The sequence below is a fragment of the Stutzerimonas stutzeri genome, from assembly GCF_013522825.1.
GTDB classification, from domain to species: Bacteria; Pseudomonadota; Gammaproteobacteria; order Pseudomonadales; family Pseudomonadaceae; genus Stutzerimonas; species Stutzerimonas stutzeri_AK.
Genome location: NZ_JAAMQZ010000006.1, coordinates 112,862 through 165,797, shown reverse-complemented (window position 1 = coordinate 165,797; position 52,936 = coordinate 112,862). Strand labels below are relative to the sequence as shown.

The 52,936-nt window shown below is 63.7% G+C and carries 44 protein-coding genes and 2 tRNA genes (1 of these 46 only partly in view); 20 read left to right on the top strand and 26 right to left on the bottom strand.

Features of this window, described 5'->3' with window-relative positions; all coding sequences use genetic code 11:
• Positions 1–505, top strand: a 505-nt coding sequence (locus G7020_RS06230) for a transposase (protein WP_181083058.1), incomplete at its 5' end; no start/stop codon positions are given.
• A gap of 155 nt (positions 506–660) precedes the next feature.
• Here G7020_RS06230 and G7020_RS06225 read toward each other — a convergent pair.
• The 10 genes from G7020_RS06225 to rnr form a co-directional block, all read right to left on the bottom strand.
• Positions 661–2,940 (bottom strand): YgiQ family radical SAM protein, encoded by a 2,280-nt coding sequence (locus G7020_RS06225; protein WP_181083057.1) that lies wholly within the window; start codon positions 2,938–2,940, stop codon positions 661–663.
• Between the two features lie 223 nt (positions 2,941–3,163).
• Positions 3,164–4,240 carry an alanine racemase gene (alr, locus tag G7020_RS06220; protein ID WP_181083056.1) on the bottom strand — a complete coding sequence of 359 codons (1,077 nt, stop codon included), beginning with the start codon at positions 4,238–4,240 and terminating at the stop codon, positions 3,164–3,166.
• Positions 4,241–4,559: 319 nt separating this feature from the next.
• On the bottom strand, positions 4,560–5,954 hold the full coding sequence (gene dnaB, locus G7020_RS06215) for a replicative DNA helicase (protein WP_181083055.1): 1,395 nt from the start codon (positions 5,952–5,954) through the stop codon (positions 4,560–4,562).
• Between the two features lie 109 nt (positions 5,955–6,063).
• Positions 6,064–6,510, bottom strand: coding sequence for a 50S ribosomal protein L9 (rplI, locus tag G7020_RS06210; protein ID WP_181083054.1), 447 nt, complete (start codon positions 6,508–6,510; stop codon positions 6,064–6,066).
• A gap of 21 nt (positions 6,511–6,531) precedes the next feature.
• Entirely contained in the window at positions 6,532–7,425 is an 894-nt protein-coding gene (locus G7020_RS06205) for a hypothetical protein (RefSeq protein ID WP_181083053.1), read from the bottom strand.
• A gap of 37 nt (positions 7,426–7,462) precedes the next feature.
• Positions 7,463–7,693, bottom strand: a complete 231-nt coding sequence (gene rpsR / locus G7020_RS06200) for a 30S ribosomal protein S18 (protein ID WP_181083052.1) — start codon at positions 7,691–7,693, stop codon at positions 7,463–7,465.
• A 28-nt stretch (positions 7,694–7,721) separates the two neighbouring features.
• The gene (rpsF, locus tag G7020_RS06195) at positions 7,722–8,147 is read right to left on the bottom strand and encodes a 30S ribosomal protein S6 (protein WP_181083051.1); all 426 of its coding nucleotides are present in this window, start codon (positions 8,145–8,147) and stop codon (positions 7,722–7,724) included.
• Between the two features lie 180 nt (positions 8,148–8,327).
• Positions 8,328–9,947 (bottom strand): ATP-binding protein, encoded by a 1,620-nt coding sequence (locus G7020_RS06190; protein WP_181083050.1) that lies wholly within the window; start codon positions 9,945–9,947, stop codon positions 8,328–8,330.
• Between the two features lie 266 nt (positions 9,948–10,213).
• Positions 10,214–10,957, bottom strand: a complete 744-nt coding sequence (gene rlmB / locus G7020_RS06185) for a 23S rRNA (guanosine(2251)-2'-O)-methyltransferase RlmB (RefSeq protein ID WP_181083049.1) — start codon at positions 10,955–10,957, stop codon at positions 10,214–10,216.
• Positions 10,954–13,488, bottom strand: a complete 2,535-nt coding sequence (gene rnr, locus G7020_RS06180) for a ribonuclease R (RefSeq protein ID WP_181083048.1) — start codon at positions 13,486–13,488, stop codon at positions 10,954–10,956. Before rnr ends, rlmB begins: the two co-directional genes overlap by 4 nt.
• A 205-nt stretch (positions 13,489–13,693) precedes the next feature.
• Between rnr and G7020_RS06175 the strand changes: the two genes are divergently transcribed.
• Together G7020_RS06175 and G7020_RS06170 are read left to right on the top strand one after the other, a co-directional pair.
• Positions 13,694–13,780: transfer RNA gene (locus tag G7020_RS06175), tRNA-Leu, on the top strand.
• 95 nt (positions 13,781–13,875) lie between these two features.
• A tRNA-Leu gene (locus G7020_RS06170) sits at positions 13,876–13,962 on the top strand.
• Between the two features lie 149 nt (positions 13,963–14,111).
• On the opposite strand, the gene G7020_RS06165 is transcribed toward G7020_RS06170, so the two are convergent.
• The 11 genes from G7020_RS06165 to G7020_RS06115 all read right to left on the bottom strand — a co-directional run bounded on the left by G7020_RS06165 (position 14,112) and on the right by G7020_RS06115 (position 27,359).
• Positions 14,112–15,407 carry an adenylosuccinate synthase gene (locus tag G7020_RS06165; RefSeq protein WP_181083047.1) on the bottom strand — a complete coding sequence of 432 codons (1,296 nt, stop codon included), beginning with the start codon at positions 15,405–15,407 and terminating at the stop codon, positions 14,112–14,114.
• An 88-nt stretch (positions 15,408–15,495) separates the two neighbouring features.
• Positions 15,496–16,683 (bottom strand): ATP phosphoribosyltransferase regulatory subunit, encoded by a 1,188-nt coding sequence (locus G7020_RS06160; protein ID WP_181083046.1) that lies wholly within the window; start codon positions 16,681–16,683, stop codon positions 15,496–15,498.
• Between the two features lie 281 nt (positions 16,684–16,964).
• Positions 16,965–17,840 carry a protease modulator HflC gene (gene hflC, locus G7020_RS06155; RefSeq protein ID WP_181083045.1) on the bottom strand — a complete coding sequence of 292 codons (876 nt, stop codon included), beginning with the start codon at positions 17,838–17,840 and terminating at the stop codon, positions 16,965–16,967.
• Positions 17,840–19,027, bottom strand: a complete 1,188-nt coding sequence (gene hflK, locus G7020_RS06150) for an FtsH protease activity modulator HflK (RefSeq protein WP_181083044.1) — start codon at positions 19,025–19,027, stop codon at positions 17,840–17,842. Before hflK ends, hflC begins: the two co-directional genes overlap by 1 nt.
• Before the next feature lie 97 nt (positions 19,028–19,124).
• The gene (gene hflX / locus G7020_RS06145) at positions 19,125–20,426 is read right to left on the bottom strand and encodes a ribosome rescue GTPase HflX (protein WP_181083043.1); all 1,302 of its coding nucleotides are present in this window, start codon (positions 20,424–20,426) and stop codon (positions 19,125–19,127) included.
• A gap of 12 nt (positions 20,427–20,438) precedes the next feature.
• Positions 20,439–20,693, bottom strand: coding sequence for an RNA chaperone Hfq (gene hfq, locus G7020_RS06140; protein ID WP_037023690.1), 255 nt, complete (start codon positions 20,691–20,693; stop codon positions 20,439–20,441).
• A gap of 93 nt (positions 20,694–20,786) precedes the next feature.
• A complete protein-coding gene (gene miaA, locus G7020_RS06135; protein WP_181083042.1) occupies positions 20,787–21,758 on the bottom strand; it encodes a tRNA (adenosine(37)-N6)-dimethylallyltransferase MiaA in 972 nt (323 codons plus the stop codon).
• 324 nt (positions 21,759–22,082) lie between these two features.
• The gene (gene mutL / locus G7020_RS06130) at positions 22,083–23,960 is read right to left on the bottom strand and encodes a DNA mismatch repair endonuclease MutL (protein WP_181083041.1); all 1,878 of its coding nucleotides are present in this window, start codon (positions 23,958–23,960) and stop codon (positions 22,083–22,085) included.
• Positions 23,957–25,372 (bottom strand): N-acetylmuramoyl-L-alanine amidase, encoded by a 1,416-nt coding sequence (locus G7020_RS06125; protein ID WP_181083040.1) that lies wholly within the window; start codon positions 25,370–25,372, stop codon positions 23,957–23,959. Before G7020_RS06125 ends, mutL begins: the two co-directional genes overlap by 4 nt.
• 17 nt (positions 25,373–25,389) lie before the next feature.
• A complete protein-coding gene (gene tsaE / locus G7020_RS06120) occupies positions 25,390–25,860 on the bottom strand; it encodes a tRNA (adenosine(37)-N6)-threonylcarbamoyltransferase complex ATPase subunit type 1 TsaE (protein WP_181083070.1) in 471 nt (156 codons plus the stop codon).
• A gap of 8 nt (positions 25,861–25,868) precedes the next feature.
• Positions 25,869–27,359 carry an NAD(P)H-hydrate dehydratase gene (locus tag G7020_RS06115; protein ID WP_181083039.1) on the bottom strand — a complete coding sequence of 497 codons (1,491 nt, stop codon included), beginning with the start codon at positions 27,357–27,359 and terminating at the stop codon, positions 25,869–25,871.
• A 70-nt stretch (positions 27,360–27,429) separates the two neighbouring features.
• Between G7020_RS06115 and queG the strand changes: the two genes are divergently transcribed.
• On the top strand, positions 27,430–28,506 hold the full coding sequence (gene queG / locus G7020_RS06110) for a tRNA epoxyqueuosine(34) reductase QueG (RefSeq protein WP_181083038.1): 1,077 nt from the start codon (positions 27,430–27,432) through the stop codon (positions 28,504–28,506).
• 10 nt (positions 28,507–28,516) lie between these two features.
• Here the strand turns inward: queG and G7020_RS06105 are convergent, their stop codons facing one another.
• The 3 genes from G7020_RS06105 to mpl form a co-directional block, all read right to left on the bottom strand.
• Positions 28,517–28,807, bottom strand: coding sequence for a YceK/YidQ family lipoprotein (locus G7020_RS06105; RefSeq protein ID WP_181083037.1), 291 nt, complete (start codon positions 28,805–28,807; stop codon positions 28,517–28,519).
• 1 nt (position 28,808) lies between these two features.
• A complete protein-coding gene (ubiX, locus tag G7020_RS06100; protein ID WP_181083036.1) occupies positions 28,809–29,438 on the bottom strand; it encodes a flavin prenyltransferase UbiX in 630 nt (209 codons plus the stop codon).
• Between the two features lie 116 nt (positions 29,439–29,554).
• Positions 29,555–30,904 (bottom strand): UDP-N-acetylmuramate:L-alanyl-gamma-D-glutamyl-meso-diaminopimelate ligase, encoded by a 1,350-nt coding sequence (gene mpl, locus G7020_RS06095; protein ID WP_181083035.1) that lies wholly within the window; start codon positions 30,902–30,904, stop codon positions 29,555–29,557.
• Positions 30,905–31,098: 194 nt separating this feature from the next.
• On the opposite strand from mpl, the gene G7020_RS06090 reads away from it, so the two are divergent.
• From G7020_RS06090 to G7020_RS06060, 7 genes are all read left to right on the top strand, one after another.
• Complete coding sequence (locus G7020_RS06090) at positions 31,099–31,911, top strand: zinc-dependent peptidase (protein ID WP_181083069.1); 813 nt, start codon at positions 31,099–31,101, stop codon at positions 31,909–31,911.
• A 139-nt stretch (positions 31,912–32,050) separates the two neighbouring features.
• Positions 32,051–32,578 carry an inorganic diphosphatase gene (ppa, locus tag G7020_RS06085; RefSeq protein ID WP_181083034.1) on the top strand — a complete coding sequence of 176 codons (528 nt, stop codon included), beginning with the start codon at positions 32,051–32,053 and terminating at the stop codon, positions 32,576–32,578.
• A 164-nt stretch (positions 32,579–32,742) separates the two neighbouring features.
• Entirely contained in the window at positions 32,743–33,660 is a 918-nt protein-coding gene (locus G7020_RS06080; RefSeq protein ID WP_181083033.1) for a TIGR01777 family oxidoreductase, read from the top strand.
• Between the two features lie 93 nt (positions 33,661–33,753).
• Positions 33,754–34,728 carry a YbgA family protein gene (locus G7020_RS06075; protein ID WP_181083032.1) on the top strand — a complete coding sequence of 325 codons (975 nt, stop codon included), beginning with the start codon at positions 33,754–33,756 and terminating at the stop codon, positions 34,726–34,728.
• Between the two features lie 45 nt (positions 34,729–34,773).
• On the top strand, positions 34,774–36,213 hold the full coding sequence (gene phrB, locus G7020_RS06070; RefSeq protein ID WP_181083031.1) for a deoxyribodipyrimidine photo-lyase: 1,440 nt from the start codon (positions 34,774–34,776) through the stop codon (positions 36,211–36,213).
• Between the two features lie 164 nt (positions 36,214–36,377).
• Entirely contained in the window at positions 36,378–38,018 is a 1,641-nt protein-coding gene (locus G7020_RS06065) for a VRR-NUC domain-containing protein (RefSeq protein WP_181083030.1), read from the top strand.
• Positions 38,015–40,288 carry an ATP-dependent DNA helicase gene (locus tag G7020_RS06060; RefSeq protein WP_181083029.1) on the top strand — a complete coding sequence of 758 codons (2,274 nt, stop codon included), beginning with the start codon at positions 38,015–38,017 and terminating at the stop codon, positions 40,286–40,288. Before G7020_RS06065 ends, G7020_RS06060 begins: the two co-directional genes overlap by 4 nt.
• 72 nt (positions 40,289–40,360) lie before the next feature.
• On the opposite strand, the gene G7020_RS06055 is transcribed toward G7020_RS06060, so the two are convergent.
• Together G7020_RS06055 and nirK are read right to left on the bottom strand one after the other, a co-directional pair.
• Positions 40,361–41,101 carry an SUMF1/EgtB/PvdO family nonheme iron enzyme gene (locus G7020_RS06055; RefSeq protein ID WP_181083028.1) on the bottom strand — a complete coding sequence of 247 codons (741 nt, stop codon included), beginning with the start codon at positions 41,099–41,101 and terminating at the stop codon, positions 40,361–40,363.
• A 4-nt stretch (positions 41,102–41,105) separates the two neighbouring features.
• The gene (gene nirK, locus G7020_RS06050; RefSeq protein WP_181083027.1) at positions 41,106–42,185 is read right to left on the bottom strand and encodes a copper-containing nitrite reductase; all 1,080 of its coding nucleotides are present in this window, start codon (positions 42,183–42,185) and stop codon (positions 41,106–41,108) included.
• 390 nt (positions 42,186–42,575) lie between these two features.
• On the opposite strand from nirK, the gene G7020_RS06045 reads away from it, so the two are divergent.
• From G7020_RS06045 to G7020_RS06005, 9 genes are all read left to right on the top strand, one after another.
• Positions 42,576–43,571: an SDR family oxidoreductase gene (locus tag G7020_RS06045; protein WP_181083026.1), complete on the top strand. Its 996-nt coding sequence runs from the start codon at positions 42,576–42,578 to the stop codon at positions 43,569–43,571.
• 159 nt (positions 43,572–43,730) lie between these two features.
• Positions 43,731–44,666: an ABC transporter substrate-binding protein gene (locus G7020_RS06040; RefSeq protein ID WP_181083025.1), complete on the top strand. Its 936-nt coding sequence runs from the start codon at positions 43,731–43,733 to the stop codon at positions 44,664–44,666.
• A complete protein-coding gene (locus tag G7020_RS06035) occupies positions 44,660–47,035 on the top strand; it encodes a putative bifunctional diguanylate cyclase/phosphodiesterase (protein ID WP_181083024.1) in 2,376 nt (791 codons plus the stop codon). Before G7020_RS06040 ends, G7020_RS06035 begins: the two co-directional genes overlap by 7 nt.
• Before the next feature lie 135 nt (positions 47,036–47,170).
• Positions 47,171–47,941, top strand: coding sequence for a sulfite exporter TauE/SafE family protein (locus G7020_RS06030; protein WP_181083023.1), 771 nt, complete (start codon positions 47,171–47,173; stop codon positions 47,939–47,941).
• 282 nt (positions 47,942–48,223) lie between these two features.
• Positions 48,224–48,466, top strand: coding sequence for an exodeoxyribonuclease VII small subunit (locus tag G7020_RS06025; protein WP_014854021.1), 243 nt, complete (start codon positions 48,224–48,226; stop codon positions 48,464–48,466).
• Positions 48,463–49,347, top strand: a complete 885-nt coding sequence (locus tag G7020_RS06020; RefSeq protein ID WP_181083022.1) for a polyprenyl synthetase family protein — start codon at positions 48,463–48,465, stop codon at positions 49,345–49,347. Before G7020_RS06025 ends, G7020_RS06020 begins: the two co-directional genes overlap by 4 nt.
• Positions 49,348–49,476: 129 nt before the next feature.
• Positions 49,477–51,366 (top strand): 1-deoxy-D-xylulose-5-phosphate synthase, encoded by a 1,890-nt coding sequence (gene dxs / locus G7020_RS06015; RefSeq protein ID WP_181083021.1) that lies wholly within the window; start codon positions 49,477–49,479, stop codon positions 51,364–51,366.
• 327 nt (positions 51,367–51,693) lie between these two features.
• The gene (gene cobT, locus G7020_RS06010) at positions 51,694–52,749 is read left to right on the top strand and encodes a nicotinate-nucleotide--dimethylbenzimidazole phosphoribosyltransferase (protein WP_181083020.1); all 1,056 of its coding nucleotides are present in this window, start codon (positions 51,694–51,696) and stop codon (positions 52,747–52,749) included.
• Positions 52,746–52,936 carry the start of an adenosylcobinamide-GDP ribazoletransferase gene (locus G7020_RS06005; protein ID WP_219852595.1) on the top strand. 586 nt of this gene lie beyond the right edge of the window, so 191 of the gene's 777 nt are visible here — the first part of the coding sequence; the start codon lies at positions 52,746–52,748; its stop codon lies off the right edge, out of view. Before cobT ends, G7020_RS06005 begins: the two co-directional genes overlap by 4 nt.

Genomic DNA, 52,936 nt, shown 5'->3' with positions numbered 1-52,936 from the left:
GACCAAGGTCAAGGCGTCGATCGAGTCGGTTCTTGAACATTTACGCCAGCAAATCGCCGAGACGCTGGAAGCGATCAAGCAGCATTTCGACGACAACGATGACTTGCGCGGCCAGCGTGACCTGCTCTCGAGCATCGACGGCATTGCTGAGCGGACAGCAGCGCTTCTGCTGGCTGAACTGGGGGACATTCAACGCTTCGGCAGCAGCCGAGCGGTCACCGCTTTTGCAGGGCTCAATCCCAAGCTACAGGACTCGGGAATACTCAAAGGGCATGTGCGGATTTCCCGCATGGGGTCGGCCAGCTTGCGCGCGGGGCTCTACATGCCAGCCATTACGTCCATGAGCCGTAACCCTGCCATTCGGGCAATGGTCGAGCGGATGAAAGCCAGAGGTAAAGCCGGCAAACAGATCGTCTGCGCGGCGATGCGTAAATTGCTCTGTATCGCCTATGGCGTGTTGAAATCCGGCGAACCGTTCAACCCCGAACTCGCTATTGCGAAGTGAGGGGCAAGACGGTATCTACATCTGATGACCGCCACCTGTAGAGCCGAATTTATTCGGCCAAAGATGCGCAGTTCGTAGCCTGGATTAGCCGAAGGCGTAATCCGGGTTTCCGAAGGCGTAATCCGACGATCCGATGGAGTAACCCGACGCCTCCGTTATCGAGGAACGGGCTTGCCGCGCCCCTTGCCTGCCGGCTTCGCCTTGCCCGCACCGGCCGCGGCCTTGCGCCGGGCCTCGGCGGCGGCCTTGGCCTGCTCGCGCTTGTCCCAGGCGTTGCCGTCGTGGCTGCGCGGCGGCAGGCCATTGTGCTGGGTCAGGATCTTGCCGCCCTGACCGGCTTTCTTGCTGCCGACCGGCGTGGAGTTCTTGCGACGGGCGCTGTGATAGCCATCCACCGCCGGCTGATGAGCCGGGATCAGCTGGTGCTTGCCGCTGCCGATCAGATCGCCACGGCCCAGGCGCAGCAACGCTTCGCGCAGCATCGGCCAGCCCTTGGGGTCGTGGTAGCGCAGGAAGGCCTTGTGCAACCGGCGCTGCTCCTCGCTCTTGACGATGGTCACCTCCTCGCTCTTGTAAGTGACCTTGCGCAGCGGGTTCTTGCCGGTGTGGTACATGGCCGTGGCGCTGGCCATCGGCGACGGATAGAAGGCCTGCACCTGGTCGGCGCGGAAACCGTTGGCCTTGAGCCACAGCGCGAGGTTCATCATGTCCTCGTCGGTGGTGCCCGGATGCGCGGCGATGAAGTAAGGGATCAGGTATTGCTCCTTGCCCGCCTCCTTCGAGTACTTCTCGAACATCCGCTTGAAACGGTCGTAGTTGCCGATGCCCGGCTTCATCATCTTGTCCAGCGGGCCTTTCTCGGTGTGCTCCGGGGCGATCTTGAGGTAGCCGCCAACGTGGTGCGTGACCAGTTCCTTGACGTACTCCGGCGACTCCACCGCCAGGTCGTAGCGCAGGCCGGAGGCGATCAGGATCTTCTTCACGCCGGGCAGCGCGCGAGCCTTGCGGTACAGCTCGATCAGCGAGCTGTGGTCGGTATCGAGGTTCTCGCAGATACCCGGGAACACGCACGACGGCTTGCGGCAGTGCTTCTCGATGTCATGGCTCTTGCATGCCAGGCGGTACATATTGGCGGTCGGCCCGCCGAGGTCGGACACTACGCCGGTAAACCCTGGCATACCGCGCATGGCCTCGATCTCGTTGAGGATCGATTCGTGCGAGCGGTTCTGGATGATCCGCCCCTCGTGCTCGGTGATCGAGCAGAAGGTGCAGCCGCCGAAGCAGCCGCGCATGATGTTCACCGAGAAGCGGATCATCTCGTAGGCCGGGATCTTCGCTCCGCCGTAGTCCGGATGCGGCACGCGGGCGAAGGGCGAGGCGAACACGTAGTCCATTTCCTCGGTGGTCAGCGGGATCGGCGGCGGGTTGAGCCAGATGTCCTGGTCACCATGACGCTGCACCAGCGCGCGGGCGTTGCCGGGGTTGGTTTCCAGGTGCAGCACGCGGTTGGCATGGGCGTACAGCGCCGCATCGTTGCGCACCTTCTCGAACGACGGCAGGCGAATCACCGTACGGTCGCGCTCGATCTTCGGATTGGGCAACAACTGGACGACTTTCGCCTCGTTCGGATCCTCGGCAGGGCCCTTGCCCTTTTCGATGGCGCAGGCCTGCAGGTCCTGGGTGCTGACGTAGGGGTTGATGATCTGGTCGACCTTGCCCGGACGATCGATGCGCGTCGAGTCGATCTCGAACCAGCCCTCGGGAGTGTCCTTGCGGATAAAGGCGGTGCCGCGCACGTCGGTGATCTCGCCGATGGCATCGCCGCGCGCCAGCCGCTGCGCCACCTCGACGATGGCGCGCTCGGCGTTGCCGTAGAGCAGAATGTCGGCGGTGGCGTCCATCAGGATCGAACGGCGCACCTTGTCCGACCAGTAATCGTAATGGCCGATGCGCCGCAGCGACGCCTCGATGCCGCCCAGCACTACCGGCACGTGCTTGTAGGCTTCCTTGCAGCGCTGGCTGTAGACCAGGCTGGCGCGGTCGGGCCGCTTGCCGGCCAGGCCACCCGCGGTGTAGGCATCGTCGGAACGTACCTTGCGGTCGGCGGTGTAGCGGTTGATCATCGAGTCCATGTTGCCGGCGGCGATACCGAAGAACAGGTTCGGCTCGCCGAGCTTCATGAAGTCGTCTTTGCTCTGCCAGTCCGGCTGGCTGATGATGCCGACGCGAAAACCCTGGGCTTCCAGCAGCCGCCCGATGATCGCCATGCCGAACGAGGGATGATCGACGTAGGCATCGCCGGTGACGATGATGACGTCGCACGAATCCCAGCCGAGCTGATCCATCTCCTTCCTGCTCATCGGCAGGAACGGCGCCGGACCGAAACATTCGGCCCAGTATTTGGGATAGTCAAACAAAGGCTTGGCGACGTGCATGGCGAAAAACCGGGGCAACGAAAACGGGCGCGGAATATAGCACAAAAAATGACCAGCATGTCCCAGCACAGAGGTCGGAAATCGTAGGGTGGATGTCGTTTTTTACATCCACGCTGACTGCACCTCGGTGGATGAGCTTCGCGTCATCCACCCTACACGGCTAATGCCAATCCCTCGTCAGGCTTTTTCGTCCAGCCTCCAGCCTCAAGCGCTTCTACGGGCGTTAAAAGACGTATCTGCGCGGCACTCGCTGCGTCACCTTGGTGAGCAATTCGTAACCGATGGTGCCGCTCGCCCGGGCCACTTCGTCGACAGGCAGCTGCGCGCCCCAGAGCTCCACCGCATCGCCGATGGCAGCTTCGGGAAGGTCGGTCAGGTCGATCGCCAGCATGTCCATCGACACCCTGCCCGCCAGCGGCACGCGCTGGCCGCGAACCACGACGGGCGTACCCGATGGCGCATGACGCGGATAGCCGTCGGCATAACCGCAGCTGACGGTGCCGATGCGCGACGGGCGCTGCGCCACCCAGGTCGCACCATAGCCGACGCTGTCGCCGGCGGGCACGTCGTGCATGGCGATCACCTCGGCGGTCAGCGTCATGGCCGGGCGCAACCCTAGTTCGGCGGCACTGCGTTCGGCGAAGGGCGAAGCCCCGTAGAGCATGATGCCGGGGCGCAGCCAGTCCATATGCGCCGGCGCCAGGGTCAGCACGGCGGCGGAGTTGGCGAAGCTGCGCTGATCGAAGGCGAACCCCTGCATGCCGTGGCAGCGCTCCAGCTGATGATCGGTGAGTGCGTGCAGATGCTCATCGGCACAGGCGAAGTGGCTCATCAGGTTGACCTCCGCCACCTGCGGCGCGCCGCGCAGGCGCTCTGCCCAGCGCTGCAGCTCGGCAGGCTCGAAACCCAGCCGGTGCATCCCCGAATCCAGCTTGAGCCAGACATTCAGCGCCCGTACCGGCGGGCAGTCCAGCAGCCGCTGCGCCTGCGTGGCACCCTGCACCGAGATATCCAGCCCCAGCGCCATGGCCGCCGCATAGTCCTCGGTATCGAAACAGCCTTCGAGCAGCAGCAGACGGGCTTCTGGCGCCTGTTCGCGCACCACGCGCGCCTCCTCGACGCTGCACACGGCGAAACCGTCAGCCTCCTCGCGCAATGCCGCAACCACCGCCGCAGCCCCATGACCGTAAGCATCGGCCTTGACCACCGCAAAAGCCTGCCGACCCGGCGCGCAGCGTTTCGCGAGGGCATAGTTGTGACGAATGGCGGCCAGATCGACCGTGGCAACGAGGGGACGCATGGGAGAGTTCCTGCACAGCGAAGGTGAAGCGGAATCTTACTCTTATTGAGCAAGAGGCTGGACAGGGGGCGGGCTTTTGCCAAATCCAGGCCAAGCTTTTCTGCTGGCCTTGCCTCCGCTCGTCGGGCCGGTGAGGCATGACCCGACCTACAACAGCGCTGCGTCAAGCTTTTCGCGGGCCGAATTAGCCGAAGGCATGATCCGACGAGCAAAGTGCCGATATTTGCAGCACCTGACCGCCCGCACGATAAAGAAGCCCCAACACCCCTGCCTTTCCGTCCCGCCTTTCAGCCTCCAGCGCTTTTATCGGCTTTCCGCCTTATTCATCATCGAACTGGTAGCTGCCCGGCGCGAGGTTCTCGAAGCGCGAGTACTTGCCGAGGAAGGCCAGGCGCGTGGTGCCGATGGGGCCGTTCCGCTGTTTGCCGATGATGATCTCGGCCACGCCCTTGTATTCGGTTTCCGGGTGATACACCTCGTCCCGGTAGACGAACATGATGATATCGGCGTCCTGCTCGATGGCCCCCGATTCACGCAAGTCGGAGTTGACCGGACGCTTGTTGGGGCGCTGTTCCAGCGAGCGGTTGAGCTGCGACAGCGCCACCACCGGGCAGTTGAATTCCTTGGCCAGGCCCTTGAGCGAGCGGGAAATCTCGGAAATCTCGTTGGTGCGGTTGTCGCCGCTGGAACCGGGAATCTGCATCAGCTGCAGGTAGTCGACCATGATCATGCCGATATCGCCGTGCTCGCGCGCCAGGCGCCGGGTGCGGGCGCGCATTTCCGAAGGGGAGATGCCGGCGGTGTCATCGATGAACAGCTTGCGGTCGTTGAGCAGATTAACCGCCGAGGTCAGACGCGGCCAGTCGTCGTCGCTGAGCTTGCCGGTCCGCACCTTGGTCTGGTCGATCCGCCCCAGGGAGGCCAGCATACGAATCACGATGGAGTCGGCAGGCATTTCCAGCGAGTAGACCAGAATCGCCTTGTCGGAGCGCAGTACGGCGTTTTCCACCAGGTTCATCGCAAAGGTGGTTTTGCCCATGGACGGGCGCCCCGCGACGATGACCAGGTCCGCCGGCTGCAGGCCGCTGGTGGCCTCGTCCAGATCGGTGAAGCCGGTCGACAGACCGGTAATCGCTTCGCCGGCATTGAACAGCGAGTCGATGCGGTCGATGGCCTTGACCAGGATATCGTTGATGCCGATGGGCCCGCCGGTCTTGGGCCGCGCCTCGGCAATCTGGAAGATCAGGCGCTCGGCTTCGTCGAGGATTTCTTCGCCGGTTCGTCCCTGCGGGGCATAGGCGCTGTCAGCGATTTCATTGCTGATGCCGATCAGCTGGCGCAACGTGGCCCGCTCGCGAATGATCTGCGCATAGGCCTTGATATTGGCCACCGAAGGCGTGTTCTTCGCCAGCTCACCCAGGTAGGCAAGACCGCCTACCTGCGGCAGATGACCTTCCTTGTCCAGCTGCTCGGACAGGGTCACCACGTCGAAGGGCGAATTGCGCTCGGCCAGGGTAAAGATGGCGCGGAAGATCAGGCGATGATCGTGGCGATAGAAATCGCCGTCGGATACCTGGTCGAGCACGCGCTCCCAGGCATTGTTGTCCAGCATCAACCCACCCAGCACAGCCTGTTCGGCCTCGATGGAATGCGGCGGCACCTTGAGTGCGGCGGTTTCCAGATCGTATTGCTGAGGGATGCTGATGTCGTTCATGGCACTCGAATTCTTTGCATTACAAAAAAACAAAAGGCACGTCCCACTCGCGTGGAAACGTGCCCGATGTTACTCGCCGGGCACCCGAGGTGCCAGACGACGGCCAGTATCAGCCAGCGATCACGATCAGCTTCACGGTCGCTTCAACGTCGCTGTGCAGGTGCACGGCTACGTCGTACTCACCAACCTGACGGATGGTGCCGTTCGGCAGGCGGATTTCGCTCTTGGCCACTTCCACGCCAGAGGCAGTCAGGGCGTCGGCGATATCGTGAGTACCGATGGAACCGAACAGTTTGCCCTCATCGCCCGCGGTAGCGGTGATGGTGACTTCCAGCTCGGCCAGCTGAGCAGCGCGCGTTTCGGCAGAAGCCTTGCGCTCGGCAGCAGCTTTTTCCAGGTCGGCACGACGCGCTTCGAACTCGGCGATGTTGGCTGCCGTTGCAGCAGTAGCCTTGCGCTGCGGCAACAGGTAGTTGCGACCGTAGCCAGACTTGACGTTTACCTTGTCGCCCAGGTTGCCCAGGTTCGCGACTTTTTCCAGCAGGATGACTTCCATTTGAGTCTTACCTCTTAACTTTTAACCTTCACCGTTCGCAGGCCCCGCATCGTCATCACGAGATGCCCGACCGCGAAAATCAAACAAACTGTCGACAATGGCCATCACGGCCAGTAACGGATAAATCACCTGCATGAACAGCACCAGCGTGACATACAGCCCCACCAGCCAGAACCGCTGCATCCGGCCCTGCGACAGCAGCCCGTGAAGCAGCGCGACACCGGCAAACACCAGCGGAACACTGCAGAGCGGCGCCAGCATCGCCATCTGTACGCCCAGGCTCGGCCCGAACAACATGCCCGCCAGGAGCAGCATTGCCAGCACTGGCGGAAAGCGCAGTGCGCGGAACTCGAGCCCGAAACCACCGGGGTTGTACAGCAGCGCCTGCCAGTAGCGCCCAAGTATCAGGCTGAGCAGAGTAACGATCTGCAGTAGCGCCGCCAACAGACCGGTCAGGACCGGTATCAGCAACGCCTCCAGCCGCGCCTGCTCTTCAACTGAGAGCTGCTGATAGGCTTGCGACAACATGTCGGGCAGCACTTTCTGCAACTCGCTCGCCAGCGCCGCAATCGGCTCACCGAATACCGCACCAAGCGCTACGGCATACAACAGCCCGAGGCCCACACTGCACAGCATCACACGGGGCCAGGCATTCTGACTGCGCAGCAATAGCGCCAACCCGAAGGTTCCCAGCAGCATCAGCAGCGTTCGCGGATCACCGAAATACCACCAGGCCAGTGCGGGCAATACAGCCCAGACCAGTACACCCAGCGCGTCGTTCAGCCCGCGGCGCAACAGCACCAGGCTACCTGCAGCCGCACACAGCCAGAACAACATCGGCAATGCCGCAGAGCCAGCCACCACAACGATGGCTTGCATACGGCCGCGCATGATGAATTCAGCCAGGGCGCGCATGCGATTTATCCTTACCTTTTACTGTCGAACAGCTCGATCAACGACCGTGGCTGTCAGTGTAGGGCAACAGGGCCAGGAAGCGGGCGCGCTTGATAGCGGTGGCCAGCTGGCGCTGATAGCGTGCTTTGGTTCCGGTGATACGGCTTGGAACAATCTTGCCGGTTTCGGAAATGTAGGCCTTCAGCGTGTTGAGATCCTTGTAATCGATCTCTTTCACGTCTTCAGCGGTGAAACGGCAGAACTTACGACGACGGAAAAAACGTGCCATGAAATAGGCTCCTCAATAGACCCGTGGATTACTCGTCAGCGTTGTTGTCGCGGCTGTCGCTGTCACTGTCATCGCTATCGTTGACATTGTCAGATTCAGGGCGATCACGACGCTCGCGGCGCTCGCTACGGTTTTCCTCAGCCTTGAGCATCTCGGACTGTTCGGTCACGGCTTCGTCGCGACGGATGACCAGGTTACGGATGACGGCATCGTTGTAACGGAAGTTGTCTTCCAGCTCAGCCAGTGCCTTGCCGCTGCACTCGACGTTCAGCATCACGTAGTGAGCCTTGTGGACGTTGTTGATGGCGTAAGCCAGCTGACGACGACCCCAGTCTTCCAGGCGATGAATCTTGCCGCCGTCTTCTTCGATCAGCTTGGTGTAACGCTCCACCATGCCGCCAACCTGCTCGCTCTGATCGGGATGGACCAGAAAGATGATTTCGTAATGACGCATTGTTGCTCCTTACGGGTTGCAGCCTGCCGCACTACGCGGATCAGGCAAGGAGTGAAAAGTGTGTTGCCTTGCCAGCCAGAGAGGCGCGCAAACGCCTGCCATCCGGACAAGGGGCGCAATTCTAGAGAAGCCCGGCCTGCCGCGCAAGGCGATCTGGTGATTATTTAACCAGCCAGGCTTTCAGTACCCGGCAGCTACCCGTTCGACACGGATATTTTCCAGCAGGGTTCTGACCTGATGGATGTCATAGGGCTTGAGCATGGTTCGCAAGCCTTCCAGGCCTTCCTTTCGCACATCGACCTCATAACCCGAGGCAATCACCACGCTCAGCGTGGCATCGCGTTCACGAGCCATGCGCACCAGCTCGATACCGCTCATGCCGGCCAGCCCGACATCCGTCAGCAGAACATCGAAATGCTGCTGTCCGAGCTGCTCCAACGCAGCCTCGGCCGACTCGCACAGGCATACCGCATGACCGAGCTCATCCATCACCTCGCCGGTAAGCATGCGCAAGGTGGGATCGTCTTCGACGAAAAGAATCTTCAGACCTTCGCTCGCCTCTGCCACTGCCTGGACGGCAGCAGGCGTGTGCCGCTGATCGTACTCTCCAGGCTCAGGCGGGCTTCCAGCCTGAGCGACATGCGCCGGCAGATAGACACGCACGCAGGTGCCCCTGCCCTTCTCGCTTTCCAGCACGACGAAGCCACCACTCTGCCTGACGAAACCATAGACAACGCTCAGCCCCAGCCCGGAAGCGCTGGCGCCGCGACGGGTAGTGAAGAAGGGCTCGAACGCATGCTCCAGCACCTCCTGACTCATTCCCTCGCCCTGATCGATCACGCAGAGTTCCACGTACTCTCCGGCCTTGACTCCCGGCTGGCCGGCAAGCCGATCGGCATCGAGCAAGCAATTGCGCGCGCGCAGGCTCAACACACCGCCATGAGCCATGGCCTCCCGCGCATTGGCGACGAGGCGCAGAATTGCGCCCTGCAGATTGCTCGCATCGACAAAAACCGGCCATAGCCCCGGCTGGACATCGAGCCTTACAGTTAGAGCGCTCCCTGGCGTAGCGCCCGACCACTCCTCCGCGCGCTCAATCATCTCGGCAAGATCCACCCGCTGCGGCTGCAGAGGCTGCCGACTGGCAAAAGCCAACAGCTGCGAAGCAAGACGCGCGCCCATGTCTACACCATTTGCAGCCGACCCCAGACGCCTTTGCGCCGCTTCGTCAGCACCCAGACTGCGCCGCAGCAGCTGCAGGTTGCCACCGATGATCTGCAGCATGTTGTTGAAATCATGGGCGATACCTCCCGTGAGCTTGCCGATCGCCTCAAGCCTTTGCGACTGCACCGACGCAGCCTGGGTTGTCGACTGCTCCAGCTCGCCATGCAGCGAGTCGCGCGCATGCCTCTGCAGCTCGGTCATATCCTCGATGCACTGCAGGATGCTGCCGGTATTGCCTTGCAGGTCCGGTATCGGGGTATGCGTCATACGCCAGCAAGAGTCCTTACGAACGGCGCCGACTGCAACGCCCTGACCGGTGACCGACAGGGTATCCGGCGCTCCCGAGGCAAAAACCCGCGCGACGGAGGCCAGACAGTCATCGACCATGGCCTGGGAAAGCTGCAGATCGATGGCAAGCACATCCTGAACGCGCCGCCCAAGGATGCCCTGGGCATCACGCGCGACCAGCTGCAGGTAGGCCGTGTTAGCATCGATAATGACCCGATCACGATCCAGCAACAGATAGGCGTTTGGGGAAATCCTGAACAGCGTCTCGAAAGACGGGTATTGCGGCATACAGCCTCCATGATGCGTGCCTGAGACGGCTCAGTGACAGATAGCGAGCGACGACCTTGGCCAGAGCCAAAGGGGAGCGATGACGCGACAACCGCGCCTTAATTCGGATAATGGACAGCGGCAGAAGGCTTCCGTTGCGAACGGGAGGAAAATCAATCCAGGCGACGCAGGAACGCTTGTCAAACGCTTTGAAAACCTGCCGAGCCTGGCACTCGCCATTGCAGACCGCTGAAAAAAAGCTTCTTTTTCAACGGCCTGCTAGCGCCCTAGCCCGAGCGGCGTTGACGTAGCGCCTCGAACAGGCAGACGCCGGTGGCGACCGAGACGTTGAGGCTGCTGACACTCCCGGCCATCGGCAGGCGCACCAGGAAATCGCAATGCTCACGCGTCAGACGTCGCATCCCCCTGCCCTCGGCGCCCATCACCAGCACGATCGGCCCCCGAAGGTCCTGGTCATAGATCTCCTGCTCGGCTTCACCCGCCGTGCCGACGATCCACAGCCCGCGCTGCTGCAGCTTCTCCAGGGTTCGCGCAAGGTTGGTGACCGCAACCAGCGGAATCACTTCCGCCGCGCCACAGGCCACCTTGCGCACCGTGGCGTTGAGGGTGGCCGACTTGTCCTTGGGGATGATCACCGCCAGCGCACCGGCGGCATCGGCCGTACGCAGGCAGGCGCCAAGGTTGTGCGGATCAGTCACACCGTCGAGCACCAGCAGCAAGGGCGTGCCCTCGGTGCGGTCCAGCAGCTCTTCGAGCATCGCATCGCCCCAGACCTGGCTGGGGCTGACATCGGCCACAACGCCCTGATGAACACCCTCCACCCAGGCATCCAGCTCGCGACGCTCACATTGCCCGACACGAATCCTCGACTGTTCGGCCAGCTGGATCAGCGTCTGGACCCGCGGATCGTCACGCCCCTCCGCCAGCCAGACCTGCTTGACCCGCTTGGGGTGATGACGCAGCAGCGCCTCTACGGCGTGCAAGCCGTAGATTTTCTCAAGATCGCTCATGGCTTGGCCTTGCGCTTGCCCGCCGCGCCTCCATCCGGCCTGGCTGACGACTTGCCGCCAGCCTTGGGTTTCTGGCTGCCACGCCTGGACTTGCCGCCGTCGGACTTACCGCCTTTCGCGTCCCCAAGCAGCGCCTTTTTCATTTCGCGGCTTTTACGAACATCAGCGCTGACGGACTCCTTCTCCCTGGCAGAAGCCCCCGCAGCACCTTTCCTGCCGCGTCCATCCTTGCGCTCGCTGCCGGCATCAGCCGCCCCACGCTGGCCGATGCCAGTCTTGCTACCGCCGCCGATCAGTTCGAAATCGATCTTGCGTTCGTCGAGATCGACGCGCATCACCCGCACTTCGACGCTGTCGCCCAAACGGAAACTGCGCCCGCTGCGCTCACCCGAAAGGCGGTGATGCAAAGGATCGAAGTGGTAGTAATCGCCCGGCATGGCCGTCACGTGCACCAGGCCCTCGACGTAGATATCCGTCAGTTCGACGAACAGCCCGAAGCCGGTTACAGCCGTGATCACGCCAGGAAAGTTCTCACCCACCCGGTCCTTCATGAACTCGCACTTGAGCCAGTTCACCACGTCACGAGTGGCCTCGTCGGCACGCCGCTCGGCCATTGAGCACTGCTCGCCGAGCTGCTCCAGCGCCGCCTCGTCATAGGGATAGATACGCGCCTTGGGCATGCTGGTCGCGCCTTCACGGCGCACATGCGAGGTCTCGCGACGCGAGCGGATCACACTGCGGATGGCACGATGGATCAGCAGGTCGGGATAGCGCCGAATGGGCGAGGTGAAGTGCGCGTAAGCCTCGTAATTGAGGCCGAAGTGGCCATTGTTGTCCGGGCTGTAGACCGCCTGGCTGAGCGAGCGCAGCATCACCGTCTGGATCACATGGAAATCGGGGCGACCCTGAATATGCTCCAGCAGCGCCTGGTAATCCTTGGGCGTCGGCCCTTCCTTGCCCTTGTGCAGGCTCAGACCCAGCTCGCCGAGGAAAGCGCGCAGTTTCTCCTGACGCTCCAGTGGCGGACCGTCATGCACGCGATACAGGCCGGGAATGTCATGATCCTGCAGGAAGCGCGCAGTCGCCACGTTGGCGCAGAGCATGCACTCTTCGATCAGCTTGTGCGCGTCGTTGCGCTCGGTGGGCTTGATCGCCGCGATCTTGCGCCCGGCGCCGAAGACGATTCGCGTTTCCTGCGTTTCGAAATCGATGGCGCCACGGGTATGGCGCGCCTTGAGCAGCACCTTGTACAACGCATGCAGGTGCTTGAGATGCGGCAGCACGTCGGCGTATTCCGCGCTCAGCTGCTTGCCCTCGGTGCTCTTGGGCTGTTCGAGCATGCAGCTGACCTTGTTGTAGGTCAGCCGCGCATGGGAATGGATCACCGCTTCGTAGAACTGATAGTCGGTCATCTTGCCCGACTTGCTCAGGGTGATTTCGCAGACCATCGCCAGCCGGTCCACTCCGGGATTGAGCGAGCAGAGGCCGTTGGACAGCGCCTCGGGCAGCATCGGCACCACGCGCTCGGGGAAATACACCGAGTTGCCGCGCACCTCGGCCTCCTTGTCGAGTGCCGAACCCACCTTCACGTAATGCGAAACGTCGGCAATGGCGACATACAGGCGGAAACCGCCGGTCAGCAGCTTCCAGCCACCGGGCTTCTCGCAGTAGACCGCATCGTCGAAATCGCGCGCATCTTCGCCGTCGATGGTAACGAAAGGCAGGTGGCGCAGATCGACGCGCTTGTGTTTGTCCTTCTCCTCCACTTCGGGCTTGAGCCGGGACGCTTCTTTCAGCACCGCCTCGGGCCAGACATGCGGAATGTCGAAGCTGCGCAGGGCCACATCGATTTCCATGCCCGGCGCCATGTAGTTGCCGATGACTTCGACGATATCGCCCTGGGGCTGGAAGCGCTGGGTCGGCCAGTGGGTGATTTTCACCTCGACGAACTGGCCCGGCTTGGCATTCATCGACCGCCCTGGCGTGACCAGCACTTCCTGCTGGATCTTGGGGTTGTCGGCCATGACGAAGCCGATGTCGCTTTCTTCCTGGTAGCGCCCGACGATGGTTTCGTGAGCACGACTGATCACCTCGACGATGGCGCCTTCACGGCGTCCACGGCGATCCAGGCCGGCCACCCGGGCCAGAGCGCGGTCGCCATCGAATACCAGGCGCATCTGCGCGGGACTGAGAAACAGGTCGTCGCTGCCATCATCGGGAATCAGGAAACCGAAACCGTCCCGATGACCGCTGATACGGCCACACACCAGGTCCAGCTTGTCTACCGGGGCATAGGTGCCACGCCGGGTGTAGATCACCTGACCGTCGCGCTCCATCGCACGCAGGCGGCGCCGCAGCGCCTCGATGTCTTCTTCGGAGCTCAGCCCGAACTCTTCTACCAGTTGCTCGCGCGCGGCTGGCGCGCCACGCTCGCTCAGATGCTGGAGAATCAGCTCGCGGCTGGGAATGGGGTTTTCGTACTTTTCCGCTTCACGCGCGGCCTCGGGATCGAGGGATTGCCAATCGGCCATTAAGAGATGTCACCTTTCATTCATTTATAGAGGCAGAACGCCCTGTATCTATTGAAGCGCGAAACGGGCCGCGGCGGCAGCTTTCGAACAATTTTTTTTTACCCGACGGGGCTTTACAAGGTACGACCTCGCCCGTATAGTTCGCGCCCACAATGTCCGGTAGACGTTGTAACACGGAAACGAAGAAGCAACATCGTTTTGCAGTGCCCAGGTGGCGGAATTGGTAGACGCACTAGGTTCAGGTCCTAGCGGTGGCAACACCGTGGAAGTTCGAGTCTTCTCCTGGGCACCACTCTTCGATAACACTGTTTCCGCGTGATTGAAAAACGAAGCCTGTCGACTTCGACCACAATCGACAAGAAAGTCGATGAGCAATCATCGCAATGTGCCCAGGTGGCGGAATTGGTAGACGCACTAGGTTCAGGTCCTAGCGGTGGCAACACCGTGGAAGTTCGAGTCTTCTCCTGGGCACCACTCTTCAGAAAAAACCGAGCCACTGGCTCGGTTTTTTCGTTTCAGCCCTTCCTCTTCCCCTTCGCCATCAACTGACCCGAAGACCTCCTCAAGCCACAGAACGCAAAAGACCGCCCGAAGGCGGCCTCTGCTCAAGCAACGCTATCAGCTCAGGCGTAAGGATGGCGCAGCACGATGGTCTCGTTGCGGTCCGGCCCGGTGGAGACGATATCCACCGGCGCCTCGATCAGCGTCTCGATGCGGCGGATATAGGCACGGGCATTGGCCGGCAGCTCGTCCAGGCTCTTGGCGCCAACGGTCGACTCGCTCCAGCCCGGCATTTCCTCGTACACCGGCTGCAGGCCGTCGTAACTGTCGGCATCGGTCGGCGCATCGACCAGCACCTCGCCATTGCGATCCTTGTAGGCCACGCAGATACGGATGGTTTCAAGGCCGTCAAGAACATCGAGCTTGGTCAGGCAGATACCCGAAATGCTGTTGATTTCGATGGCGCGACGCAGAATGACCGCATCAAACCAGCCGCAGCGACGCGCACGACCGGTGGTCGAACCGAACTCGTGACCGCGCTCGGCCAGGCGCGCACCGACATCATCGAACAGCTCGGTGGGGAAAGGCCCCGAGCCGACGCGCGTGGTATAGGCCTTGGTAATACCGAGAATGTAATCCAGGTACAGCGGACCGAAACCCGAGCCGGTGGCTGTGCCGCCAGCGGTGGTGCTGGAGCTGGTGACATAGGGATAGGTGCCGTGGTCGATATCCAGCAGCGAGCCCTGGGCGCCCTCGAACATGATGCGCGCACCCTGCTTGCGCAGCTCATGCAAACGTGCCGACACGTCGGTCATCAGCGGCTTGAGCACCTCGGCGTAAGCCAGCGCCTCATCCAGCGTCTTCTGGAACTCGACCGGCTCGACCTTGTAGAAATTCTGCAGAATGAAGTTGTGGTATTCGAGCAGCTCGCGCAGCTTGACGGTGAAGCGCTCCGGATTGAACAGATCGCCGATGCGCAGGCCGCGACGCGCCACCTTGTCCTCGTAGGCCGGGCCGATGCCGCGTCCGGTGGTGCCGATCTTGCCTTCCGAACGCGCCGCCTCGCGCGCCTGATCCAGCGCCACATGATACGGCAGGATCAGGGTACAGGCCGGACTGATGCGCAGACGCTCGCGCACCGGCACGCCCTTCTCTTCGAGCTTGGTGATCTCGCGCATCAGCGCATCGGGCGCAACCACCACGCCATTGCCGATCAGACATTCAACATTTTCGCGCAGGATTCCGGACGGAATCAGGTGCAACACGGTCTTTTCACCGTCGATGACCAGCGTATGCCCGGCGTTGTGGCCACCCTGAAAACGAACCACGGCAGCCGCCTGGTCAGTCAGCAGATCGACGATCTTGCCCTTGCCCTCATCACCCCACTGGGTGCCCAGGACCACGACATTCTTACCCATAAACCTATGCCCTCTTCGGCGAAGCAGACCGGCCACAACAACCGGTGAAATATCGGAACCAGCCCAGCGCGATCGCGCGCGGCCGCTATCAGGACGCCAGTGGCGCCACCGTCCAGGTGTCTTCCTTCAATACCAGTTGGCGATCACAGCCAACCGACGGCGCAGTCTCGCAGGCCTGCCCATCCAGCGCCTGAACCACTCGCTCGCCCTGCCCGCGCAGCCGGCAGATGGCCTGCCACAACGCCGGATCGGCACTGTGCGGCGCCCAGATGCCCGTCACGGGTGCGGCAAGTTCGGCATTACCAAGACTGACCAGCGTCTTCAGGTCCGTCGAGAAGCCGGTCGCCGGACGCGCACGACCAAAATCCGCGCCGATATCGTCATAACGACCGCCCTGGGCAATCGACTGCCCCATGCCCGGCACGAACACGGCGAACACCACGCCGGTGTGATAGTGATAACCGCGCAGCTCGCCCAGATCGAAATACAGCGGCAGGCCCGGATAGCGCTCTGCCAGGCAGTCAGCTATATGCGTCAGACCTTCCAGCGCTTCGAGCACCGCAGCTGGAGCGCCTGCCAGGGTTTCACGCGCCGCATCGAGCGTCTCGCGCCCACCACACAAGCGCGCCAATGCGCGCAACATACCTGCCAATACCGGCTCGACTTCGACCGTGAGCCGGATGATTTCATCCATAGCCTTGCGCTGCAGCGCATCGAACAGGCGCTGCTCGGCATCCCCGGACAGACCTGCCGCACGCGCCAGGCCACGATAGATGCCCACATGACCAAGGTCCATGTGCACGTCGGGCACATCGGCCAGGCGGAGGGTTTCCAGCATCAGGCTGATCACCTCGATATCGCTGGACGCGCTGCCGTCACCATAGAGTTCGGCGCCCAGCTGGATCGGGCTGCGCGACGTGGCGAGCGCTTGCGGTTTGGCATGCAGCACGCTGCCGGCATAACAAAGGCGGCTCGGCTCTTCGCGGCGCAACGTATGCGCATCCACCCGCGCCACCTGCGGCGTGATATCGGCGCGCAGGCCCATCTGCCGACCAGACAGAGGATCGATGACCTTGAATGTTTTCAGATCGAGGTCCTGCCCCGCACCGGTGAGCAGCGACTCGAGAAACTCCACATGCGGAGTGATGACCAACTCGTAGCCCCAACACTGGAACAGATCCAGCACGCGGCGGCGTGCGGTTTCGATACGTCCCGCCTCGGGCGGCAGCACCTCTTCGATGCCATCTGGCAGAAGCCAGCGGTCTACCGTTGCCATTTCGCCAATCACCCCTCGATACGGCAAGCCTAGTCAAGCAGACGAACACCGGGCTACAGCCTGAGCTGGCCAACGGTCGCGTGCGATTGTGTTTGAAGCATGGCGCCAGTGCCACGCCCCGAAAGGGTCGACATGCTGCCCGATGCGGATCAGCCTGTTTTCCACAGGGACGCAGACGCAAAAAAGCCGGGTTTCCCCGGCTGGCGAATCATAGCAACGTTTTGCCAACGGGTCACCCGGAGGACGGTATCGTCCTGCCGGATGGAGGCCATCGGAGCCCGTCACTGATTCGCGGTTGCCGACTCCAGGTAGCGGAAGAAATCGCTCTTGGGATCGAGCACCAGCACGTCTTCCTTGCTGGCGAAGCTGTCACGATAAGCCTGCAGGCTGCGATGGAAGGAGTAGAACTCGGAATCCTGCCCATAGGCTGCGGCATAGATCGCCGCCGCCTGCGCATCACCATCACCGCGCAGCTCCTCAGCCTCACGGAAGGCCTCGGCGAGCAATACACGGCGCTGACGATCGGCGTCGGCACGAATACCTTCGGCCAGCTCCTTGCCTTTCGCCCGATGCTCACGCGCCTCGCGCTCACGCTCCGAACTCATACGCTCGAACACGCTGCGGTTCACTTCGCGAGGAAGATCGATACCCTTGACGCGCACGTCGACGACTTCAATACCCAGCTCCTGCTGCGCCGCACGATTGAGACTGTTGGTGACCATCCCCATCAGCTCATCCCGCTGGCCCGACACCGACTCATGCAACGTGCGCTTACCGAACTGGTCACGCAGTGCCGCTTCCAGACGACGAGCCAGACGCTCATCGGCAATCTGCTTCATGCCGGATGTCGCGGTATAGAAGCGCTCGGCATCATCCACTCGCCATTTGGCGTAGGAGTCGACCATCAGCGCTTTCTTTTCCAGCGTCAGGAAGCGCGAAGTGGTGCTGTCCAGCGTCATCAAACGCGCGTCGAACTTGCGCACGCTGTTCACGTAGGGAATCTTCATGTGCAGGCCCGGCTTGACGTCAGGCTCGACGATCCGACCGAAGCGCAGCATCACCGCACGCTCGGTCTGCGAGACGATATAGAAGCTGTTCCACAGCACGATCGCCAGCACCACACCCACGATAAGGGCGGTCAGAGACTTGTTACTCATTAACGGGTCTCCCTTGTACGCATCTCACGCGGGTCGAGTTCCGGCGGCAGGCGCGTGGCCTGGGTCGAAGCCGACGACACGCTTGCCGTGGAGGAACGCTCGGCGCCACTGCGGCTGTTGATCATCTTGTCCAGCGGCAGATAGAGCAGGTTGTTCTGCCCGCTCTCGCCGGTAACGAGAACCTTGCTGGTATTGCTCATGACTTCCTGGATGGTTTCCAGGTACAGGCGCTCGCGCGTCACCTCCGGCGCCTTGCGATACTCGGCGACCAGCTTGGTGAAACGATCAGCCTCACCCTGGGCACGAGAAATCACCGCATCGCGATAACCGCTGGCCTCCTCGAGCATCCGCTGGGCCTGACCGCGCGCCTCGGGAATCACACCATTGGCATAGGACTCGGCCTGGTTCTTCTCGCGCTGCTCATCCTCGCGCGCCCGGATCACGTCATCGAAGGCCTCCTGCACTTCACGCGGCGCAGCCGCACTTTGCAGGTTGACCTGAGTAACGAGGATGCCGGTGGCATAGTTGTCGAGGAAGCGTTGCAGGCGCTCCTTGACTTCCGCCGCCATGGCCTCACGCCCCTCGGTCAGCACCTGGTCCATCGCCGTGGAGCCCACCACGTGGCGCACGGCGCTATCGGTTGCGTGCTGCAGGGAAGCCTCAGGATTGTCCACGTTGAGCACGAAGGACTGCAGATTGCTGATCTTGTACTGAACGGTCAGCGGCACCTCGATGATGTTCTCGTCTTCGGTCAGCATCTGCCCCTGCTTGCTGTACGAACGCTCACGGGTGACGTTGGCCTGGAACTTGCGATCGAAGGGCGGGAAATAGATATTCAGACCCGGCCCGACCGTTTCGTGATACTTGCCCAGGCGCAGCACGACAGCCTGCTCCTGCTCATCGACGATATAGATCGCACTGGACAGCCAGACCGCCAGCAGCAGCACCAGACCGACCCAGACCAGAACGAAACCACCACGGCGGCCACCGCCGCCCGACGACGAACCACCGCCACGTTTCCTGCCGCCGAACATGCCGTTGAGGCTGTCCTGCAGTTTACGGAAAGCCTCATCCAGATCCGGTGGACCTTTCTGATCGCCACCGCCACCACCGCCGCGACGACCACCGCCACCACTGCCCCAGGGATCCTGGTTATTCGAGTTGCCACCCGGCTCATTCCAAGCCATAGCGCTCTCCATTCCAAAAAAGCTAAAGACGCGCCAGAAGCGCGACCGCCAATGCTACCGAAAGCCCGATCCAAACGGCTCAAAAGCCGCCCGAGCTTTATTGCAAAGTGTGTTGCTCCAGGAACTGTTCCGTATCGAAACCTTCCCGACTGATCAGGCGCCGCAGCTCGACGCGCTGCACGCGAACATCCAACAGGCTACCACCCTCCTCGTCATGAGACTCGGATTGCACCGCACCCAGCCCGAACAACTGTGCCCGCAGCCGCCCGAGGCTCTGCGGAAGCCGCATCGTTCCGACGAACAGGTCATCGCCAAGCAACTCGGCGACAGCCTGCTTCAACAGATCCAGCCCCAGCCCCATCTGAGCCGAAATCCAGACCCGCTGCGGCACCCCATCGGCGTTGCGCTGGATCTGCGGCTCGATACCCTCAAGCAGATCCACCTTGTTGTACACCTCGAGAATCGGCAATTCGTTCGCGCCAATCTCCGTCAATACCGCCAGCACCTGCTCGATCTGCTCGTCACGTTCCGGCTCGTGCGCATCGATCACATGCAGCAGCAGGTCGGCATTGCTCGACTCTTCCAGCGTAGCCCGGAAGGATTCGACCAGCTTGTGCGGCAGATGCCGAATGAAACCTACCGTGTCGGCCAGCACCACCGGCCCCAGGTCCTCGAGTTCGAGACGGCGCAGGGTGGGGTCGAGGGTGGCGAACAGCTGGTCGGCGGCATACACCGTTGATTCGGTCAGGGCATTGAACAACGTGGATTTGCCGGCGTTGGTGTAGCCGACCAGTGATACCAGCTGAATATCGGCGCGCCGACGCCCGCGACGCGCCTGCTCGCGCTGCCCGCGTACCTTTTCCAGGCGCTGCTTGATCTGGCGAATGCGCACCCGCAGCAGGCGTCGGTCGGTTTCCAGCTGGGTTTCACCCGGGCCGCGCAGACCGATACCGCCCTTCTGCCGTTCAAGGTGAGTCCAGCCACGCACCAGCCGCGTACTCATGTGCTCAAGCTGAGCCAGTTCGACCTGCAGCTTGCCCTCGTGGGTGCGCGCCCGCTGGGCGAAGATATCCAGGATCAGGCCGGTTCGATCGAGCACACGGCACTCGAGCGCACGCTCGAGGTTGCGCTCCTGACTGGGTGTCAGCGTGTGATTGAAGATGACCAACTCGACCTCGCCCTCACGGACGAGATCATGCAACTCCTCGACCTTGCCGCTGCCGATCAGAAACTTGGCCGACGGCTGGTGCCGAGCCACATTGACGAAGCCAACGGTTTCGGCGCCTGCCGAGCGCACCAGCTCCTGAAACTCCTGAGGGTCTTCACGCGCCGCTGGATCCTGGCCATCCAGATGCACCAGGATAGCCCGCTCACCACCACCGGGACGTTCGAAGAACAAAGAAGGCTCCCTTTAGTCGTTACCCGACTCGGATTCATCGGCATCGCCGGCAGCCGGCAGACGCACGGGACGGCCCGGCACGACAGTGGAAATCGCATGCTTGTACACCATCTGGCTGACGGTGTTCTTAAGAAGAATGACGAACTGGTCGAACGATTCGATCTGGCCCTGCAGCTTGATACCGTTGACCAGATAGATGGAAACCGGAACACGCTCCTTACGCAAAGTGTTCAGGTAAGGGTCTTGTAGCGAATGCCCTTTTGACATGTGCCGCACTCCTTAGAGGATCTTTTTCATTTAGTTTTTAGAATCAAACACAGCCGACCCGTTGTTCTGAGGATAGCCGGTCAAATCGCAGTGTCAGCTCAATATGGTGAGCCTATTCAAGTATTTCAATGCTCGCGGCAGATTGTCGCAGGCCGAACTTTCCAGCCAGTGAATCCCCTCCCACCCTCGTAGCCAGGTCAACTGGCGCTTGGCCAACTGCCGGGTGGCGATGACGCCACGCTGCACCATCTCATCCCTTGAGCAGTCGCCGTCCAGATAATTCCAGACCTGCCGGTAGCCTACTGCACGCATGGAAGGCAGCTCGGCATGCAGATCGCCACGCCCGCGAAGGGCTTCGACCTCTTCGACGAAGCCGTGTTCAACCATTTGCACGAAACGCTGCTCGATACGCCGATGCAGGACCTGCCGCTGGGCAGGTGCAATGGACAGTTGCGCCACAGTATAAGGCAAGACACCGAGCTCTGGCGTGCCGGCTCCGGCTTTTTGCAACCTTTGCCGGGCACGATGCTCGCTCATGCTGATGCCGCTGACCCGGTAAACTTCCAGCGCCCTGACGAGACGCTGAGGGTCGTTGGGATGAATGCGCGCAGCCGATTCGGGATCGACCGCCGCCAGTGCCTGATGCAGCGTTGCCAGGCCTTGCGTCTGCGCCTGCCTCTCCAGCTCGGCACGCACCTCGGGATCGGCTGCCGGCATGTCGGCCAAGCCTTCGCTCAGCGCTTTGAAGTAGAGCATGGTGCCACCGACCAGCAACGGGATTCGCCCCGCCGCCGTGATTTCAGCCATGGCCGCCAGCGCATCGCTGACGAATTCGGCCGCCGAATAGCTCTGCGCCGGATCGCGGATGTCGATCAGCCGATGCGGGAATTCGCGCAGCACCTCGGCTGATGGTTTCGCCGTGCCGATATCCATGCCCCGGTAGACCAGGGCCGAATCGACACTGACCAGATCACAGGGCAACACACGGGCAAGCTCCAGCGCCAGGTCGGTCTTGCCGGCCGCGGTAGGGCCCATGAGGAAGATGGCGGGGGGAAGCTGGGGCATGGAGGGGATATTCACAACATCAAAGGACGCATAGTTTCGAGCTGCAAGCTGCAAGCTGCAAGCTGCAAGCTGCAAGCTGCAAGCTGCAAGCTGCAAGCTGCAAGCTGCAAGCTGCAAGCTGCAAGCCAGCGTAGGGTGGAATGTCGTTTTTTACATCCACCAGGGTTCCGTTCGTCGGGTCGATGAAGCGTGACCCGACCTACAACTGACGACTGCCACCTGTAGGGCCGAATTCATTCGGTCAAAGATGCGCAGCCGAACAAGTTCGGCCCTACAAGCTCCCGCACAGCAGCCCTTCATATGGCTTGAAGCTTGCCGCTGCCCCTACCGCCCGCGCAAAAACAGCTTGTCCAACTCCGCCATACCCAGCTGGGTCCAGGTTGGGCGGCCATGGTTGCACTGACCGCTGCGCTCGGTCTGCTCCATATCGCGCAGCAGGCCGTTCATTTCCGGCAGGGTCAAACGGCGGTTGGCACGGACCGCTCCGTGACAGGCCATGGTCGCCAGCAACTCGTTGAGGTGTGCCTGGATGCGGTCGCTGCTGCCGTATTCCAGCAGGTCCGCGAGCACATCGCACACCAGCCGGGTGGCCTCTGCCTGCTTGAGCAGCGCCGGCGTTTGGCGGATGGCCAGACTCTCCGGCCCCAGCCGCTGCAGCTCGAAGCCGAGCTTCGAGAACCACTGCGCATGCTCCTCGGCACAATCCGCTTCGCGCTGACTCACGGCGAGCGACTCGGGCACGAGCAACGGTTGGCCGCGCAGGCCTTCGCTGGCCATGGCGGTTTTCAGGCGTTCATAGGTAATGCGCTCATGGGCGGCGTGCATGTCCACCAGCACCAGCCCCTGGGCGTTCTCGGCCAGAATGTAGATGCCTTTGAGCTGCGCCAGGGCATAGCCCAGCGGCGGCGTGTCAGCGCCGCTTTCCGGCAGAGCCGCCACGCTGGCGTCGGCCAAGGGCGAAAAGAACTCGCGATAGGCGCCCTGCATTTCCGCCGTATTGCCCGAAGGCACAGGACGCGGCGCCTGGTAGCCGGCACCGGCCCCGCGCCAGGCCGGCACTTCGGTTTGCGAGCGCTCGCTCACGCTGGCGGCGAGGCTCATTTCATTCTGACCGGCGAACTCGCCTGCCGCCTGGCCGCTGACCTGGGCAATCGGCGCCACACTGGCGGGCGCCGCCAGCTGATCTTCGGGGCGCACCTCGCCCAGGGCACGATGCAAGGTGCCATACAGAAAATCATGGACCATGCGGCTGTCGCGAAAACGCACTTCATGCTTGGTCGGATGCACGTTGACGTCGACCACCGCCGGGTCGACATCGAGAAACAGCACGAAAGTCGGGTGACGGCCATTGAACAGCACGTCGCGGTAGGCCTGGCGCACCGCATGGGCCACCAGCTTGTCGCGCACCATGCGCCCGTTGACGTAGAAATACTGCAGATCCGCCTGGCTGCGACTGAACGTAGGCAGGCCGACCCAACCCCAGAGATGCAGGCCATTGCGCTCGATCTCGATGGGCAGCGCCTGCTCCAGAAACGCGGCGCCGCACACCGCCGCCACGCGCCGCGCGCGCGCGGCGGGATCGTCAGCCTGGTGCAACGCCAGCACGCCCTTGCCGTTATGCCGCAGATGAAAGGCGACATCGAAGCGCGCCAGTGCCAGGCGCTTGACGACTTCCTGCAGATGATCGAATTCGGTCTTCTCGGTGCGCAGGAACTTGCGTCGCGCCGGGGTATTGAAGAACAGGTCGCGCACTTCCACCGAAGTACCCACCGGATGCGCCGCCGGCTGCACCCGCGCCTGCATGTCACGGCCTTCGGTTTCCACCTGCCAGGCCTCGCTGGCGTCTGCGGTGCGCGAGGTCAGGGTCAGGCGCGAGACGGAGCTGATCGAAGCCAGCGCCTCGCCGCGAAAACCAAGGCTCATCACCCGTTCGAGGTCTTCCAGGTCACGAATCTTGCTGGTGGCGTGACGCGCCAGGGCCAGCGGCAGATCGTCGGCGGAAATCCCGCTGCCATCGTCGCGCACGCGCAGCAGCTTCACCCCGCCCTGCTCGACATCCACCTCGATGCGGGTGGCGCCGGAATCCAGGCTGTTCTCCAGCAACTCCTTGATCACCGAGGCCGGGCGCTCGACCACTTCGCCCGCGGCGATCTGGTTCGCCAGCCGCGGCGCCAGCAGCTGGATGCGTGCCGCTTCGCTCATGGCTGTGCAGCCAGGGTGGTGACGGGAATGGTCAGCGTCTGCCCGACCTTGATCACGTCGCCTTTCAGGCTGTTGGCGCTGCGCAGCGCGGGCAGGCTGACCTGATAACGGTTGGCCAGCAATGCCAGGCTTTCACCGGAGCGCACGACATGTTCGCGGGGAACGCTGGCGATCTTGCCGGAATCGCGCATCCAGGCGATGTAAGTGCCCGGCGGTGGATTCTCATGGAAAAACTGCCGTACGCCACCATGAATCGAGCGGGCCAGCGCTTGCTGATGGGCCTTGGTTTGCAGTTTGCGCGCTTCGGATGGGTTGGAGATGAAGCCGGTTTCAACCAGAATCGAAGGGATATCCGGCGACTTCAGCACCATGAAGCCGGCCTGCTCGACCCGACGCTTGTGCAGCGGCGTGATCCGCCCCATGTTGCTCAGCACCTTCTGGCCCACGTTCAGACTGGAGGCCAGCGAAGCCGTCATGGACAGGTCCAGCAGCACACCCGCCAGCATCTGGTCCTTGTCGCCGAGGCTGACATTGCCCGCGCCGCCGATCAGATCCGAGCGGTTCTCGCTGTCGGCCAGCCAGCGGGCGGTTTCCGACGTCGCGCCGCGATCCGACAGGGCGAAGACCGAAGCGCCATAGGCGGCAGAACGCGGTGCGGCGTCGGCATGAATGGAAACGAACAGGTCGGCGCCCTTCTTGCGGGCGATCTCGGTGCGTTTGCGCAACGGAATGAAATAGTCTCCGGTACGCACCAGCTCGGCACGGAAGCCCTTTTCGGCATTGATCTGGTGCTGCAACTCCTTGGATATCTGCAGCACCACATGCTTTTCGTAGATCTTGCCCGGCCCGATGGCGCCCGGATCCTCACCGCCATGGCCGGCATCGATGGCGATGACGATGTCACGCTGGCTGCTGGGCAGCGGCGGCAATTTCGCCGGCAGACTCGGCGAGACCGGTTTGGCCGGTACGCTGGGCGTGACAGTGGCCGGAACCCTGGCGCTGACCGCCGAGGCATCTGCCTCGCTGTCGAACAGATCGACCACCAGGCGATGCCCGTATTGCTGGTTGGGCGGCAGGCTGAAGCTCTTGGGCGCAACCTGGGTGGACAGGTCGATGACGATCCTGAGCGTGTCGGCATCGTATTTCGCTGCACGCAAGCCCGCCACCGGGGTATTTTCCAGGGACAGCGACCCGAACGGCCTGGCCAGGTTGGCCTTGTCCACATCGATGACGATGCGATCCGGCGCCGTCAGGGTGAACACCTTGTGCTGTACCGGGCCGGACAGATCGAAAACCAGGCGGGTATTGTCCGGTGCTCGCCACAACCGCACGCTCTGCACGTCCGAGGCAGCCAGCACCTGGACTGCCGCCAGCATTAATGCCAAACCCGTTGCCAGCGCGCGTATGCGCATACCCAACCCCATATTGTTCATTGATTACCGATGGTCAGGATGGAACACCAGTTCACTCCGCGCTCGCCCTGTGGCGCCAGGCACAGCATACGGCCAGTTCCGTGGGGCGTAATGGTAATATCCAGGTCGGCCTTTGGCAAAATGCCCGCGCCACGCTCCGGCCACTCCACCAGGCACAGCGCATCCCCATCGAAGTAGTCACGAACACCGAGAAACTCCAGCTCTTCCGGATCGACCAACCGGTACAGGTCGAAATGAAAAACCCGTGCTTGCGGTGTTTCGTAGGGCTCGACCAGGGTGAAGGTCGGGCTCTTGACCTTGCCCTGATACCCGAGCCCGCGGATCAGCCCGCGTGACAGGGTGGTCTTGCCGGCACCCAGATCGCCATGCAGATAGATCACGCCCCGACCAGCGGTTGCCTGGCCGATGCGCGCACCAAGCGCCAGCATCTCGTCTTCATCGACTGCGAACAGCGCCAGCGGCGACATGGCAAGAGTCAGCTGTGACATGGCGAATGTGTCTCCAATTGTTCCCGTATGGCCGGAATCAGGTCGGCGGCGGCAAGCCCCCGACCGCGTTCGCCCTGCCGCTCGCCAGCCACGGCATGCAGCCAGACCGCCAGGCAGGCCGCCTCGAACGATGCCAGCCCCTGCGCCAGCAACGCGCCCGCGACACCGGCCAGGACATCACCCAGACCGGCGCTGGCCATGGCCGGATGCCCCCGGCTACAGAGCGCCAGCCGGCCATCGGCAGCCGCGATCAGGCTGCCGGCACCCTTGAGCACCACCGTACAGCCGTAGCGGCTGGCCAACTCGCGCGCGGCTCTGGGTCGGTCAGCCTGCACTTCGGCTACGGTGCACTGCAACAGCCGTGCAGCCTCGCCGGGGTGCGGCGTCAGCAGACCGCCAGGCGGTGCTTCGACGCCCTTTTCGGCCAACAGGTTCAGCGCATCGGCGTCCCATACCTGGGGCACCCGGCATTGCGCCGCCAGCGACAGCAGACTGCGTCCCCAGGGCGCCTGGCCCAGGCCCGGGCCGACCACCAGCACATCGGCGCGCTGCGCCAGCGCGCTCAGGCCATAGGTGGACTCGATGCCGCTGCACATGATTTCCGGGCGCCGCACCAGCGACGCGGTCACATGCTCGGGACGGGTCGCCAGCGTCACCATGCCGGCACCGCTGCGTAGCGCCGCCTCGGCACAGAGCAAGGCCGCGCCGCCGGTGCCCAGATCGCCACCAATCACCAGCACCTGGCCACAACTGCCCTTGTGCGCGGTCGGCAAACGCGGCGCAAGCAGCGGCAGATTCGCTTTACACAGACGCAGGGCGCACGGCGCAACCGGGTCGACGACGGTCGCATCGGCCTGCAAATCATCGAACACCAGCGCACCGACCCGGTCCGGCCCCTCGCCGGTGAACAGCCCGAGCTTGAGGCCGATGAAGCTCACCGTGAGTTCGGCACATACCGCCTGTCCAAGCGCGCGACCGGTATCGGCGCACAGCCCCGATGGCACATCCACCGCCATGATCGACAGGCCGCTGGCATTCATCGCCGCAATGGCACCGGCATAAGGTTCGCGAACCGCGCCGCTGAGCCCCGTGCCCAGCAGCGCATCGACCAGCACGCCCTGCAACACCGCCGTCGGCGTCCAGGATCGAATCGCCACGCCGGCATCGCGCGCCTCGGCGAAAGCACGGGCGGCATCGCCTTGCAGCCGTTGCCGATCGCCTACCGCAAGCACCTTCACCGACCAGCCCGCGCGTTGCGCCAGCGCCGCGACCAGATAGCCATCGCCGGCATTGTTGCCACACCCGGCCAGCACAGTAAGCGCGCCAGCCTCCGGCCAGCGCCGACGCAGCCCGCGCCAGGCCGCATGGGCGGCACGCTGCATCAGCTCGAAACCGGGCGTGCCGGCGGCGATCAGGCGAGCATCGATCTCGCGCACCTGGGCGGCGGTAAATAAAGCGGCGGGCAAGGTATCGGTCATCGGCACACAGATCATCGGCTGGAATATCTGGCAGAATTATACGCACCCGCTCGCCAGACCGCCTTCCTCGATGTCCAGCCTCTCTCTCGATCCCGTCGCTCTCGCCCAGTCCATCAAGGAGTGGGGCCGCGAGCTGGGTTTTCAGCAGGTCGGCATCACCGGCGTCGATCTGGCCGAGCATGAAGCGCACCTGCAGAGCTGGCTGGACGAAGGCTATCAAGGGGAAATGGACTACATGGCCGCCCACGGCAGCAAGCGTTCGCGGCCAGACGAGCTGGTACCCGGCACGCTGCGGGTGATCTCCCTGCGCATGGACTATCTGCCCGGCGACACGAGCATGAGCCAGCGCCTGGCTGAGCCGGAGAAGGCCTACGTCTCGCGTTACGCACTGGGCCGCGATTACCACAAGCTGATCCGCAAGCGCATCCAGCAGCTGGCCGAGCGCATTCAGCAAATGGTCGGCCCCTTCGGCTTCCGCGCCTTCGTCGACAGCGCGCCGGTGCTGGAAAAAGCCGCCGGGCAGCAGGCCGGGCTCGGCTGGATCGGCAAGAACACCCTGCTGCTCAACCGCAAGGCCGGCAGCTGGTTCTTCCTCGGCGAACTGTTCGTCGATATCGCCCTGCCCGTCGACGAACCCGTCACCCGCGATCATTGCGGCAGCTGCCACGCCTGCCTGGACGTCTGCCCCACCGAAGCCTTCGTCGGCGAACGGATACTGGATGCGCGACGCTGCATTTCCTACCTGACCATCGAGCTCAAGGGGGCGATCCCCGTCGAGTTGCGCGCACCGATCGGCAACCGCGTATTCGGCTGCGACGACTGCCAGATCGTCTGCCCTTGGAACCGCTTCGCCAAACCGACCGAACAGGCCGATTTCCACCCTCGTCACAGCCTCGACAATGCCGAGCTGGCGGAGCTGTTCCGCTGGACCGAGGACGAATTTCTCAGCCGCACCGAAGGCTCGCCGCTGCGCCGTGCGGGCTATGAGCGCTGGCTACGCAATCTGGCGGTCGGGCTGGGCAATGCGCCATCGAGCATTCCGGTACTGGAGGCTTTGCAGGCGCGCCGTGACGATCCCTCGGAGCTGGTGCGTGAGCATGTGCAATGGGCTTTGGAACAGCATGGCAACCGTGACGCTGCCGACTGATGATTTCTCTTTATAACCCGCCGCTCACCCCCAACCCAACGCCGAGTTCCGCAGCCACGGCAAAGGGCAGCAACAGCGTATCGAGCAGCAGACTGGCCGGCAGGTCCAGGGCGGCATGTTTCGGCGCTGCCGTACCAAAGCGCTCCTGCGGGCAGCAGCCGCTGTTGAGGCTGTACCAGTCGAGACGAGTGCCGGAATAGATGATCGGCGCGCCGGGCTTGGCCACATCGAGGGTGCGGACCGTGGCACAGCCGGGCAGCAGGCTCAGGGCGAGCAGTAGAGGCAGGGTTCGACCGATCATCTCAATCGTCGCTGACGAGATGGTGTTCGCCCCAGCGCGGCAGCATGTCCTGAGGAATGTTCAGCAGGTTGAGGATACGCGCGACGATGAAATCCACCAGGTCGTCGAGGGTCTGCGGCTGGTGATAGAAACCCGGCGAGGCCGGCAGGATCACTGCGCCCAGGTTCGACAGCTTGAGCATGTTCTCCAGATGGATACTTGAATAAGGCGCCTCGCGCGGCACCAGGATCAGCTGGCGGCGCTCCTTCAGCGTCACGTCGGCGGCGCGCTCGATCAGGTTGTTGCAGGCACCGCCGGCAATCGCCGACAGGGTGCCGGTGGAACAGGGCACCACCACCATGGCCGTCGGTGCGCCGGAGCCGGAAGCCGGCGGCGCCATCCAGTCCTCCTTGGCGAACACGCGGATCTGTCCCGCCGCCGCGCCGGTGTATTCGCTGAGAAAGGCCTGCATCGCCTGCGGCTTGGCCGGCAGCACCACGTCGGTCTCGGTGGCCATCACCAGCTGCGCGGCCTTGGAAATCAGAAAGTGCACCTCGCGGTCTTCCTGCACCAGGCAGTCGAGCAGGCGCAGGCCGTACTGCGCGCCCGAGGCGCCGGTCATGGCCAGGGTGATGCGTTCGGGTCCGCTCATACAGCCTCCAGTTTCTTTCCAATCCCACGTGTGGAAATGCCTTCGGCGATTTCCACCCTACCCACCCACGGTCAGCGCAGGGTGGAAAACCGCGAAGCGTTTTCCACCATGGGCGGTCAGCGCAGCGCCTCTGCCAGCTTGCCGTGCAAACCGCCGAAGCCGCCGTTGCTCATGATCACCACCTGAGTGCCAGGCGCAGCCTGGGCCTTCACCCGTTCGATGATCGCTTCCAGCGTATCGCAGACCACCGCCGGCACCGGGCAGTTGGCCGCCGTCGCGGCCAGGTCCCAGCCCAGGTTCGGCGGCGCGTACCAGACCACCTGATCGGCCTGGCGCACCGACTCGGGCAGGCCGTCGCGATGCGCGCCGAGCTTCATCGAATTGGAGCGCGGCTCGATCACGGCGATGATCGGCGCATCGCCCACGCGCTTGCGCAGCCCGTCCAGTGTGGTGGCGATGGCGGTCGGATGGTGGGCGAAGTCATCGTAAATCGTCACGCCGTCGACCTCGGCAACCTTCTCCATGCGCCGCTTGACGCTGCGAAATTCGCTCAACGCCTCGGCGCCCTGCTTCGGCAATACGCCGACATGGCGCGCCGCCGCCAGGGTCGCCAGGGCATTGGCGACGTTGTGCTGGCCGGTCAGCTCCCAGTCGACGACACCCTGCACCTCGCCCTGGAAAATCACCTCGAAGCGCGAACCATCCTCGCTGAGCAGCCTGGCCTGCCAGTCACCGCCTTGGCCAGTGGTCTGCACCGACGACCAGCAGCCCATGCCCAGCACGCGCTCGATGGCCTGTTCGGTGGTCGGATGGATGACCAGCCCCTCGCCGGGAATGGTGCGCAGCAGATGGTGGAATTGCCGCTCGATCGCTTCCAGATCGGGAAAGATGTCCGCGTGATCGTATTCCAGATTGTTCAGGATCGCCGTGCGCGGGCGGTAATGGACGAACTTGCTGCGCTTGTCGAAGAAGGCGCTGTCGTACTCGTCCGCCTCGACCACGAAGAACGGCGTGCCGCCCAGCCGCGCGGAGATGCCGAAGTTCTGCGGCACACCGCCGATCAGGAAACCGGGGCTCATGCCAGCATGCTCCAGCACCCAGGCGAGCATGCTGCTGGTGGTGGTCTTGCCGTGGGTGCCGGCGGCGGCCAGCACCCAGCGGCCCTGCAGCACGTGGTCGGCCAGCCACTGCGGGCCGCTGACATAGGGCAGCCCCTTGTTCAGCACGTATTCCACCGCCGGGTTGCCACGCGACAGCGCGTTGCCGATCACCACCAGATCCGGCGCGGGATCGAGCTGGCCCGGCTCATAACCCTGGGTCAGTTCGATGCCCTGGGCTTGCAGCTGGGTACTCATGGGCGGATAGACGTTGGCGTCGGAGCCGGTGACGCGATGGCCCAGTTCCTTGGCGAGAACGGCCAGCGACCCCATGAAGGTGCCGCAGATGCCGAGAATATGGATATGCATGAATGACCCCTGAATTGGCCACGCCCGGCTCTGGAATGACGGCTTCGCGGGCGCAAAAACTGCGCGGCAGATTAGCACAGGCGCCCGGCTGCGGCCTGGCACGCGAAGGCTTTGTCCGCAACGGGCCGAACCCCTTCCTGTTTCCCGACCAGCGGCGCTTATACTGGGCGCCCCGAACTGGAACAGCCCTGAATATGTGGTCATTACGCGCGTGGCGGCGCAAACGCATTCTTGCCCGCTTTGCGGTGGAACCGGCGCTCTGGCAGGCCGTCACCGACAGCCTGCCGATGCTCGACGGACTGAACCCCGACGAACTCTCCCGGCTGCGCGAACGCAGCATCCTGTTCCTGCATGCCAAGCGCCTGACCGCGCTGCCGGGCGTCGAACTGGAACTGGCCGACCGGCTGCGGCTGGCGGCCCAGGCGCAGCTGCCATTGCTGCATCTGGCCGATCTGGACTGGTATCAGGGCTTCCATGAGGTCGTCATCTACCCGGACGATTTCCACAGCCCGCAGAAGCACCGCGACTCGGCGGGCGTCGTGCATGAATGGGATGGCGAACACAGCGGCGAAGCCTGGCTGCAGGGGCCGGTGATCCTCGCCTGGCCGGGCGTGCAGCAAAGCGGTGGCTGGGACGGCTACAACCTGGTCATTCACGAACTGGCGCACAAGCTCGACATGCTCAATGGCGATGCCAACGGCCTGCCGCCGCTGCACCGCAGCATGCGCCTCGACGCCTGGTCCAGCGCCATGCAGAGCGCCTACGACGCACTGAACGAAACGCTGGACGCCGATCCCGAAGCGCAGACACCGATCGACCCTTACGCAGCGGAAAACCCGGCGGAGTTCTTCGCCGTCACCAGCGAATACTTCTTCAGCGCGCCGGACCTGCTGCATGAGGCCTTCCCGGAGGTCTATGCGCAACTGGCCGCGTTCTATCGCCAGGACCCGCTGGCGCGACTGGCCGCGCTGCAGCAAAGCCATCCGCACTACAGGGAACCGCACTGAAAGTCGCTCGTCGAATGCGCGCCGCGCCAGATCGCACACGTTACGTCCGAGCGACGTGGCAAAACGCCCGACAGTGCGCCTATAATCGCGCCCACTTTTTTCGCCCCAGGCCGCGTTGGCCGACCACGGAGCAATGTCCATGAGCTACAGCAAAGTCCCGGCTGGCAAAGACCTGCCCAACGACATCTACGTCGCCATCGAAATCCCGGCCAACCACGCGCCGATCAAGTACGAAATCGATCACGACACCGACTGCCTGTTCGTCGACCGCTTCATGGCCACCCCGATGTTCTACCCGGCCAACTACGGCTTCATCCCGCACACCCTGGCTGACGACGGCGACCCGCTGGACGTGCTGGTGGTAACGCCCTACCCGGTCGCGCCGGGTTCGGTCATCCGCTGCCGCCCGGTCGGCGTGCTGAACATGACCGACGAGGCCGGCGGCGATGCCAAGCTGATCGCCGTCCCCCACGACAAGCTGACCCAGCTGTACGTGGACGTTAAGGAATACACCGACCTGCCGCCGCTGCTGATCGAGCAGATCAAGCACTTCTTCGAGAACTACAAGGATCTGGAGAAAGGCAAGTGGGTCAAGGTCGAAGGCTGGGGCAACGCCGACGAAGCCCGCGCCGCCATTACCAAAGCTGTTGCGGCTTACCAAAAATAAGCCAATACCGCCAAAGGAAAGCCGGCCACAAGCCGGCTTTTTTATGCCTGATGTCCAAGCATGTGTCGCCGGGCTCAGATCACATTATCGAGCGCTTACGTCGAAACAGGCTTCACTGATAACTGAGACGGCACTACCGGGCGGACGAGGATCGGGAGGGGGCCATGCGGATTCTTTTGAGCGGCGGGACCGGGCTTATTGGCCAGGCACTCTGTCAGTACTGGCTGCAGCAAGGCCATGAGTTGCTGGTCTGGAGCCGGCGGCCCGAGCAGGTGCCCCGGCTGTGTGGGGCCGCCGTGCGTGGTGTGGCCAGCCTGGAGGAGCTGGGCGACATCGAGCTGGACGCGCTGATCAACCTGGCTGGCGCGCCCATCGCTGAGCGTCACTGGACGCGTCGGCGCAAGGCTCTGCTATGGGACAGTCGCATCCACCTTACGGAGCGGCTGGTCGAGTGGCTGGCCGGACTTACTTGCCGTCCACCCCTGCTGATTTCCGGCTCCGCCGTAGGCTGGTACGGCGATGGCGGCGAACGTTTTCTGCGTGAAGGCGACACGCCGGTCAGCAGCGATTTCGCCAGCCAGCTGTGCATCGCCTGGGAAGAAAGCGCGCAACGGGCGCAGGAACTGGACATGCGGGTGGTGCTGGTGCGCACCGGGCTGGTGCTGGCGCGCGAGGGCGGCTTTCTTGGCCGGCTGCTGCCGCCGTTCCGCCTTGGTCTGGGCGGGCGCATCGGTTCGGGACGGCAGTGGATGCCCTGGATTCACCTGCATGACCAGGTCGCCTTGATCGACTTCCTGCTGCATCACCCCGCCGCCAGCGGCCCTTACAACGCCTGCGCGCCGCAACCCGTGCGCAACGCCGAATTCACTCGCAGCCTGGCCCAGGTACTGCACCGGCCAGCCCTGCTGCCGCTGCCGGCATCCCTGCTGCGCGCCGCTTTTGGCGAGTTGTCCGGGCTGCTGTTGGGCGGCCAGCATGCGCTGCCCGAACGGCTGCTGGCCGAAGGATTCGAGTTCCGCTTCAGCAAACTGTCGCAGGCACTGGCCGAGCTGCTGGAACGGCAGGCTGCGGATGCCCGCTGAGCCGAGCCCAAGGGCGGCCATTGCTGCCGCCGCAGATAAGGCACACACTTGCGCGAGTCGTTGACCGGTACAGCAGACACAGGTCGTACAGCCATGCCCGTCGAGGTTTCCATGGTCGCCACTGACACCATCAAGATCGGCATCAGCGCCTGCCTGCTGGGCCACCCCGTGCGCTACAACGGTGGCCACAAGGCCTCGCAGCTGTGCCAGGAAATACTATCGCGGCACTTCGAGTTCATCGCCCTGTGCCCCGAACAAGCCATTGGCCTGGGCACCCCGCGCCAGCCGATTCGGCTTGTCGGCGACCCTGACAGCCCGCGCGCGCTCGGTACGGTCAATCGCGAACTGGACGTCAGCGAAGCCCTGAGCGCCTATGGCCAGCGCGCCGCCGAACAACTGCACGATATCTGCGGCTACATCCTGATGCAGAAATCACCGTCCTGCGGCATGGAGCGGGTCAAGGTCTATCAGGACAACGGTCATCCCGCCGAAGGTGGCGGGCGCGGTCTGTTCGCTGCCGCCCTGATGCGCGTCCGACCGGACCTGCCGGTTGAGGAAGACGGGCGCCTGAATGATCCGGTACTGCGCGAGAACTTCATCACCCGTGTCTTCGCCTATGCCGAATGGCAGCGCCTGCAGCGTGCCGGACTGACACGCAAAGCGTTGATCACTTTTCACGAACGCTACAAGTACCAACTGATGGCGACCAGCCGTGTGCAGTATCAACAGCTCGGGCGTGCGGTGGCACAAAGTGCCGACACGCCTCTACAGCTTTTTGAGTCCCGCTATTTCAGCCAGTTGATGGCGGCTCTCAAGCATCCGGCCAGTCGTGGCGGCCACAGCAATGTGCTGCAGCATATGTCCGGTTATCTGAAGCGTGCACTGAGCTCAGCGGAAAAACAGGAACTGCAGCAACTGATCGAACAGTACCGCCTGGGCATAGTGCCGCTGGTGGTGCCGATGACTCTGATCAAGCACCACTTCCGTCGTCATCCGGATGCCTACATCGAGCGCCAGGCCTACCTGCAACCGCATCCGGAAAACCTCGGCCTGCGTAACGCCCTATGAACACACCCGCTGACGCACCGCCTGTATGGCACTGAGGAGCCTTGCATGCGCCAATTGATCTGGTTTCGCACCGACCTGCGGGTGCAGGACAACACCGCGCTGACCGCAGCCATGCAGGCCGGCCCTACCCTGGCGGTGTTCCTGCTCAGTCCCGGCCAGTGGCGCGCCCACGACGATGCGCCCTGCAAGGTGGACTTCTGGCTGCGCAACCTGCTGACGCTACAGACACAGCTGCGGCAGCTGAACGTGCCCCTGCTGATCCGCCAGGCCGAACACTGGCGCGATGCGCCTGCCGTGCTGACCCGGCTCTGCCATGAACAGCAGATCGGCAGCGTCCACGTGAATCAGGAATATGGGCTGAATGAAGCCCATCGCGACGAGGCCATGGCGCAGCAACTGCAGACGCTGGGGGTAGGCTTTCACAGCCACATGGACCGCCTGCTGTTCCGGCCCGGCAGCATCCTCACCCGCTCGGGTGGCTATTTCCAGGTCTTCAGCCAGTTCCGCAAAGTCTGCTATCAGCGCCTGCATACCGCGTTGCCAATGTGCCTGGGTGTGCCGCAGGCACAAGCTCCGCTCGCCATCCTCAGTGACCCGATCGCCGCCCAGCTGACCGACTTTCCTACCCCGGACGCCGCTTTGCAGGCCTTGTGGCCCGCAGGCGAGGTGGCTGCACTGGCGCGCCTGCAAGACTTCGCCGACCAGCACCTGGATGACTACGACCGCCAGCGCGACCTGCCCGCCCAGCCCGGCACCAGCCAGCTCTCGCCGTACCTCGCTGCCGGCGTGCTCTCCCCCCGGCAATGCCTGCACGCGGCGCTGTGCAGCAACCGGGGCGAGTTCGAAACCGGCAGTAGCGGCGCCGTCGCCTGGATCAATGAGCTGCTGTGGCGCGAGTTCTACACGCACATCCTGGTCGGCTACCCGCAGGTATCGCGGCACCGCGCCTTCCGCGCGCACACCGAAGCCCTGCCCTGGCGCCACGCCCCGCGGGAGCTGGCCGCCTGGCAGGAGGGCCGCACGGGTTTTCCGCTGATCGATGCGGCCATGCGCCAGCTGCTGGCCACCGGCTGGATGCACAACCGGTTGCGCATGGTGGTGGCGATGTTCCTCACCAAGAACCTGCTGATCGACTGGCGCGAGGGCGAACGCTTCTTCATGCGTCACCTGATCGATGGCGACCTGGCGGCGAACAACGGCGGCTGGCAATGGAGCGCCTCCACCGGCACCGACGCGGTGCCCTGGTTCCGCCTGTTCAACCCCATCAGCCAGTCACAGCGCTTCGACCCCCAGGGCCGCTTCATTCGCCACTGGTTGCCAGAACTGGCCGATCTGGACAACCGCCGCATCCACGACCCAGGCGCCGCGGGCGGGCTCTTCACCGTGGCCAATTATCCGCAACCGATGGTAGACCTCACCGCCAGCCGTCAACGGGCGTTGAACGCATTCAGGGACCTGTCTTCCCATGGCCCACAGCCGGCCTGAGCTCCTCGATGACTTGCCGCACACGACGCCAGCAACCTGCACGGCTCAATAACAGCAACGGGTTCGGCGCTACGCTGAAATCCTGGAATGCGTGACCCACAACGCGGTTGATCACCCGTGCGCCAACGCGGACAATGCTGTACAAGAATACAGTGATTACCGCCATGCCTACTCCCCTTCCCACCGACCTTTACTACCTCAGCAATTTCCGCACAGCGCTCGCCTGGGTGAATGAGCGCTATGCCGATTTGCTGACCGTTGAGGAGCAGGCATTTATTGAAACCTTTCACTCCCTTGTGTGGCCGACCCAGGGACTGCTGGTGCGCATGATCATGCGACGCGGTTGTCACTTTCGCCTGAGCAAGCTCGACTATCCCGAGCTCGGTGATTGCCTGGCTGCCGCTCGCCCCCTGCTTGAACTCGGCTGGATCAGTGAGCAGGCGCTGTTAGGCGCCGCCGAAGTAGCTGAACTGCTGCGCAAGGATGAAGTGCTCAAGCATCTGCCCCTGCAGGATCGCCGCGCCGCACAGAGGAAAGGCGAGCTGATTGAGCAACTGCAGGCGCAGGACCTGCCGGCGCGGACCTTTATCAGCTGGTGTCCCGGCCTTGATGATCGCCTGCTGAGCCTGCAGGTGAGCGAGCTCTGTGACCGCCTGCGCCTGATGTTCTTCGGGAATCTGGCTCAGGACTGGTCCGAATTCGTGCTGGCGGATCTGGGTGTCTATCGCTACGAATCGGTGGAGATCAGCCCGCAGTGTCGCGGCTTTCGCAGCCGGCAGGATCTGGAGGACTACCTGCAGCTGCGTGCGCTACGGGTCCGTTTCGAAGCGGGCGAGACCGTCGAAGCAGTGCTGCCGCCGCTGCTGGCCTTTTCGTCTGATAGTCCTTATCTACGCAGCCGTCACGCCAGGCAGCTGTTTCAGATTGCCCATCATTTGGAGAAGTGCGGCCTGCTGGAGCAAGCGCTGGTGGTCTATCAGCGCAGCGAAGACGCCCAGGCTCGCTGGCGGCAGATTCGTGTCCTGGAGCAACTGGGCCGTGATGCCGAAGCCCATGAGCAGGCACTGGCATTCAGTGCCGTGCCCAAAAGCGATGAAGAACGTCAGCGTCTCGAGCGCGCCCTGAGACGATTGCGCCGCAAGCTGGGATTGCCCGTCCCCAGGCGACCCAAGGCGGCTGAAGCATTGCGCATCGAGCTGACCTTGCCCACGCCCGGGCACGGCAGCGTGGAAATGGCCGTGCGCGATCACTTCAGTACAGAGCAGGCGCCCGTGCATTACGTGGAGAACGGCCTGCTGTGCAGCCTGTTCGGTCTGCTCTGCTGGGAGGCCATCTTCGCACCACTGCCGGGGGCTTTTTTCCATCCCTTCCACCGAGGCCCGGCAGATCTCTTCAGTCCGGACTTTCACGTACGCCGGCAGGATCTGTTCAAGCGGTGTCTGGCTCGCCTGCAGGACGCTGCCTACCCGCAACTGATCCTTGAGCGCTACCGGGAGAAAGTCGGTATTCAGTCGCCGTTCGTGTTCTGGTCTCTGCTCGATGAGCAGCTTCTGGAACGGGCACTGCACTGCATTCCCGCGCAGCACCTGCAGGCCTGCTTCGCCCGCCTGCTCCTGGATGTGAAAGCCAACCGTGCCGGCATGCCCGACCTGATCCAGTTCTACCCCCATGAGCAGCGCTACCGGATGATCGAGGTAAAAGGCCCGGGCGACCGCCTGCAGGACAACCAGAAGCGCTGGCTGGCCTTTGCCGCCGAGCAGGGCATTCCGGTCGAGGTCTGTTACGTCAGCTGGGACGCCGCATGACCTACTCGGTGGCGGTGCGCGCCCTTTGCGAGTTCACCGCCAAGGAGGGCGATCTCGACCTGCGTTTCACGCCCTCGCCCACGGCTCAGGAGGGCATCGCCGGTCACCAGACCGTGGTCAGTCGCCGTGGCGCTGACTATCTCGCCGAACTGCCACTCAGCGGCAGCTACCCTGGGCTGTTCGTCAGTGGCCGCGCCGACGGTTATGACCCCGAACGCAATCGCCTGGAGGAAATCAAGACCCACCGTGGCGACATCAGCCGGATTCCGGCCAACCACCGCACGCTGCACTGGGCGCAAGTGAAAGTCTATGGCTGGCTGCTCTGCCAGCAGTGGGGTCTGCAGGAGCTGGAGCTGGCCGTCGTCTACTTCAACGTACTCACCCATACCGAGAACGCCTTCGTCGAGGTGCTGAGCGCCGCCGATCTGCAACGCTTCTTCGAGTTGCAGTGCCAACGCTTTCTGCTCTGGGCGGAACAGGAAGAAGCTCACCGCGAACGGCGCGATACCTGCCTGGATACGCTCGTTTTTCCCTACCCGGACTTTCGCCGGGGACAACGCCAGCTTGCCGAGGCGGTGTATCGCAGCGCTCGCGATGGCCGCCCCCTCATGGCCCAGGCCACGACCGGCATCGGCAAGACGCTGGGCACCCTCTTTCCGCAACTCAAGGCCATGCCGGGCCAGCAACTGGATCGGCTGTTCTTTCTCACGGCCAAGACACCGGGCCGCCGCCTGGCGCTGGACGCGCTGCACAGCCTGCGTGAGGGAAACGCGGGCATGCCGCTGCGCGTGCTGGAGCATGTAGCCCGCGACAAGGCCTGCGAGCATCCAGAAAAGAGCTGCCATGGCGAGTCCTGCCCGCTGGCCAAGGGGTTCTACAATCGCTTGCCGCAAGCTCGCCAGGCTGCGCTGCAACAGGGCTGGCTGACGCGCGAGCAGGTACGCGCCGTTGCCCTCGCCCATCAGGTCTGTCCGTACTACCTGAGCCAGGAGCTGTGTCGCTGGGCCGATGTGGTGGTCTGCGATTACAACTATTACTTCGATATGGGCGCCCTGCTTTACGGCCTTGCCCAGAGCAACGAATGGCGTGTCGCCGTGCTGGTGGACGAGGCACACAACCTGGTGGATCGGGCCCGCGGCATGTACACCGCCGAACTCGACCAGGTGGCGTTTCATGAGCTGTGCCGTAGCGTGCCCTCGGGCCTGCGCAACGTGTTGCAGCGCGTCAGCCGGCACTGGGAGCAGCTCAATCAGGTGCAGCAAGCGGATTATCAGATCCACCCCGCCGTCCCTGACTTGCTCGTCGCAGCGCTGCAGCGGGCGGTCAGCGCCATCACCGATCACCTGACCGACCATCCCACCGGACAGGACCGGCTGCTGCTGCAGTTCTATCTGGATGCCATGCTGTTCTGTCGCCTGAGCGAGGCCTACGGCCCGCACTCACTGTTCGATGTCACCCGCCAAGACACCCAGGCCATCGGCGATCACACCACGCTGTGCCTGCGCAACATCGTGCCGGCGCCCTTTCTCGCCAGCCGCTTCAGCGACGCCCATACCACCACCCTGTTCTCGGCGACCCTGCGGCCAGCCAGCTATTACCAGGATCTGTTGGGGCTGCCTGAGGAAACCCAGTGGATCGATGTCGAATCCCCCTTCTCGGCTGAGCAGTTGTCCGTGCGCGTGGTGCGCAACCTGTCGACCCGCTACCAGCATCGCGAAACCAGCCTCGCGCCGATCTGCCGGTTGATGGCCGAACAGTACCGGCGTGCTCCGGGGAACTACCTGGCGTTCTTCAGCAGCTATGCCTACCTGCAGCAGGTGCGCGAACTGTTCATGGCGCTGTACCCCGAGGTCCCCAGCAGCGTGCAGACCCGCAGCATGAATGAAGGCGAGCGCCAGGCCTTTCTCGACAGTTTCACGATTCACTCCGAGGGCATCGGCTTTGCCGTACTCGGTGGCGCGTTTGGCGAGGGCATCGACCTGCCTGGCAAACGCCTGATCGGCGCCTTCATCGCCACCCTCGGCCTGCCGCAGATCAACCTGATCAACGAAGAAGTCAAAGCCCGCATGCAGCAGATGTTTGGCGAAGAGAATGGCCATGACTATGCCTATCTCTTTCCCGGCATGCAGAAAGTGGTGCAGGCGGCAGGTCGCGTCATACGCACCACCGCCGATCAGGGCGTGGTGTACCTGCTCGATGATCGCTTCGGCCAGAACAGGGTCAAAGACCTGCTACCCGCCTGGTGGAAGGTGGACCTTTACCGGTTATGAGGCTGCGGGTCAGCTCGATTCAACGAAGGGTCGCCGACAGGGTGCGGCCCGAGCCCCCGGCCAGTGACCGGGTCAGCCTTCGCGCACCAGCCGCAGGCCCAGATGGGTCGGCGGCAGACCTACCGAACAGGCACCGCTGGTGGGGTTGCGCTCGAATTCGGACAATACCGAAGGGTGGCGCCCGGCGGCGATGCGAATGCCGCAGAAGTCGCCAGCGTTGCGCGAAAAGCAGGTATCGGTCCATTCCCAGACGTTTCCACCGGCATCCAGCAGGCCGTGCTCGTTGCTGCCATAGCCGCCGAAAGGCTTGAGCGTTTCCGGCAGGCGCTCGCGGTTGGCACGCTGCGCATATTCGGCGAGCCAGCGGCGCGACGGGTTGCGCGGATCGTCCACTATCGGCGCCTCCTCGATGTAGGCCGAGGCCGCCGCCAGTATCCACTCGCCGTGCCGCGGCAGCCGATAGTGATATCCGCTGCGACGCGACAGCCAGGCCGCATAGGCATTGGCATCCTGCCAGCTCAGCCCCACCGCCGGCAGTTGCGCCGCCGTTTCGTCCGGCGCCACATCCAGCGCCGGGCATTCGCCATCAGCTACGCACGCGGCGTATTCGGCCTGGCTGACCTGCCGACGCATGATCGAGAAGCCCTCCAGACGCTCTTCGTGCACCTCGCTGCCGCCCGGCAGGTGATAACGCGCCAGGCCGGTCGGCACCGCCACCAGCTCCGGCTCCACCTGCGACACCACCTGCGGTTCGCCGCAGGCCGTCAGCAGGCCCAGCAGCAGCGGGACTGCGCGGTACACGAAGCGCTGCATGGCTCTACTCCTGCGAAGTGATCGGGCCGGGGGCCTTGACCTGCTTCATCAGCTCCTCGTTCCACTCGCCGCCTTCCACCACGATATGGCCGGCTGCGCCCATTTCCGCCTCGATCAGGTTGTGGTTGAGGTAGGCATAGACGCCGGGCTGGCGGAATGTATAGAGCGCTACGGCAGCCGAGCCACCGCGCACGAACCAGGTTTCCAGGTTCTTCAGCGGCGGGTTGTCGAACTTGCCGGTTTCCCATACCCAGTCACCGTGGCCGCCGATCAGGTGCGGACGGGAATCGCGGTTGGCCTGGGAGTGGATCAGCAGGACCGATTCGCCGACGTTGGCTTTGAGGGCGTTCTTGCCGGTCAGTGCGCCGACCCGACCGTTGAACACCACGTGGCTCGGGATCAGGCCGCGCATGGTTTCGCGAGTGTCGGCATAACTGTCGAGCAGGGTGCTGTAATCCTTGTACTTGCCGTCCTTGTCCTTGGGGATATACAGGTCGAATTCGCCGATGGTGTAGGCGCGGTCATAACGAACGGCATTGCCAGCCGGGTCTTTCAGGCCCTCACGCGGCAGCACCATCAGCGTGCCGCTCATGCCGGCCAGCACGTGCCAGGCGACCATGCCTTCGGGTGCGCAATGATAGACGAAGGTACCGGTACGGTCGGCCTTGAAGCGCAGCACGGCTTCCTGTCCGGGAGATACCAGCGTCAGGGCGGCGCCGCCCAGCGCACCGGTGGCCGCGTGCAGGTCGATGTTGTGCGGCATGCTGTTGCTGGCCGGATTGACCAGGGTCAGCTCTACGAAGTCACCCTCGTGCACCACCATGGTCGGGCCGGGCATCGAGCCATTGAACGTCATCGCCTGGAGCGTGGTGCCCTGGTCGTCGATGACCATTTTCTTTTCCTCGATCACCAGGCGGAACTGCACCACGCGCGGCTCTTTCGGCGCCACCTGCTCATGGGCATGCACCTGGGGCGGTGCCACCAGACCAACCTTGACACGTGACAGACCGTCAGCAGCGTCCGCTAGAACCTGGCCGCTGAAAGCCAATGCAATGGATAAGGCCAGATGCTTGATTGTATTCACAGCGCGTACTCCTGCTGGTTCAAAATTTCGCGCATTACGCGACAAACCCGGCAGGCAAACCTTGCGTGTCGACAAGAATTAAGACTCATTAGGTAGAAGGCGTCGATTTGCCACACCCCTAAGGAATACCTCTCTGGCAATTCGCCGAATGGGCAATTAACCGTTTCCACACATCGAGTGGCGGCAGTTGCAACAACGATGCCTGCGCCACTCCGGCAAGGCTCGCCGAGCCGGCACAAAGCAGGCGATGCGCAACGGCTCATCCAGTCTCGGGAAATGTTTGTCTGCCGCGCCTATTCCCACCTCGCAACTCAGTCCATCCCTCGCCGGTCAACTGCAACAGGCGAGGGTCAGCGGCATCCGGCCTCTGAATCGACGAAGGGGACAGACATGACAGATTGCGGACGGGTCGCTGTGGTATGTGGCGCCAGCGCGGGTGTCGGACGGGCGACGGCGTGGGCGTTGGCGCGCGCCGGCTACCGTGTGGCGCTGATCGCGCGTGGGGCGCAAGGGCTGGAGGATACGCGGGCCGAGCTGGAAAGCGGTGGCGCCCGGACACTGGCGATTGCGCTGGATGTGGCCGATGCCGAAGCGGTGGACCGCGCCGCCGAACGGATCGAGGCGGAGCTGGGGCCAGTCGATCTCTGGGTGAATTCGGCAATGGCGACGGTCTTCGGCCCCGTCCATATGACCAGCGCGGCGGAGTTCAAACGAGTCACGGACGTAACCTACCTGGGCGTCGTTCACGGCACGCTGGCGGCGTTGCGCCACATGCAGCCACGCAACCGGGGCACCATCGTGCAGGTCGGCTCCGCCCTGGCCTACCGGGCGATCCCCCTGCAATCGGCCTATTGCGCGGCGAAATTTGCGATCCGCGGCTTCACCGATTCGCTGCGCTGCGAATTGATCCACGACAAGAGCCAGGTGCGGCTGACGATGGTCCAGTTGCCGGCCCACAATACGCCGCAGTTCGACTGGTCACGCAACAAGATGACCAGGCGCCCGCAGCCCGTACCGCCCATCCACACGCCCGAGGTGGCGGCGCAGGCCATCCTCCGGGCAGCACGCGAAGCGCCTCGCGAACTCTGGGTTGGGCGCGCCTCGCTGCAGGCCATTATCGGCACCCTGCTCATGCCCGGCCTGCTCGACCGGATGATGGCCAGGCAAGCCTGGGACGGCCAGATGTCCGAGGAGCCGGCCCATGCCGAGCAACCGGACAATCTGTTCCAGCCCGTCACCGGGCTGCATCGTCTCGAAGGCCGCTTCGGTAATGACACCCTCGACAAAGCCCCCAGCCTGGCCTCGGAAACAGTCGGCAAGCTGGCGGTGGGTCTGGGGCTGCTGGGCCTGATCATCGTGACAGCGTTAGCCCTTGCCGCCAGCTAGCGTGGCCGAGCGCCTGAAAAGGCTGCGACCTAAGCGCGCACAGCACGCCAATGTCCCGATCTAGACTGGTTTCCGCTCATTAACCCCGACCAATGAAGGGATATGCGGCAACTTCCGCTCAGGCTATGGTGGCACCAGACCATCAGTGGAATGGCTGGGATGCCGCGAATCTTGTTGCTATTGCTCTTTCTGAGCCTGCTGGCCTGCCAACCGGAGGCCGAAACCATCCGCATCGGCAGTGATCGCTGGCCCGGTCATGCCCCTCTTTTCATCGCTGGTGAACTCAAGCTGTCGCAACCCGGTACGCTGCGCCTGGTTGAATACCCCAGCCCGATTGGCGTCGTGCGCGGCTTGCGCAACGGCACGCTGGATGCGGCCATGCTCAGCCTCAGCGAAACACTGCTGCTGCAGAGCAGTGACGAGCGGCTCGACCTGGAAATCCTGCTGATCGCCGGTATCTCCAATGGCGCCGACGTGCTCTATGTGGTGCCACCGATGAAACGCCTGGCCGATCTGCAAGGCCAGCGCCTGGGCATCGAGGATTCGGCGCAGGCCGCTTTCCTGCTGTCGCGTATCCTCGATCAGACCGGGTTCGGACGTGAACAGCTGGAGCTGGTCATCCTGCCCCTGCGGGAACACGCATACGGCTTGCGCAGCAAGCGTGTCGACGCACTCATCAGCAGCGCCGCGATGGGTCCCGAACTGGAAGCCCTGGGCGCACGACGCATCTTCGACAGCGGTGCGCTGCCGAACGAAATCACCCACGTCATGGTGGTCAACCGCCGTCATCTGAACCCCGCCCAGCGCGGGCGGCTGAAGCGCCTCTGGTACGACGCGCTACGTATCTGGCAGGACGACCGCACCACGTTCTCGACGCACCTGCAACAGCGGCTCGGCCTGAGCACAGCGAGCCTGCAGCGCACGCTCGACGGTATCGTGCCGGGCGACGAACGAATCAACAGCATCCAGCTTCACAACGGACAGTTGCTGCGCCAGATGCGCCAACTCAACGACTACATGCTCGAGCATGGCTTGCTGGCGCATCCCGCACGGCCACTGGCGCTGCTGAGTGACTGCCGGGGTGTCGAATGCTGACGCGAATGCCCCTGCGCCTGTCCCTGCCGCTGCTGCTCGGCCTGTTCGCGGCACTGTTCACGTTGTTGCTGACCACCTTCCAGGTTCCCGGCAGTATCGAAGAGGCCGTGCAGGACTGGCAGAACCGCACCAAGCAGCATTTCGCCCTGCTGCAAAGCAGCCTGAGCGACCATGTACGCCAAGGGCGCACCACCGAACTCGAAATCGAGCTGGCCGATCTCGCCAGCCTCGATGGCATCGTCTGGGCGATGGTGATCGACAGGGAGCTGCGCATTGTTGCCGCAACTCGCCTCGACCTGCAGGCCGACCAGTTGGATGCCATCAGTCCAGCCGCCCTGAAGGCACACGTGCGCAGGGGCCATCCCATCTGGCTACCGCTCGCCGGTCAGCGCCAGTTGGCGATCTACCCGCTGGACCGTACCGGGCAGATACCGGCCCGTCAGCATGACGCCTTGCTCGTCGAACTGGATTTCACCACCCAGCTGCAGCAGATCAAGCGAGATGCCTGGGGCTATCTGGCGCAGATCCTTGCTCTGCTGTTCTTCCTGGGTCTGGCGTTGAATTTCTTCTATGGCCGGTTGATTACCCGCCGCCTGGCCCGCGTCGAGCAGGCGGCGCGCCACTTCGCCGCTCATCATCTGCCGCAGGCGCCGGCGGTCGGGGGCCGGGACGAAATCGCCACCCTGGCGCGCACCCTGAGCCAGATGATGCACCAGCTCTACGACCGCCAGGCGGCGCTCTCGGAAAGCGGGCGCATGATGCGCGACCTGATCAATACCGCCCCGGTCGGCATGCTCGTCGTGGACCACGAACTGCGCATCGAACAGGCCAACCTGGCCGCCGCCCGGCTGTTCGCCCGCACTCCACTGGAACTGATCGCAACAGCCGTCGAGGACCTGCTACTCGACCAGGACGCGGCGCAGCGCATGCTAGACAAGAGCACGGCGCTCGAACTGACCGGGTTGCGCAACGGCCAGCAGGTGCCACTGGAAGTCAGCTGCACCCCATTCCGCCACCGCAAGACGCAGCACTACCTGCTGTTGCTGCGCGATATCAGCGAGCGGCTGGAGACTGAGCAGAACTTGCGCTTCCTGGCCCATTACGACCCATTGACGCATCTGGCGAACCGGCATTATCTGGTGCAACGTCTGGAGCATCTGCTGAGCCAAGGCACCCACCTGAGCCTGCTGTTCATCGATATCGACCACTTCAAGCGCATCAACGATGCCCTCGGCCATGAGGTCGGCGATTTTCTGCTGGTCAAGATAGCGACCCGGCTGACGCGCCTGACGCCTGCCCCCAGTGTGCTGGCGCGATCCGGTGGCGACGAGTTCATGCTGCTGCTCGAAGCGGTCGAACCCTCGGACGCCCTGGCCCTCGGTCAGCGCATCATCGACGATCTTGCACCGGCGATACGGATCGGTCAGTACGAATGCCGCATCAGCCCCAGCATCGGCATCGCCAGCAGCTCCGGGAGCGGCACCGCCAATGATCTGCTCAAGCAGGTGGATCTGGCCCTGTATGCGGCCAAGGATGCCGGGCGCAACTGCATCGTGGCTTATTCCGACACGCTGGGTGCAGTGGCGGAGCGACGCCATCAACTGGAGCTGGAGCTTCGCCAGGCACTGGAGTGCGAACAGTTCGTCCTGCACTTCCAGCCGCAAGTGGACAGCCAGGGACGGCCAAGGGCGATGGAAGCGCTGCTGCGCTGGCAGTCGCCAAGTCGCGGCCTGGTCCCGCCCAGCGACTTCATTCCAGTGCTGGAAGAAAGCGGGATGATCATCGACGTCACGCGCTGGGTTTTTCGCCAGGCCTGCCGCCAGGCTCGCCTGTGGCAACAGGGAAAACACAGGATACGCATCGCGGTCAATCTGTCACCACTGGACTTCCGCCAGGCCGATCTGGCCGGTTGCCTGCGCGACATTCTTCATGAGGAAGACGTCAGCCCCGAGCTGCTCGAACTGGAAATCACCGAAAGCGCCCTGCTGGCTGCCGACGAGCATGTCCAGACGACCCTGACACGCTTGCGCGCGCTGGGCATGCCGTTGCTGCTGGATGACTTCGGCACCGGCTACGCGTCCCTGACCTATCTGCAGAAATTCGCCTTCGACGGCATCAAGATCGACCGCGAATTCGTCGCCGACCTGCCGGACAGCGCACACTCGGTAGCCCTGGTGCGCGGCATTCTGATCATGGCCAGCCACCTGGGCCTGCACGTGGTGGCCGAAGGCGTGGAAAACGAGCGTCAGGCAGCCTTCCTGCTACTCAATGACTGCCCCAGCCTGCAAGGCTACTTCTATTCACGCCCGCAGCCGGCGGAACAGTGCTGTCTCAACCGCTATGACGTCCTGCCGTCGGCCAGGGCATAGAGCCCTACGGTTCATGCCTCCATCCGGAAAAACGGGTCTGTTGAAAGCGCAGCGAAACCCGCACGCAACGGCAACGCCCTTGGCGTAGCGCAACGGCAAGGCTAACCTGCGTCTTTTTGTCACCGAGCGCATCCGATGTCCCTGTTCGATATGCTGCTGCTCATCGCTGCCGGTTTCGCCGCAGGCGGAATGAACGCCCTGGCCGGTGGCGGCACCTTCTTTTCCTTTCCCGCACTGCTCGCCATCGGCCTGCCACCGGTGACGGCCAACGCCACCAACGCCGTCGCGCTCTGGCCGGCGAGCCTCGCCGGTGCCTGGGCGGCGCGTACCAGCCTGCGCCCACTGGGGCGCTATCTGCTGCCCTTGTTGCTGGCCGGCTTGGGCGGCGGCCTGCTCGGCGGCATCCTGCTGCTGGTCAGCGGCGATGATGTGTTCAGCCTGCTGATCCCCTGGCTTCTGTTGCTGGCCACCGCACTGTTCGCCGCCAGCCCCCTGCTGAGCCGCTGGCTGGCGTCCCGGCGCAAGGAGGCCGGCGAAGTACCACCGCACGCGCCGCTATCTCTGGCCGCGCACGGACTGGTATCCATCTACGGCGGCTACTTCGGCGCGGGCATGGGCATCCTGCAACTGGCGGCCTTCTCCATCGAAGGCCACCCGCTGGTGCGCGCCAACGCGCTGAAGAACCTGATTTCCGCAGTGATCTACAGCGTCGCCACCGCCACCTTCATCATCGCCGGGCGGGTGAGCTGGTCTGAACTGGCGATCCTGCTGATCGGCACCACACTGGGCGGTTATGCCGGTGGCGCGCTGAGCCAGAAACTGCCGGCCCGCTGGTTACGGGCATTCGTGATCCTGGTAGGCGCAAGCATGACCGTCTATTACTTCTGGACGACGTATTGGCGATAACCCGCCTTCCGAATACCGGATTACGCCTGCGGAAACCCGGATTACGCCTTTGGCTAATCCAGGCTACGAATATCGGATGCCGTGCAATCGTAGGATGGAATCGCCGAAGGCGCTTCCATCGTTTATCTGAGCCGAGAGATCGGGCCACGCTTCACCAGTCGAGCGTAGGTGAAGCCTGAAGCAAAAAGCGACTGGCGTTCCTGTCCACCCGCAGTGCTTTTTCCGCCCGGCTCTGCTAGTGTCGCGACCGTTTCAAAGCCGCCGTACAGAACAGGTTCCGCCATGGCCCGCAAGAAAGTCGCCCTCGATTTCGAACAATCCCTCGCCGAGCTGCAACAGCTGGTCGAACGACTGGAAAGCGGCGAGCTGTCGCTGGAAGACTCGCTGACCTGCTTCGAGCAGGGCATCGGCCTGACCCGCGACTGCCAGGCCGCACTCAGCCAGGCCGAACAGAAGGTGCAGATCCTGCTCGAACGCGACGGCAAGCTGCAGGAAACCCCGTTCGAAGTGGATCCCGAAGCATGATCGCCTACCAGCAGCGCTGTCAGGCGCGCGTCGACAACCGCCTGAGCGCCCTCTTCGTCGCCCCCCGCCCACAACTCGAACGCCTCTACCAGGCCATGCGCTACAGCGTGATGAACGGCGGCAAGCGCGTGCGTCCGCTGCTGGTCTACGCCGCCTGCGAGGCGCTCGAAGGCGATGCGGCCCAGGCCGATGGCGCCGCCTGCGCAGTCGAGCTGATCCACGCCTATTCACTGGTGCATGACGACCTGCCGGCCATGGACGACGACGACCTGCGTCGTGGCCAGCCCACCACCCACAAGGCCTTCGACGAAGCCTGCGCGATCCTCGCCGGCGACGGCCTGCAGAGCCTCGCCTTCGAAGCGCTGGCCGCACCGACGCACAACCCGGCCGATCCCGCGCTGCGCCTGGAAATGTTCAGCAGTCTGGCCCGCGCCGCCGGCCCCGGCGGAATGGTCGGTGGCCAGGCCATCGATCTCGGCTCGGTGGCTTGCAAACTCGACCGCGAGGCGCTGGAGCTGATGCACCGGCACAAGACCGGCGCCCTGATCGAAGCCTCCGTGCGCCTGGGCGCACTCGCCAGTGGCCGTGCCGATGCCGTCAGCCTGGCCGCGCTGCAGCAATACGCCGAAGCGGTCGGCCTGGCCTTTCAGGTACAGGACGACATCCTCGATGTGGAAAGCGACACCGCCACCCTGGGCAAGCACCAGGGCGCCGATATCGCCCGCGACAAGCCCACCTACCCGTCCCTGCTGGGCATGGACGCGGCAAAGGCCTACGCGCTGGAGCTGCGCGATCTGGCCCTGCACGCGCTGCAACCTTTCGGTGCGAGCGCCGGGCCGCTGCGCGAGCTGGCGCGCTTTATCGTCGAACGCCGCAGCTGATAGCGCTTTCCGCGGCGGCATTCCGACCCGGACCACCCCACCGTGGCCCTGTTAGCGCCACGGTCATTCTTATCGTCGAGCCCATCGGGTAAACTGCGGCTCTTTTTTCAGCCAAAAACGATTCGCCCGATGCTCAAGACGTTCCATGAGATTCCTCGGCTTCGCCCCCAAACGCCCATTCTTGACCGCGCCGCCACGCCCGCGCAGCTGCGTCGCCTGGGCGAGGCGGAACTCGTAGAACTCGCTAACGAGCTGCGCCAGGATCTGCTGTTCAGCGTCGGCCAGACCGGCGGGCACTTCGGCGCCGGTCTTGGCGTGATCGAGCTGACCATCGCGCTGCATTACGTTTTCGACACCCCGGACGACCGCCTGGTCTGGGATGTGGGCCACCAAGCCTACCCGCACAAGATCCTCACCGGACGCCGCGAGCAGATGGCCAGCCTGCGCCAGAAGGACGGCCTGGCCGCCTTCCCTCGTCGCAGCGAAAGCGAGTACGACACCTTCGGCGTCGGCCATTCCAGCACCTCCATCAGCGCCGCGCTGGGCATGGCCATCGCCGCACGTCTGCAGGGCCAGAAGCGCAAGTCCATCGCCGTGATCGGTGACGGCGCGCTGACCGCCGGCATGGCCTTCGAGGCGCTCAACCATGCGCCGGAAGTCGGCGCCGACATGCTGGTGGTGCTCAACGACAACGACATGTCGATCTCGCGCAACGTCGGCGGCATGTCCAACTACCTGGCGAAGATCCTTTCCAGTCGTACCTACAGCAGCATGCGCGAAGGCAGCAAGAAGGTCCTCTCGCGCCTGCCCGGCGCCTGGGAAATCGCCCGCCGCACCGAGGAATACGCCAAGGGCATGCTGGTGCCCGGCACCCTGTTCGAGGAGCTGGGCTGGAACTACATCGGCCCCATCGACGGCCACGACCTGCCGACGCTGATCGCCACGCTGCGCAATATGCGTGACCTGTCCGGCCCGCAGTTCCTGCATGTGGTGACCAAGAAGGGCAAGGGCTTCGCCCCGGCGGAAGTCGACCCCATCACCTGGCATGCGATCAACAAGCTGGAACCGCTGGACGCCCCCAGGAAACCCAAGCCGCCGTCCGGCCCGCGCTACTCCAACGTGTTCGGCCAGTGGCTGTGCGACATGGCCGCGGCTGATACCCGCCTGGCCGGCATCACGCCCGCGATGAAGGAAGGCTCGGACCTGGTAGCCTTCAGCGAGCGCTTTCCCGAGCGCTACTTCGACGTCGCCATCGCCGAGCAGCACGCGGTGACACTGGCCGCCGGCATGGCCTGCGAAGGCGCCAAGCCGGTGGTGGCGATCTATTCCACGTTCCTGCAGCGCGCCTACGACCAGTTGATCCACGATGTGGCGGTGCAGAATCTCGACGTGCTGTTCGCCATCGACCGCGCCGGGCTGGTGGGCGAGGATGGCCCGACCCATGCCGGCAGTTTCGATCTGTCGTACCTGCGCTGCATTCCCGGCATGCTGGTGATGACCCCCAGCGACGAGAACGAGATGCGCCGCATGCTCACCACCGGCTACCTGTTCGAAGGCCCGGCAGCGGTGCGCTACCCACGCGGCACCGGCCCCAATGCGGTTATCGAACCCGGCCTGGAGCCACTGGAAATCGGCAAGGGCGTCATTCGTCGCCAAGGCTCGAAAGTGGCGCTGCTGGTCTTCGGCGTGCAGTTGGCCGAAGCGCTGGAAGTTGGCGAAACCCTGGATGCCACGGTCGTCGACATGCGCTTCGTCAAACCGCTGGACGAAGCCCTGGTACGGCAGCTGGCCGACGCCCATGAGTTGCTGGTGACCATCGAGGAAAACAGCATCATGGGCGGCGCCGGCAGCGCGGTGAGCGAGTTCCTCGCCGCCAAGGCCATCGTCAGGCCGCTGTTGCAGCTGGGCCTGCCGGATATTTACGTCGAGCATGCCAAACCCTCGCAGATGCTCGCAGAATGCGGCCTGGATGCAGTGGGGATTGAAGCGGCGGTACGGGCGCGGCTGGCGAAAATATAACGAACCGGTCAGCCCTATCTCAGGCAAGCGGCGGAAGCGCCTTCGGCGATTCCACCCTACGAAAAGCGACCCGCATGCCGCGGTTACCGTAGCCTGTATTAGCCGAAGGCGTAATACGGGTTTCCGCAGGCGTAATCCGACGATCCGAAGGCGTAAACCAACGAACAAGACACCACCCCTGGAAGCGTCTGAGCGTTCGCTCGTCGGGTCGGTGAAGCGCGACCCGACCTACGGGTGGAAAACGCCAAAGGGCTTTTCCGCACAACCCGCCAAACTGTAGCTCTCTTGCGACCCGGCCTGCTGGCCGCACAACCGGTACGAGCCCTCATGTCATCCCCACCCATCTTCACCATCCACTCCCCCGACCCCGCGCTAATCCCTGCGCTGCGCCACAAGATCGACCGCAAGACCAAACCGCTGGGCGCACTGGGACAGCTGGAAACTCTGGCCCTGCAGATCGGTCTGGTCCAGCAGACACTCAGCCCAAAGCTGCAGCGCCCAAGCCTGACCATCTTCGCTGCCGACCATGGGCTGGCCCAAGCGGGCGTCAGCGCCTACCCACCGGAAGTCACACCGCAGATGGTCTACAACTTCCTCGCTGGCGGCGCGGCCACCAATAGCTTCGCCCGCCAGCATGGCTTCGCCCTGCAAGTGGTGGATGCCGGGGTCAATGCCGATTTCCCCAGCGACCTGCCGCTGCGCCACGAGAAGCTCGGCTTCGGCACCGCCAATGCGCTGGCAGCCCCGGCCATGACTCGCGCCCAGGCCCTGCAGGGTCTGGAAACCGGACGGCGCATCGCCCATGAAGAGGTGGAAAAAGGCAGCAACGTGCTGGCCTTCGGCGAGATGGGCATCGGCAATACTTCCAGCGCCACGCTGCTGGCGCATTTTCTCGCCGGTCTGCCAATCGCTGTCGGTACCGGGCGCGGCACCGGCCTGGACGACACCGGGCTGGCGCGCAAGGTGGCCATCCTGGAGGCGGTCGCGGCGCGCGTCGGGCCGGGGCCGCACGACGTGCTCGACGTACTTGCGGAGGTGGGCGGCTTCGAAGTGGTGATGATGACCGGCGCCATGCTCGGTGCTGCGGAAAAAGGCGCGCTGATCGTCATTGATGGATTCATTGCCAGCGCCGCGCTGCTGGCAGCGATGCAGATCGCGCCCGCGGTGCGTGGCTACGCCGTGTTCGGCCATCGCTCAAACGAGGGCGGCCACCCGCTGCTGCTGGAGCATTTGCGCGCCACGCCGTTGCTGCAACTGGACCTGCGCCTCGGCGAAGGCAGCGGCGCGGTGCTGGCCTGGCCGCTGCTGCAGGCGGCCTGCGGCTTTCTCAACGAGATGGCCTCCTTCGAGGAAGCCGGCGTGAGCGACGAGGCCGCGCCGTGAACGAACGCCCCTTGCTGCGTCGCGAATGCGATCGCCTCCTGCTCTCGCTGCAGTTCTTCACCCGTATCCCGATTCCCGCCCGGGTGCCCTACTCCGAGGACGAGCTCAACCAGGCGGCGATCTATTTCCCGCTGATCGGCACCCTGATCGGCGCGCTCTGTGCGCTGGTCTACTGGGGCGCGACCTT

Excerpts from the sequence above, each read along its gene's own strand:
- G7020_RS06225 (WP_181083057.1), bottom strand. The coding sequence starts at position 2,940 with ATGCACGTCGCCAAGCCTTTGTTTGACTATCCCAAATACTGGGCCGAA.
- alr (WP_181083056.1), bottom strand. The coding sequence starts at position 4,240 with ATGCGTCCCCTCGTTGCCACGGTCGATCTGGCCGCCATTCGTCACAAC.
- dnaB (WP_181083055.1), bottom strand. The coding sequence starts at position 5,954 with ATGAACGACATCAGCATCCCTCAGCAATACGATCTGGAAACCGCCGCA.
- rplI (WP_181083054.1), bottom strand. The coding sequence starts at position 6,510 with ATGGAAGTCATCCTGCTGGAAAAAGTCGCGAACCTGGGCAACCTGGGC.
- G7020_RS06205 (WP_181083053.1), bottom strand. The coding sequence starts at position 7,425 with ATGCGCGCCCTGGCTGAATTCATCATGCGCGGCCGTATGCAAGCCATC.
- rpsR (WP_181083052.1), bottom strand. The coding sequence starts at position 7,693 with ATGGCACGTTTTTTCCGTCGTCGTAAGTTCTGCCGTTTCACCGCTGAA.
- rpsF (WP_181083051.1), bottom strand. The coding sequence starts at position 8,147 with ATGCGTCATTACGAAATCATCTTTCTGGTCCATCCCGATCAGAGCGAG.
- G7020_RS06190 (WP_181083050.1), bottom strand. The coding sequence starts at position 9,947 with ATGCCGCAATACCCGTCTTTCGAGACGCTGTTCAGGATTTCCCCAAAC.
- rlmB (WP_181083049.1), bottom strand. The coding sequence starts at position 10,957 with ATGAGCGATCTTGAGAAAATCTACGGCTTGCACGCCGTAGAGGCGCTG.
- rnr (WP_181083048.1), bottom strand. The coding sequence starts at position 13,488 with ATGGCCGATTGGCAATCCCTCGATCCCGAGGCCGCGCGTGAAGCGGAA.
- G7020_RS06165 (WP_181083047.1), bottom strand. The coding sequence starts at position 15,407 with ATGGGTAAGAATGTCGTGGTCCTGGGCACCCAGTGGGGTGATGAGGGC.
- G7020_RS06160 (WP_181083046.1), bottom strand. The coding sequence starts at position 16,683 with ATGGCAACGGTAGACCGCTGGCTTCTGCCAGATGGCATCGAAGAGGTG.
- hflC (WP_181083045.1), bottom strand. The coding sequence starts at position 17,840 with ATGAGTAACAAGTCTCTGACCGCCCTTATCGTGGGTGTGGTGCTGGCG.
- hflK (WP_181083044.1), bottom strand. The coding sequence starts at position 19,027 with ATGGCTTGGAATGAGCCGGGTGGCAACTCGAATAACCAGGATCCCTGG.
- hfq (WP_037023690.1), bottom strand. The coding sequence starts at position 20,693 with ATGTCAAAAGGGCATTCGCTACAAGACCCTTACCTGAACACTTTGCGT.
- miaA (WP_181083042.1), bottom strand. The coding sequence starts at position 21,758 with ATGCCCCAGCTTCCCCCCGCCATCTTCCTCATGGGCCCTACCGCGGCC.
- mutL (WP_181083041.1), bottom strand. The coding sequence starts at position 23,960 with ATGAGCGAAGCGGCACGCATCCAGCTGCTGGCGCCGCGGCTGGCGAAC.
- G7020_RS06125 (WP_181083040.1), bottom strand. The coding sequence starts at position 25,372 with ATGCGCATACGCGCGCTGGCAACGGGTTTGGCATTAATGCTGGCGGCA.
- tsaE (WP_181083070.1), bottom strand. The coding sequence starts at position 25,860 with ATGTCGCCGCTGGCGCTGTTCGCAGTCGATGAAGACGAGATGCTGGCG.
- G7020_RS06115 (WP_181083039.1), bottom strand. The coding sequence starts at position 27,359 with ATGACCGATACCTTGCCCGCCGCTTTATTTACCGCCGCCCAGGTGCGC.
- queG (WP_181083038.1), top strand. The coding sequence starts at position 27,430 with ATGTCCAGCCTCTCTCTCGATCCCGTCGCTCTCGCCCAGTCCATCAAG.
- G7020_RS06105 (WP_181083037.1), bottom strand. The coding sequence starts at position 28,807 with ATGATCGGTCGAACCCTGCCTCTACTGCTCGCCCTGAGCCTGCTGCCC.
- ubiX (WP_181083036.1), bottom strand. The coding sequence starts at position 29,438 with ATGAGCGGACCCGAACGCATCACCCTGGCCATGACCGGCGCCTCGGGC.
- mpl (WP_181083035.1), bottom strand. The coding sequence starts at position 30,904 with ATGCATATCCATATTCTCGGCATCTGCGGCACCTTCATGGGGTCGCTG.
- G7020_RS06090 (WP_181083069.1), top strand. The coding sequence starts at position 31,099 with ATGTGGTCATTACGCGCGTGGCGGCGCAAACGCATTCTTGCCCGCTTT.
- ppa (WP_181083034.1), top strand. The coding sequence starts at position 32,051 with ATGAGCTACAGCAAAGTCCCGGCTGGCAAAGACCTGCCCAACGACATC.
- G7020_RS06080 (WP_181083033.1), top strand. The coding sequence starts at position 32,743 with ATGCGGATTCTTTTGAGCGGCGGGACCGGGCTTATTGGCCAGGCACTC.
- G7020_RS06075 (WP_181083032.1), top strand. The coding sequence starts at position 33,754 with ATGCCCGTCGAGGTTTCCATGGTCGCCACTGACACCATCAAGATCGGC.
- phrB (WP_181083031.1), top strand. The coding sequence starts at position 34,774 with ATGCGCCAATTGATCTGGTTTCGCACCGACCTGCGGGTGCAGGACAAC.
- G7020_RS06065 (WP_181083030.1), top strand. The coding sequence starts at position 36,378 with ATGCCTACTCCCCTTCCCACCGACCTTTACTACCTCAGCAATTTCCGC.
- G7020_RS06060 (WP_181083029.1), top strand. The coding sequence starts at position 38,015 with ATGACCTACTCGGTGGCGGTGCGCGCCCTTTGCGAGTTCACCGCCAAG.
- G7020_RS06055 (WP_181083028.1), bottom strand. The coding sequence starts at position 41,101 with ATGCAGCGCTTCGTGTACCGCGCAGTCCCGCTGCTGCTGGGCCTGCTG.
- G7020_RS06045 (WP_181083026.1), top strand. The coding sequence starts at position 42,576 with ATGACAGATTGCGGACGGGTCGCTGTGGTATGTGGCGCCAGCGCGGGT.
- G7020_RS06040 (WP_181083025.1), top strand. The coding sequence starts at position 43,731 with ATGCCGCGAATCTTGTTGCTATTGCTCTTTCTGAGCCTGCTGGCCTGC.
- G7020_RS06035 (WP_181083024.1), top strand. The coding sequence starts at position 44,660 with ATGCTGACGCGAATGCCCCTGCGCCTGTCCCTGCCGCTGCTGCTCGGC.
- G7020_RS06030 (WP_181083023.1), top strand. The coding sequence starts at position 47,171 with ATGTCCCTGTTCGATATGCTGCTGCTCATCGCTGCCGGTTTCGCCGCA.
- G7020_RS06025 (WP_014854021.1), top strand. The coding sequence starts at position 48,224 with ATGGCCCGCAAGAAAGTCGCCCTCGATTTCGAACAATCCCTCGCCGAG.
- G7020_RS06020 (WP_181083022.1), top strand. The coding sequence starts at position 48,463 with ATGATCGCCTACCAGCAGCGCTGTCAGGCGCGCGTCGACAACCGCCTG.
- dxs (WP_181083021.1), top strand. The coding sequence starts at position 49,477 with ATGCTCAAGACGTTCCATGAGATTCCTCGGCTTCGCCCCCAAACGCCC.
- cobT (WP_181083020.1), top strand. The coding sequence starts at position 51,694 with ATGTCATCCCCACCCATCTTCACCATCCACTCCCCCGACCCCGCGCTA.